This window comes from Bacteroidota bacterium, from assembly GCA_019637975.1.
In the GTDB taxonomy this organism is placed as follows: domain Bacteria; phylum Bacteroidota; class Ignavibacteria; order UBA10030; family UBA6906; genus CAADGV01.
Genome location: JAHBUR010000032.1, coordinates 1 through 49,461, shown reverse-complemented (window position 1 = coordinate 49,461; position 49,461 = coordinate 1). Strand labels below are relative to the sequence as shown.

The window sequence follows — 49,461 nt, the reverse complement described above, 5'->3', positions numbered from 1 at the left end:
TCACCCGCACGTCACGGGTCTCACCAGCACAGAACTGACCAAATCAGCGTTTGCTGTCGGGCTCGGCACCGACCTGGGCGGATGGATCGTGAGTCTCAGCAGCTTGTTGTTTGGCTATACAACTCTCATCGGCTGGTCGTACTACGGCGAGCAGGGGGCGAAGTACTTGTGGGGAGTAAAAAGCGCAATGCCTTATCGGTATCTCTTCTGCTTGTTCGTGTTTTTCGGGGCTGTTTTGCAGGGACATCATCTTGAGATTGTGTGGAACTTCGGCGATATCTGCAATGCGTTAATGGCAGTTCCGAATCTCATAGGGCTTATCCTGCTCGGCGGTATTGTCAAAAAGGAGACGCAAGACTATCTGAAACGATGGGATGAGGGAAAGATCGTCCGGCCGTTCGGGGATTGAGCGGATTGACTCAACGATCCGTTTTGGATAATTTGAGTAACAGAACAAAACACAACCAATGTCTGCCATTTCCTCCGAATCCCTTACAAAGACGTATTCTGACTTCGTCAACAAGAGGCTTTCTGTAACAGCTCTCAATGATTTTACTATCAGCGTCGAGCGGGGGCAGATATTTGGATTGTTAGGGCCCAACGGAGCAGGCAAAACCACGTTCATCAAAATCTTGTTGGGCCTCGTCAACGCCACATCGGGAAGGGCGAACATCCTCGGCACTCTTCTTCCGGATGTCAAAGTCCGTGAACGCATCGGATATCTGCCTGAGAATCATCGCTACCCCGGATACCTGACAGGCGAGCAAGTGATGCTGCTCTTCGGCGGGTTAAGCGGAATGAACCCCGCCGATATCAAATCCCGCGCCCCCTCCCTCCTCAAACTCGTCGGAATGGAACAATGGGCAAAGATGAAAGTAAAGAAGTACTCGAAAGGGATGATGCAACGTCTCGGCCTTGCGCAATCTCTCATCAACAATCCGGAAGTCCTCTTTCTCGACGAGCCGACCGACGGTGTTGACCCTGTCGGCAGGAAAGAAATCCGGGATGTTCTGAAAAATCTCAAATCCGAAGGCAAAACTATTTTTCTCAACTCTCATCTTCTTTCAGAAGTAGAGTTAATCTCCGACAAAGTGGCAATTCTTGACAAAGGCAAACTCCTCAAAGTGGGAACGGTTGACGAACTCACCGTCACCGACGCAAACTACGAAATCGGATTTGCAGGCTCGCTCGGAGAAGGTTTCTATCACGAGGCAGCCGCAACCGTGATGAAGTTCAGAGTTGACAAGCAGAGCGTCTCCGCCGAACTCAAAGATGTCTCCGAGCTGAATCATCTCATCGACATGCTCCGACGACACGGAATCGAAATCACACACATCACAAAGAAGCGCAGTTCCCTGGAAGATTCTTTCATCAACCTCATCAAGCGTGAGGTTGCATCATGAAACTCCTCACACTCATCCTCGCAACGTTTCGTGAGTTGTTTTCGAAAGCAACACTCTACGTTCTGCTCGGAATCTCCACACTGATCATGCTCGGTACACTCGCCAGTGTCTCCGCTGAATATACCGACGAGGGCGTTATTCTCAAGGCATTCGGCAACCCCGTAAGCCCGCCGACACCAGTTGAAGAAATCGAAACTCTCGTGTTCGGAATGCAGACGGGATTGGCGAAGGGTCTGTTCTTCGGCATTATGCTGTTCGGCGTCTTCGCAACAGCGAGCGTGATTCCGGATAGTCTCGAAAAAGGAACCGTCGACTTGTACTTGTCCAAGCCGCTTGCCCGATGGGAGTTACTGCTGGGTAAATACCTTGGCGCAGTTGCCGTGATGCTTGCCGTGATCGTATATTTCATCGGCGGGATTTGGTTGGGATTCGGGTTGCGAACAGGTGTATGGAACATTCAGTTCCTCCTCTCCTCGTTCACGATGACATTCATGTTCGGGTGTATTTTCTCGATAGTGTTGCTTCTCGGCGTTCTGTTTCGGAATGCCACCATTCCTATCATCGGCAGTTTTCTGTATTTGATGTTCATCGACAATTTGCTCGACAGCCGCGAGGAGATTCTCTTTCTGTTTTCCGAGAGCAAGATCTATCGCGGCATTCTTGACGGACTCTACTACATACTGCCGCAGATTGCCGGTATGCAACGCAGCCTGGCGGATCAGATTCTGCACAAGAGTATGGAATGGAAGCCGTTTGTTCAGGCGTTTCTTTCTTCATCTGCGATTTTCATATTCTCGGCGTGGATAATGAGAAGAAAGGACTTTTGATCCAAGCTCTACGTTTCAACCAATGAATCGCATATTCATCCTCTTCTTCGTGATGGGTTTGTTGTACAGCCGTAGTGCGAGCCAATCACCATCCCTTTCACAATCCGACCTTGACAGCCTCGCCCAAGCTTTCAATATTCAAATCTCTGAACTTACTTCACCTCAACTTGAGGAACGCAAACGTATCCGGCGAGAAATGCAACAGAAAGGATATGCCATTGTTCTCACTGATGTATTGGCCGGGGACGGAGTCAATGCTATCATTTCCTACCTGAAAACCAAATTGCAGATAGAGTTTGCTATCTCTCACCAACCCCTTTCGTTGCGCATTACAATTGACCGCGGCGAGGGAAAAGTCTGGGACATTCCCCTTCCCGACGATTGGACCTTCCCGGACGATCCGTGGAAGAAAGAATAGCCATGCGTTCGTCAGCCAATATTGCGCAGACACTTCTCGCCGTTGATACGGAACAACTGTCGGCACTGTCTCCGCGTATCAAGCTGTATGCCTTCATTCTTGCCATTCTCAACCTCATTCCGTCGGGATTGTCAGAGAACGTGTTGCGGATTGATCGGGAGGGATACCATCTATCGCTGTTCTTGTTCAGCCATTCCGTCGTATTTGTGCTTGTCGGACTTTCCTATTTTGTCGGAAGCAGCCGTGACATTCTGGAAAAAGTGCGTCTGCTTCCCACGACGGCTCTGAGCAGAATACTGTTTGTCATCACAGCGAACCTCAGGCATCCGTTCTCCATCGCCTTGATGTCGAGCAATGCCTTCTTTCTGATTGTACTGTACTGGCATCACATTACCGTCGGAATCACAGCCGTGGTGTTGTACCTCCTGCTGGTGACGAACATCTCGACTATCGCAGCAGCGGTATTTCTTCACCTTGAGAAAAAAGGGGCATCTGTCGGAATTGCGTTGGTTGTTGTTGCCCTTGCTGCGTTCGCTGCATTGGTCGGCTCCTTCGCATATGAGGCGGATGCGATACTACAAAAGGTTCCTCTGGTGAATTTCTGTGTGAATGGAATCCTGTCGGCCCTCAGTGGCGATTGGTTCACAGTTCTTCTGAATCTTGTGTTGTTGACGGCGGTCGCAGCAGGGGTCATTTGGCTCGGGAAAAGATTCTTATGAACATACTGCCGACGTTTTGAGCTTCGTATGTTTAGCGACCGCGAGAAATTGATCTTCGTTATGGAACTGCGCCAATGTTTCTCGGCAAAGCGTATTCCGGTTTTCGTCCTGTTGATGCTCGCGGCGATTTTTCTGGTTGTGCAGGAAAGCGAGGTATCTCCTCTTGTTGTCGTGTTTCTGACCGTCTTTGCAATTTTGGAATGGCAGTTCAACAATATCCTCTTTCGTTCACCACACGAATTGGAAGCCCTCAGCCTGTTTCCTGTTTCATGGAGAAGAATTGTGTTGGTGAAGAACCTCGCCACAATTCTTCTCACGGGAATTGTCACAATCCTCGTCTCAATAACGGTTCTCTATTTTTCTCCCAAGCCGTTCGACATACGACATATCCACGAATCATTCCTGTATGCATCGACCATCATATTTCCATTGCTGCATGTCGGCAACACCGAATCGTTGCGCTCGCCTCGCAAATCCGGACGCTGGCACATTGACGATTTGGTGCAAGCAGTTGGAATGTTGTTGTTTGTGGTTGTCCTGTCACTCCCCTACATCGTATTGACGGTTATCGTTCGCCTTCCTATCCTCAACGTGTTGTATGCAACGGGAATGGCGTGGTACTGGTACAGGTACTCGCTGCCGAATATCGCTTTGAAGATCGAACAACAGAAAACCCTGCTATGCACAACTCTCTGAACATCATTGAAATCGAGAATCTCGTCAAGACGTACGACAGCGGCCACAAGGCCCTTGACGGGCTTTCGCTGAAAGTTCGGGAAGGAACAATCTTCGGATTCCTCGGATTGAACGGTGCCGGGAAAACCACAACCATTCGCATTCTTGCCGGACTCAGCAGCAAGGATTCTGGAACTCTCCGGCTATTCGGAAAAGAACTCGTTGAACACGGCAACAGTCATTTGCAGCGGGTCGGGTTTGTGCTTGACGAACCCCTGTATTTTGATTGGATGTCTGCAGGCGAGTACTTCCGTTTTGTAGGGACAATGTACGGCTTGGCCCGGGAACAGATCGAAGAGAGAACCGAGGAGTTGCTCGATTTTTTTGATTTGAGGGAGAAAGGTGACGACCCGATCGAATCCTTCTCAACCGGGATGAAAAAGAAAGTGTCGCTGGCCGCCGCCATCATCCACAAACCGGAATTAATTGTGCTTGATGAGCCGCTCGAAGGCATTGATGCCCTCGCCGCGAGTTCCATCAAAGAGAGTTTGCAGATGATGGCACGGGGCGGAACAACAATCTTCATCACATCACACGTACTGGATACCGTCGAAAAATTCTGCAACGAAATTGCCATCATTCATCAGGGAAACGCCCTGCTTCAATGTCTGACATCAGACATTCGCTTGCGGGCAAAAGGAGAACTCGTACACTCAACCTACACTTCGCTTGAAGAGCTGTTCGTCGACCTGGTGTCGGACAAGCTCAAGAAGAAACATCTCTCATGGCTCTGACATGCTGACACCGTTCGCCATCCTCTACTCGCCCGGAGCGACTCTCGCACGAATCAAATCAAAACCGGAATGGCTGGCGCCGTTTCTGATGCTTGCAGCCATCAGTATCGTCCTTTACGTTCTGACGCACCCTTTTCTCATTGAAGCAACGCTTGCACATCTGCCCGCATCGGCAAATGCAGGCGACAAAGCGGCGGTAGCGCAAACACTTCACAGTGAGTTGCCGCTGCGCAGTTCTTTTCTGCCTATTCGTCTCTTGATTGGTTGGTCGTCCTTTGCATGTACGCTTTTTCTGATCGGAAGAACTGTTCGTTCGCCCGAGCAATTGCATTTCGTGAAAGTGTTCTCGCTTTGCGTCCATGCCGAGATGATAGGTGTCCTTTCACAACTGGCAACATTGATTGGTCTTACTTTACGAGGAAGCGTATTCCTAAAGATGCCTGCTCTTGTCCCATTTAGTGCTGCATATCTCATCTCAACCAAAGATAGCGTGACGTTTTCGTTGTTAAACTCAATCAATTTCTTTACGTTATTGTACGTACTCGTACTCACGAAGGGGATTTCGGTGCAGTCAGGCATGTCTCGCCGGAAGTCCCTTATCGTAGTCTTGCTTGCGTTTCTTGGATTGCTTCTGTTTGACGCCGGCGCAGTGGCACTCTTACGGAATACATTACATTTCGGATTGTAGGAAGTTCATTCTGATTATTCTACTGAAAGTGAAAGGCACATGGCAGCAAAATTGAAATTTGAAGATTTGCAAACGCCTCTTCTCGCGCAACGAAAAGGGAAGGATGATTTTTCTCTCGTTGGCGTTATCGGTCTTGGCGTAATGGGTCAAGGCATTGCGGAGACCGTTGCAGGAGCAGGAATCGAAGTAATGGTGGTGGAAAAAAATGAGCGATCTCTCAAAGCGGGCCTCGAGAACCTGGCCAAAACGATGGATGTGGAAATCAAGCGGTGGAGCAAAACCGCGTCGGAGAAGCGGGCAGTTCTCTCCCGCATCAAAACCACGACAAACATCGCTGATCTGAAGGGTTGCGACTTGATCATCGAAGCAATCGATGAGAATTTCGAGGCAAAGCGCCAGCTGATCGAAGCGTTTTATTCGGTCGGGAAAGAAGATGCGGTATTCATCTCCAACACTGCAACGCTCAATCTTACGAAGCTGGCCGAATTCAGCAAACGCCCCGAGCGTATCATCGGCATGCACTTTCTCAACCCTGTTGTATCGGTTCCACTGGTTGAAATCGTGCGCGCTATGAAGACATCTGATGAAACGTATAAGCTCGTAAGACGATTTGCCCAACGCATCGGCAAAACGCCGGTGGAGGTATTCGAGTATCCCGGATTCGTTACGACCCGGGTTATTCTTCCGATTCTCAACGAGGCGATGCACGTTCTGATGGAGGGTATTGCAAAAGCGGACGATATTGATACCGCGTTACGACTCGGGTACGGAATGCCAACCGGCCCGCTCGAAATGGCGGACACCATGGGACTTGATGAAGTGCTGATGTGGATGGAGACGTTGTTCCACGAGCTTGGCGAGCCCCGCTACCGCCCCTGCCCGTTACTTCGACGAATGGTGCGAGAGGGTAAATTGGGCAAGAAGGTGAAAGAGGGATTTTTCAAGTACGACGCGGATGGCAAACGTTTGAACGGCACAAAATCTTAAGTCAAGTCTGCGCCATGACCATTATTGAATCCATTCGTAACGCAGGTGTTGTCGGAGCGGGCGGTGCAGGTTTTCCTGCCCACGTGAAGGCGTCGTCGCAGGTTGATACGGTAATTGCGAACGGTGCCGAGTGTGAACCATTGATTCACAAAGACTTTGAGTTGATGGTCCACTATGCCGAGCGGGTCGTGCACGGCGTTGCGTTACAGATGAAATCCACAGAAGCCCGGCGCGGCATCGTAGGCCTGAAGGCAAAGAACAAAGCTGCCGTTGACGCGTTCGAAAAGGCGATTCGGGGCACTCCGCTCACAATCCATCAGCTTGGCGATTTCTATCCTTCCGGTGACGAGTTCATCCTCGTCTATGAAGCGACCGGACGGCTCATTCCGCCTAAAGGCATTCCGCTGAACATCGGTGTGGTTGTCAACAATGTTGAGACGCTGTACAACATCTCCCTCGCTTCTGAAGGAAAACCCGTTACGGAGAAGTTCATAACTGTCGCGGGCGCGGTCCACCATCCTGTTTCGGTTGTGGTTCCGATTGGGATGAGTTACAGAGATGCGATAAAGGCTGCCGGCGGCGCAAGTCTGTCAGAGTTTGCAGTATTTGTGGGTGGAATTATGATGGGGAAACTGGAGTTCAATCTCGATCTTCCCATCACAAAAACCACAGCCGGGCTGGTTGTTCTTCCTCTGGAACATACGCTTGTGCAGCGCAAAGCACAGCCGGAACACTCCATGCACCGCATCGGCAAATCGGCGTGCGATCAATGCAGCTACTGCACGGAGCTATGTCCAAGATACATCCTTGGCTACGATGTTCAGCCACACAAAGTAATGCGCAGTCTCGGATTCACTGCCACGGGCGAAGCATTCTGGAATCAGTATGCCGAACTCTGTTGTTCGTGCGGACTCTGCACGCTGTACGCCTGCCCCGAAAGTCTCTTCCCGAAGGAGGCATGCGACAAGAGCAAGCGCGACATGAAGGAACAGGGCGTGAAGTGGTCCGGCAAGATGGAGGTTGAGCCGCATCCGATGTATGAAGGCAGAAGAACTCCACTGAAGATGTTGGTGAAACGGCTCGGCATCGCCGAGTATGACTGTGAATCTCAATTCAGCGACGTAGCGATGCAACCTTCACGTGTTGAAGTTCCGTTGTTCCAGCACATCGGCGTCAGCGCAGAGCCTGCGGTTCGTGTCGGTGAACGAGTGACAAAAGGACAATGCATCGGGGAAATCCCGGATGGCAAGCTTGGCGCTCGCGTACACGCAAGCATCGACGGAGTTGTACAAAGCATCGGAGACTCTATTGTGCTTGAACGCGTACCCTGAACGTTAACTTATGTGAGAAGATTCGATGAAGAAGAACTCGATAGGCCTGATTGAACTCGGCAGCATCGCCGCGGGATTTGAAGTCGCAGACGCTATGTTGAAAGCTGCGGAAACGGAAATCCTTCTTGCCCGTTCAATCTGTTCAGGGAAGTACATGGTACTTATTGGTGGCGACGTTGCCGCTGTGAAGGCAAGCGTTGAAGCCGGAGCTGCAATCGGCAGGGGCTGCGTCATTGACACATTCGTGATTCCGAATGTGCATGAATCCGTTTTCCCCGCCATTTCCGGCACAAACAAGGTCGAGTCGTTCAATGCCATGGGAATTATCGAATCATTCTCAGTGGCCTCACTTATCGAGGCGGCGGATGCCGCTGTGAAAACGGCAGCAGTCGAACTTATCGAGATCCGTCTTGCGATGGCATTGGGGGGCAAAGCCTTCTGCACAATGACAGGTGATGTTGCGGCGGTTCGTTCAGCAGTCGATGCCGGGGCGGCAGTTGTTGCGGAAAAAGGGCTACTTGTCAACAAGGTTGTTATTCCTTCTCCCAGGAAAGAACTACTGAGCGAAGTTGTGTAAGGTTCATCCAACATTCTGAACATAAAGTACATGAATATCCTCGTTCTCAATTGCGGCAGTTCGTCTGTCAAATATCAACTCATCGAAGCCGACTCCCAGAAGTGGCTCGCCAAAGGAAGTGTCGAGCGCATCGGCATGAGCGGCGCGACTCTGAAGAACATACGTCATGACGGTGATGAGATCACCATTGCCGGTGAGATCGTCGACCACATCGTAGCCATTGAATATATCCTTGCCGTTCTTCTCAGCCGGAACCATGGCGTTATCAATGACAAGTCCGACATTCACGCCATCGGCCACCGCGTCGTACATGGCGGCGAAACATTCAGCGGCTCTGTTCTTATCACCGACGAGGTTATCAAAAGTATCCGCGACAATTTTGAAATTGCCCCTCTGCACAATCCGCACAATCTCCGCGGCATCAATGCCTGTCAGGTGAACCTTCCGGGCACGCCTCAAGTCGGCGTGTTTGATACAGCCTTCCATCAGAAAATGCCGCGAAAGGCATTTCTGTACGGACTTCCCTACTCGCTCTATTCACAATACAGAATCCGCCGTTACGGATTTCACGGCGCTTCCCACCGTTACGTGTCCGAACGGGCTGCCGCCATTATGCAGCGTGACTATCACTCGTTGAAAATCATTACCTGCCACCTCGGGAACGGGTGCAGCATGGCGGCTATCAACGAAGGCATTTCGATAGACACAACAATGGGGTTCACTCCTCTTGAGGGTCTGTTAATGGGAACACGATCAGGTGATATTGATGCTTCCATCGTTCTCTACATCATGGGAAAAGAAGGAATTACCCTTGCCGAGGCGAACACACTATTGAACAAGCACAGCGGTTTGCAGGGAATTTCCGGCGTGAGCAGCGACATGCGTGAAGTAATTCAGGAAATGAAGAACGGCGACAAGAAGTCAACGTACGCCTTCGATGTCTTTTGTTATCGTGTGAAAAAATACATCGGGGCGTACGCAGCGGCAATGGGGGGCCTCGATTGCGTCGTGTTCACGGGAGGCATAGGCGAAAACAGTGCCGACGTACGCGCGGCGTGTTGTGAGGACATGCGTTACTTCGGAATCACGATTGATGATGAAGCAAACCGGTCGAATGAAAAAGAAAAGCCGATTACAACACCAGATTCCGGCACAAGAGTCTTTGTCATCCCCACCAATGAGGAATTGGTAATTGCCCTCGATACGAAAGCTATTGTCGAAGGAAAAACAGTCTCTTAGCCGGTCGATTTCAGGGCGACATTCCCCGATGTGTGGTTCACGAGAACGGCTTTGAGTTCTTCTGCTTTCGAACGACGAATAGTGATTGTCAGATGGACATCTTCGTCGTACGCTGTTTCGACAATGCGCGCCCCCATCCGGGAAACCGCGTGCATCACGTTGCTGATGTGAGAGTGGGGAAACGTCGCTTCGATGGTTTGCAGAATGTACGTTGTGACATTCTCTGCCTTCGTTAAGACAGCTTCTGCAGCATCGCCGTATGCCCGCACGAGACCGCCAACACCCAACTTTGTACCTCCAAAATACCGGGTAACAACAACAAGAACATCCGTCAGCCCGTGTTTTTCAATGGAGGAAAGAATCGGCTTGCCTGCACTTCCACCCGGCTCGCCATCATCGTTGAATCGGAATTGCGAGCCGTCAACACCCAGTTTGTAGGCGAAACAATTGTGCGTTGCATCCCAAAATTCCTTTCGGATTTCGGCAAGGAATCTTTCTGTATCGGCTTTTGTTGAAACCGGCAGAGCACTCGCAATAAACCGTGAGCCCCGCACTTTCGTTTCATAACGGATTCGGGCTGCTATCGTCTTGTATTCGTCATTCATGTTGTAAGGTAACAGGTTTACCATCAACACACAAAGGGGACATCCATCAAAACTGCGTGTTTTACGATGCGTGCATATTCTCACGCAATCAAAGTTTTCAAAGTATTTCTTGCAGATTAGCACTTCACTCACTATCTTCATCGGCACAAGGAATCTCATCTATGAAAATCGGAATGGTGTGTTACCCCACGTACGGCGGCAGCGGGGTCGTTGCGACGGAACTGGGAAAAGCCCTGGCAGACAAGGGTCACCAGATTCACTTCATCAGCTACGCAATGCCTATGAGATTAGACGGATACATCGGCAATGTGTACTATCATGAAGTGGAGATGGCTTCGTATCCTGTGTTCGAGTTTCCTTTGTATACTCCTGCGCTTGCAAGCAAAATGGTGGAAGTTGCCAGATTCGAGAAGCTCGACATTATTCACGCGCATTATGCTATCCCGCATGCAACAAGCGCATATCTTGCGAGGGAAATCGTCAACAACGGGCTTAAGGTCGTGACAACGCTTCACGGCACCGATATTACGCTTGTGGGTCTTGAGCCGAGTTTTCTCCCCGTCGTGAAATTCAGCATCGAGCGAAGTGACGGCGTCACGGCTGTTTCGCGGTTCCTGCGCGAAAAAACAGTGACGAATTTCGGGATTAGCAAGGATATTACCGTAATCCCGAATTTCGTCGATACCGAAAAGTACAGGCGCGTTCCTTCCGGTGACGTGTGCGGCAAGTTTGCCCCAAAAGGCGAGAAGGTTCTGATTCACATCTCGAATTTCAGAGCGGTAAAACGCGTACAAGATGTCATCAGGATTTTCAACGAAGTAGTAAAAAAAGTCCCTTCAAAACTCATTCTCGTGGGAGACGGGCCGGAGAGATCGGCGTGTGAGCTTCTTGTGCGTGAGCTGGGAATCCAGAAGAATGTGAAGTTTCTTGGCAAGCAACTTGAGCTCGTCCCGATTCTTTCGGCGGCGGATTTGTTTTTGATGCCGAGCCAGTCGGAGAGTTTCGGGCTGTCTGCCCTTGAAGCAATGGCCTGCGAGGTCCCGGTCGTCTCGTCAAGTGTCGGCGGACTTCCCGAACTTCAAGTACATGGCGAAACCGGGTACATTGCCGAAATCGGGGACATCGACCGCATGGCGCGTTATGCCATCGAACTTCTCACAAACGAAGCACGCCACCGGCTCTTCGCCCAGGCAGCCCGCAAGCGTGCAGTTGACCATTTTGATGTTCACAAAATCGTCAACCACTATGAGGCCTACTATGAACAATGCCGGGGGGATATACAATCCACGCCCGTTTCGGGATTTGCATTTCAAAACTGATCAGGATTACTATGCTGGATGTTGTACACATTTCAAAACTGAAGAAACCGACGCTGGAGGAACTGACTTCCATTCTCCAAAAGCAAGGACTCGAATGGGAGTTATACTCGGACGTGCCCGGCACGAAATATGGCCGCCACAAGCATGACTTTGACGATTTTATCGTGATCGTACAGGGACAAATGAAACTCGGCACGGATCGCGGCGAATGGCTGATGAAGCCGGGCGACCGGATTGATCTGCCGAAGAACACCATGCACTGGGCCGAAATGCTCGGACGGGTTGAAGTAAAATACCTTAGTGCCGCGAAGTAGTTTCCTAATGGCGGAGAACCCGCCGCCTCACCAGCCTGTCGGCAAGTGCCAGCATTCCGACGATAATCGTTCCCATCAGGGCGATCTTCAAGCTTCCGCTTCCGAACACAAATGGCAGATATGATTGCAGGGCCACTGTAAACTCGTTCAGGAATGAGTTCATGCTCGTCGCTATTTTCCCGCTTACTTCCCCTATTGCGCTTTGCGATTTCTCCAGTTGTTGGGTATTGAGTACGCCGGTTACGGTGAACACTGAAAGCATGATGCCCAGCACGATCATCAGCGCGAACACGTAGGCAAGATTTTCAGCCAGCCTGAACAGGAATGGGGTTCGCGGCACAACACCCAATCGCCCGAGAATTCTCTGTGTAAAATCTGACCCGACATGTTCCGTAGGCATATTCATCAACGCATCGTGAACACCAACAAGGCCTCTGTAACTCATCGCGCAATGCGTGCACGTGTTGAGATGCCGTTGAACATCCCCGGCTTCCTCCGTCGGAAGGTTCCCGTCAACAAGCAATTGCATGTGTTCATTTGTTAAATGATTGTTGCTCACGCTATCTCTCCTTTCAGCCGAATACTCATTCGTTCACGCAAGAGATTTCTGGCTCTGAATAGATTTGTTTTGACTGTTCCGAGGGGAAGCTGCAACACATTCGTCATTTCCTCATAGCTCATCTCCTGCAAATAGAAGAGCCCGACAGCCGCCCGGTAGTGTTCAGGCAAGCGGCTCACTTCCTCTAGAAGAATTTTTCTGAAATCCTCGTTCTCTATTTGCTCGTCAACTCCGGCTTCATCGTTGTCCGCAAACAGGCCTTGATGCGTTTCCTCTTGATGGTAATCGAGAAATTCGGGCCGGGCTTTGCGCCTCGTTACTCTTGTCATACAAAGATTGTACACAATCCGGTAGAGCCAGGTACTGAATTTCGCGTCTCCCCGAAACTGCTCTAGACTGCGATATGCCCTCACAAACGCGTCCTGAACCAGTTCCTCCGCCTCCTCCCTATCCTGGACAAGCCGCAAAGCAAGCGTAAATGCCCGATCTTTATGCCGGTCCACCAACAAGGCATACTTTCGCACATCTCCTGTTCGGATTTGGTTGATGATTTCGTTATCTGGTTGCCGCAAAGTTGCCCGCTGTTTAGGTTCAGTTCAATTGGTTAGACCTCGAAATCCGAACAAGGGTTTCACCAGAACAAGATACGAGTGAAGCAGGTTGTTGAAACCTTGAAAAGGCTTCAGCAGTCTAAACCAGCAAATAGAGGTTCACAACCAATTTCACATACACGCATTCATCATATAAGGAACTGCACAATGGACGGTCCGGAAATTCTCATTCCACTGGCTTTTTTCCTCACAATCGGAGGAATTTGGGGCTCAATTGTTCTCACCCGGCATAAGGAACGAATGTCAATGATCGAGAGAGGATTGAAAGCGGAAGAGATCAAGTCGTTGTACGAACGCAATGCGTTCAGGATAGATCCCCTGAGTTCTCTCAAGTGGGGAATGGTACTCGTTGGAGTCGGCTTGGCAATTATGCTTGGCATAGTGTTGAGTGAATCACTCTGGTTCAATGATGGCGTGTTTCCCGGCCTCATTGCAACGTTCGGTGGCGCCGGATTGATTTTCTTCTACTTCATCGTAAACAAGAGAGCCCGACAATAGTCACTCTTCAGGAGGCTTCCCGAAATCGGGAGGCTTCCTTTCAATCTTCCGAAAATCACCGGGAGTCATGCCGTAATACACTATGTCAAGCGGCAGGTGTCCGTCACTGTTCACGCGATCATTCCTCAACACTCCTTCGATCTTGAAACCTGAGCGTTCCGCCACTCTCTGGCTGCGAAGATTATCCACCGGGCACCTGATCTGCAACTTGTTCATCTGAAGCCTGTCAAAGGCAAAGGGCAGTATTGCGCACACAGCTTCTGTGATCATCCTTTGGCCCTCGAACTCCCTCACGACGAAATATCCAACATCACCTTTAGGAACCTGCCATGAAATGCACGCTATGAAGATTTCTCCTACATACGATTGCTGCTGCTTCTCCCAAATGGAGAAATGAAACGCCTCCCTCACATTCCAGAGTTGCCGGACTTGCTGCACAAAGGCCTCAACATCATTTTCCGACTGCGTCAGTTTTGCCCGAGAGAAGAACCCGTTCCTTAGTCTTTCCCTGTTCGCATCGAACACGGCCCTTATCACAGACACGTCGGTACTCTGGTAGCAACGAAGTTCAAGCCGTTGCGACTCCAGCTTTTGCGGAAGTGTTGCGTGAAGAGGACTGAATTCTTCAAAAAGCGAGATCATGTCTTTAAGCGACCGAAATATCGTGAAATAAGCGGTGCTGAAAGAATAACAAGAAGCGGAACGAGTGGCATCGAATATCTCCCCCAACCGACAATGAATCCGTGCACAATCGCATAGTAGGCGATAAGCAGCGCAAGGGGCAAGAGGGCTTTTCGCATTTTACTTTCACTCAGAACGAAAGAAACAATTCCTGCCAGCAACAGTGGTACTTGCAGTACACCAAAGAAAAACGATTTTGTAGCGGATTCACTCAAGTACCAAAATGTTGCGAAGTTTGCCGCAAATCTCCTCATCACTTTGCCGGGCGTGATGTTGTCTGAATCAAAACTCCTGCGTGTTAACAAGGCGTCCCCCTCGACGCTTTCCCACGCAAGTCCGTGCGGGGAGAGAATCGCATCCGCTCTCTCTTTCCCCTTTTCCCAGTAGTCGAGAATACCCATACCGGCCGAAGGCCAGTTCTCACCGATCACTGTACCCTGAAACAGGTTGAAACCTAACGACGTGTTGACCGCAACAAACTTGCCGCTGACTTCATAGTTGCGAATCGTCCACGGAAGAACAACGGCAAATGTTGCAACCAGAACTGCAATCCCGGTCTTGTACCCCTGTAACCCAAAGCGGCTCATCGTCAGAACTGCAATAATAACCGGAAACAGCAGTAGAATCGGCTTCACTAAACACGATAACCCGGTAAGCAAGCCCAACAGGATTCCCCTCCTGTACGTTGGGGACTCGAAGAAGAGAAGCAAGGTGTACGCAATCAACACAAGCAAACAGGTGTGTGTGGTTTCCACCCAGATTCGGGCGGTATACCACAACACAATCGGATGCAAAGCAAAGATCGATTGACAGACAATTGCCGTCTGCCGGTTTAGCAACCTCGCAACTATAGCAAAAACAACAACCGATGCCAGCCCGTGCAGAACAGCCTGATAGATCTGAACAGCAACAACCGAGTACCCGCCGGCAATAGCGAACAGACCGGCAACGATGAATGTGTACAACGGCGTTCGTTCAAGAACCGGTGAGCCATCTTTTTCATACACGAATCCGTCTCCGTTTGCGACACTAAGCGCAACTTCACCGAAGCGATCAGGGTCAGGATTCAGGTGATGAGATTCTGAGATGAACGGTATAAGAAGAAACGAAAACAACAAACTCGCTGCTCCGGCGAGCAGGGCTATCCTGAGTGGGGAGAGGAAGTGCATGAGGTTTTGTGTCCGGAAAGATGTTAGTCTCCGACCTGGGTCTGTGCCTGTCTTTTTGCCTCCAGTGCCCTACGTTCGTTTCGCGCAAGCTGAATGCGGAGAACAATCCGCACAAGAAACAAGCCGAGCGCAATGCTGAAAAACGGGATCGTGAGAGTATCCGGCACAATTCTAAACCACAACAAGGCAAGCATAATCAGCATAACCGGAATGCTGATGTAGCCGAACACAGCAACTGTTTTTGGGGTGATATTCATTTTTGGACAAATCGTTCGATGGAATATAGGAAACTCCATCGGAAATCACAATCACACATCATCAGCCCGATGGGCGAGTATGTCGAACACTTCATGAGGCTCGTTGGCGGTGTGAAGCTGTTCGATAATACCAGGGTTCTTCAGCATTTTGGCGAGCAAGGAAAGCGTGCGAAGGTACTCGTTCTGGTCGGGCGCAGTAATCATGAACACAAGGGAGACGGGTTTGCCATCCAAGGTTTCGTATACGATGGGCTCTGCAAGCCGCGCAATGATGACAACAATACGTTCAGCCGAACCCGAAAAAGCGTGCGGAATCGCAACGCCATTCTCGAACCCGGTGGAGCCGGCCTCTTCCCTTTCCCACAAACCCTTGAGAAATTCAGCTTTGTTCGAAACATATCCGAGCTTGAAAGCTCGCGCAGCCATCCGGGAAAACAACTCTTCCTTTGACCCAACTTCGACGTCAAGCAGAATCAGATCCTGCGCAAGATACCGCCCGAGATGAACCCGCTCTGCTTGACCGGAGGCGTAACTGACTGCGTACTGGGTTGCCCTGTGCATATCAACTGCAAAATTGCCAACGCCGATTTTCTGCGTAATTCCCAGCCGGTGCAGCACGATGCGCACTTCCTTTCTCAGCCCTGCAATAATAATCTTCTTCTTGTCCCTATTCAGCCGGTCAACAATCTCTTCAATGGCAACAGCACCTGTCGTATCGACAACGGGAACGCTTTCCATGTTGAGAATGATGATTCTGTAGTCGGATTCCTCCTCAATTTCCTTGACGAAGTTCCTTGCAGCTCCGAAGAACAATGGTCCTTCAATATCGTAGGCCACAATCTTATGTTTCCTTAGGGTTTCCTCCTGTTCGTTTGGCAGACGATCAGCGTGCTTTTCATCAAGCAAGTTGGTAACCCCGAGCTCACTCATACGGTAGACAAACAAGAAACCGGCAAGCGCAAATCCGACAAGTACCGCCGTAATGAGATCTGAGAGTACAGTAATAACCATTGTTGAAACCATAACAATCGCATCGGGGCGTGGAGTCTTGGGAAGCAGTTTCAAAGGACGCCACTCAAACATTCCAATGGCCGTCATCATCAGAACTCCCGCAAGAACGACAAGCGGAACGCTGGCAACAAAGGAAGCAAGCAAGAGCATCACCACAACCAACACAACAGCGTGCCACATACCCGACAATTTTGTTACGCCGCCGGCACGGATATTAACATTCGTGCGCACAATCGCCCCTGTTCCGGCGATTCCGCCGAACAAACCGGCAACGAAATTCCCGATACCCTGCCCGACAAGCTCTCGGTTACTGTTGTGGCGATCTCCCGTAACACTATCGGCAACGACCGAGGCAAGCAATGTCTCTAATGCCCCAAGGAGGGAAATGGTGAGGCCTGCCGGAAAAAGTCTCGACCACGTTTTCCAATCATTGTCAGGAAAACTCGGCAACGAAAACGAGCGGGGTATCTCGCCAATGACATTCAGCGTTGCCGCTACTGAGAATTCAAATGTGTGAGGATCGACTGCAAGCCTCATCCAATCCCAATTGGAGTACAAAAAGGAAGCCGTCACTGTTCCTGCAATCAATCCCAATAACGCTTTCGGTAGACCCTTAAAGATGTACGGCGAGGCAACAATAACGGCAATGGTGATCAATCCGATAACAGGCGCGCCGGCGAAGAGATTCAGTTGCTGAAGAAAAATAAGGATAGCGATGCCGTTGGTAAATCCCACAACAACGGGATAGGGAATGAATGAAATGAACCTGCCGGCCTTGATGAATCCGTACAACACTTGAAGCACACCGGCTATTAAACACGCGCCGAGCAAGGCGTCGGCCCCACCGTACTCTACATACAATTGCGTAAGGATCACCGTCATGCCGCCTGTGGGGCCGGTGATTTGCCGGGGAGTTCCTCCGAACAGTGACGCAAAGAATCCGGTAAAAATCGCGCCATACAATCCGGCCACAGCACCGCGCGGGTCACCGTTGTAAGCCAGAATACCGAAGCCCAGCGCAAGCGGCAATGCCACAATTGCAGACGTCAGTCCGCCAACCAGGTCTCCTTTGATATGTGTGAAATCAAATTTGAGAATTTCCGGGAATCGAAATTCCTTAATGTACTCCCTAATCGAATTGTTCATTGTGTGGAATATTGAGGAAAAGAAAAGGTCACCCCCCATCCGGTGACCTCATTCAGACGGCATGTCTCAGTTCCTTGAAACAAGCTCTGCGTTTCAATTGTTACGTGATAGCAGCATCGATGATACCTCCACCGACGATATCATCCTGCTCGTAGAACACAACCGACTGCCCCGGTGTAATGGCGCGACGTTTCTCATCGAACATCACTTCGACAGTTCCGTCGTCGGTTTGTTTGATGGTTGCGTCACCTCCCGGGTCTTTGTAACGGATTTTGGCATGCACGTTCAGCGGCTGCGTGCACTCTGCATACTTCTGCATGTTGACACTGCGGGCAATCAAGCCGCGTGCGTACAATTTGTCTTCCCGCCCCACCCCAATTCGATTCGTCGCAGCGTCGATCGACGTCACGTATAACGGTTCCGGCCGCGCTATGCCGATACCCTTTCGCTGGCCAATCGTATAGAAAGGAAATCCGCGATGCCTGCCCACTACTTCTCCATCAAGTATGATCTCGCCATCGGAAACCTGCTCCTCAAGTTGAGGGACCCGTTCCTTGAGAAAGCGTTCGTAATTGTTATCAGGAATAAAGCAGATTTCGTAGCTCTCCCCTTTCCGCATGTTCGGGAGGCCGAATTTCTCGCCGAGCGCTCGAGACTCCGGCTTTGTTAGATCGGCCAATGGAAACAGCGTTTTGCTGAGGGACTCCTGCGTCAATCCCCACAGTGCGTATGATTGGTCCTTCGACTCGTCGCGCCCACGCGAGACAAAGTAGCGTCCTGTCGTCTCGTTATACTTTACCTTCGCGTAGTGCCCCGTCGCGATATACTCTGCACCGAGAGCATCGGATTTACGAATCAACTCCTCCCACTTAATTTTGCGATTGCAGATAACGCACGGGTTGGGTGTCCGGCCGTTCAGGTACTCGTCAACGAAATTGTCGATTACCTCAGCGCCAAACCGCTCGCTGAAATCGAGAACATAGTGCGGGAAACCCAGCTTTGTTGCGACGCTTCGGGCATCGTTAATGCCGTCTAGTGAGCAGCAACTGCTGTCGCTGCCGACATTCCCGCCAACGTCTTCGTATCTGTACGTCTTGATTGTTATCCCAATAAGCTCGTATCCCTGCTCCGAGAGAATCCCGGCCACAACGGATGAATCCACCCCTCCGCTCATCGCGACAACAACTTTCTTCTTCTCGTCAGCCATTTCCCTACTTTTTAAAAAACCGCTGTTTTCACAGTTTTTAAGATAACGAAAAACACAACTTCAAACAATCGTGTCTCGTTGCGGCTTTCCGAAGCCTGGAATAGATCATTCTGTTTATGCCGGGTAGTACCTCCATAAGGCGAGCCGGAAACCCTTGTCACCAGTCACCGGTTATGTCAATGTCCCTTGATATTGCTATTTTTTTTGTTTCATCGTCCGATACTCTTTATGTCATAACATCAAAGGAATCCATTGAGGCAGCTATGAATCTGCTTGTAGTAGATGACGATTCTGTCATACGAATGTTGCTGAGAACAATGCTCACCTCCGAAGGCCACCAGGTTGTCACTGCTGCCGACGGAGAAGACGCTCTTAAGAAGATGAACGAATCATCGTTCGACTTGCTCATCACAGATGTTTACATGCCGCGTATGGACGGCATCCGTTTACGCAACGCTGTGCGCGAAACCCCGGGCAAGCAAAACATGCCCGTACTCTTTATCTCCGGCTATAATGACAAACTAACCACTGAGGCTGCAAAAGACCCGAAGCGTGAGGGCTTCTTCAAAAAAGGAAGACCCCTGACTGAATTGATAGCATGGGTCAAATTCCTGACAACACCGGAAGACAAGAGAGGACTTGCCCCCCCGAGTGTCGAGGGGGTACCGGCATCGCATCACCAGTTGCAGAGCGATGCACGACGAAATGTGAGTCGAACGGCGCGCTACTAGTTCTCTTCTTCAACAAAGTCCCTGTGCGGCTCGTCCCCAAAGCCGACAGGGATTTTGCTTTATCTCAAGAAGGGGGCCCGTATTTCAGGTGTACCATCGTCGAGCGGAACCGAAACACCGTCACCACAAAAATATCATCAAAGTCTGATGTGTCGATTGCAGGAGGAGAGGAAATTCCCAACTTTGCAATAATTTTCGGGACAGTATCGGAATGCCCTACAATCAAAATTGCATCTCCTCGTTGTGCCTTCACGGAATCTGCAAAGCCGCGAATGTTATTCGCAGCAATGTGTGAGGGACGAATGTTGAACAGCGAGGCGGTGGCGGTAGCGGTTTGGAGAGTCCTGTGTTTTTCAGAAACGAAAATTCTCTTCAGCGGATAGGAATGCAGCGTGTGGGCCAACTGTTCAGCTCTTTCCAGCCCCGCCTCTGAAATTGAGGTAGTATCCGTATCGTTCAAACGCTCGGCATGTCGAACAAGAATAACCGTTGTTGCAGGACTGTACCAAACATACCACGCCATGAAGCAGACAAACAGCGGGAATACGAGGATAAGAAAAAGGGGTAAACGATTGGTCACATATTCTCCATAGTCAGTATGAGCCGTACAGGTCATGAAATATTTGAATTATCTTTGTTCGTGTCGGGAATGTTAGAACGATGAGGCCGGCGAGTATCGCTGTCGAGGCTACATTCCACCAATAAATCGGGTGCACGTGCAGCGTCCCGTTCATTGCCGCCAACATACAAACCACCAGTCCCATAAAGGCCGCACCTTCGTAAAGCGCCAGCCGGACAATCTGGGCAGTTCTCACTCTGGAAAGGAAGGCAGAAACTCGATCGGCGTCCGGATTCACATCTGTTTCTGACCCGGCTATTTGACGCTTGTACAGAAGCATCGCCAGAGAATATGCGCCAAAGGCATAGATGGCATGGATAGAGCTTAACGTGTCCAGCAAGGACACATCGCCGTAAACATCAGGAATAGCCCCGGCATAGAGGACGATAGTTACTGTGAGAAAAGCCAATGCTCCCATGAGCATAGCGAGGTGAATCACTTGAGACGCAAACAGATATTCATGAGTTAGCGATCTTTCGAGTTCGGTCAATGGAGGACGATGGAGAGGTCCGTCATTCAAGGCCATTGCGGATTCACGTTCAGATTGTACAGGAGAAATGAATAGGCATCTGAAGTCGCTGCTATTTGCTTCGTCGTATTGCTGGCACCGTGACCGGATTTTGTTTCAACACGAATGAGAACAGGATTATTGCCACGATGCTTCTCCTGCAGCGTTGCGGCGAACTTGTAAGAATGTGCGGGAACTACCCGATCGTCGCGGTTGGCTGTTGTTACAAGCGTCGCGGGATAACTCACGCCGTCACGCAAATTGTGTAGGGGTGAGTATCTGTACAGGGCGTGAAACTGAACGGAATCCTCACTGCTGCCGTAGTCGGGTTTCCAGTTCCAGCCGATGGTAAATGTATGATACCGCAGCATATCCATAACGCCGACTGCAGGAAGTGCGACCTTGAATAAATCAGGCCGTTGGCACATTACGGCACCGACAAGCAGGCCTCCGTTACTGCCGCCTTGCATAGCAAGCTTCTCCGTTGAGGTGTACTTGTTCGCTATCAGCCATTCCCCGGCAGCAATAAAATCATCAAACACATTCTGCTTGTTGAGAACAGTCCCCGCCTGATGCCAGGATTTGCCATACTCCCCACCACCGCGCAGGTTCACGACGCAATACACGACCCCCTGTTCAAGCAATGCTATCACCAGAGAGTTGAATGCCGGCCGTTGACTGATATTGAAACCGCCGTAACCGTACAGCAGTGTCGGGTTGTTGCCATCAAGTTCCATGCCCTTTTTGCGGGTAATGAACATGGGTACCCGGGTTCCGTCCTTGCTGGGGAAAAACACTTGCCTGGTTTCAAAGTCCTCTGGCACAAACGACACTTCCGACTGGCGGAAAAGCTCGGCCTGCTCCTTCCCGATATCAAACTTGTAGATTGACGTCGGGAATGTGAACGATGTGAACGTGTAGAAGATGATATTATCATCCCGCCGTCCGCCCGAAAAACTGACTGTGCCAAGTGTCGGTAAGCGCAGTTCATGGTCCAACTTCCCGTCCAGCGAATACACGTACGCACGATGGCTCACATCTTTCAGATATGTTACGAGGAGTTTTCCACCAGCCACCGTGACACCCTCAAGCAAATGGTCTTTCTCCGGAAGAATTACTTCCCAATGTTTTTGTTCGGGTTTCGCCGGATCAATCAACACAACCAGTTCGTTCGGTGCCCCTGTATTCGTCTTGACAAGCAACTTGCTGTCGATGTTGTCGATAACTCGAATCGAGTTCTCGAATTGATGCACAAGAGGCTTGAAGGACTTTTCCCCCTTCTTCAAATCTCTCACGAAAACCGCGTTCCCGTTCCTTCCCCGGCCGCGATCAGAAATGGAGAGAATCGCAAAGCGGCCATCTTCTGTCACCGATACGCCGTGAAACCGAAGGGGGTTGTTTCTATCCTCAAATACGAGGATATCATCCTGTTGAAGTGTCCCGATTCTGTGATAGTACACTTTGTGGTTTTCGTTCTTCGCGGAAAGCGCCTTCAATGTGTCAGCGGGCGGGTCGTATTTGCTGTAGAAGAATCCATCTTCATGCCAGGCAGCGCCTGAGAACTTAGCCCACTGTATATGATCCGGCAAAAGCGTGCGACTCCCGACTTCCATAATAAAGAACTCGCGCCAATCCGATCCGCCGCGTGAGATGCTGTATGCAAGATACTTTCCGTCTCTCGACAGATCGAGGGATGCCAGCTTGATGGTGCCATCTTCAGACCATGTATTCGGGTCGAGAAGGACGGTTGGCATGCCACTGAGGCCTTCCTGGATGTAGTACACCGCCTGGTTTTGAAGTCCATCGTTCTTCGAAAAAACATAATACTTCCCTTTTCGTACAGGGGTCGAGTATTTTGGATAATTGAAAATTTGTTCGAGTCGATTTTTCAACTTCTCGCGGAAAGGAATTCGGGAAAGATACTCGAAGGTCACCTCGTTTTGCCGTGCTACCCACCCGGCGACTGCCTGCGACGTGTCGTCTTCAAGCCATCTGTAGGGGTCGGGAACCTTTACCCCGAAGTAGGAATCCGTCACATCACCTTTCTCTGACGGAGGATATTGCAGGGGCTGGGCAAAACTACCTGCTGCCAATACGGACAGTACGGCAACGAAGACGTATCGAAAATGTATCATAGAAGTCACTGAGATTGTTATAAAAGCAGTAAACAGAAGTGATGAGTGCCGGCGAGGAGATGGCGTTCCGCGATGATGCGCACGGCGCAACGCCACGGACATTTCAATCCACCGAAAATCTTAACGCTATCGTTTGGAGCGACGCTGTAATGCCCGCAAGTCAATCTCACGCAACTTGCGGAGTTGTTCGTTCGATTGCTCGACGTTCTTACGTTCTTGTTGGGAGTCTGTTGCTTCAGCCAGCCGTTGGAGTGTTGTGCTGCTGGCTGCAAGTGAGTCCCTTCTCGTGACAGTCGGATTCTTTTGGAATTCGAGGAGGATATGGAGATCCGTATCCGTTTGTTCCAGATCCGACCGTAGTTCAGCAATTCTCTTCGATTGTGCTGCGATCTCTGCTGCTTGAATGCGGGAAAGTTGCGAGAGGCTATCAAGAACATCGGCACGGCGCGAATCGGTGGTATTGGCCTTCAACCTCTCGCGCACAAGTGAGGAGATGATTACCGATCTTGAACGTTCGCCGCGTTGCAGCCACGGTATCTCAAGATGCTTCTTAAACCAGTAGAGGGCAATGCTGTCGTTTCGTGCGGTGTTAAAAGGGTTGATATACAAATGACCGAGGTTGCGAACTGCTTCAGCATAGTACACGCTATTCGGATACAACTCTACAACCATCTTGTAGACAAGGGAAGCGCCTTGGAAGGCTCCCGCCGTCTCAAGACTGTCGGCAAAAGAGAGATGATATTCCGCCTTGGTTTCGCGTTCGGAAACATTCTTCGCGCTTTGTGCCTGTGCAACACTTGCGAAGCACAAAAGGGAGGTGACTACAGTCCACGCCAGATTTTTTTTCATACAACCTCCGCTCAATTGACGGACTGCTGCATCGCGGCAAAGGCAGGCATCACCGGTTCCTTCACTGCGGGCAATTCCACTGTAAACCGGGTTCCTTCACCAACCGCGCTTTCAGCAAACACCCGACCGCCGTGTGCTTCAACAAGCGCTTTGACCAAGGCAAGCCCGACGCCCGTTCCGCGGCTGCTCGCTTTGTCCGAATTTTTCGCCTGATAGAATTTTGTGAACACGTTCGGCAAGTCTTCCGGTGCAATTCCAATACCGGAGTCTGTTACCGACACTCGCACGCCGAATTTTGATTGTCCGACATCAATCTGGATTCTGCCGTTCTCCGGCGTGTACTTTATTGCATTGCTCAGCAAATTGCTGTACACCTGCGAAAGCTTGTCAACATCGGCCTTTACTTTCGGGATCGGAGTCGCGTTGACAGTTACGGCAATGTTTTTGCGTGTGGCAATAAGCTTTGCTTCCTCGATCACCGGCAGCATGACAGTGAGGAGATCTGCCGGCGCAAAACTGTACTGCATGGCGCCGGATTCGATCTTCGAAATATCCAGAAACTGATGGCTAAACGATGTAATCTTGTTGATCCCTTCCCTCAAAAACGAAGTCAAACGCAATTGTTCCGAATTCAATGTTCCGTATCGTTGATCGGCCAAGAGGTTCAGTGCGGACGTCATCGCTTGAAGCGGAGTGCGAAGCTCGTGCGAAATGTGATGCATCATCTCGGTTTTCATACGGTCGGTGGAGTGCAACTTGGAACTCATCTCGTTCATCGCGCTTGCCAGGAGCGACATTTCATCTCTTGTAGAAACGGTGATCGGGGCGAATTTGCCGGCTGCAATCTTCTCCGTTCCGTCAATCAGCACGGAAAGCGGCTTGGTAATCGTGCGGGCAATAAACACCGCCGCGCCAACGGCGATCAGCAGCGTACATACTGAAAGAACATACGCAACGTTTGTTGACTTGGACATCCGGTGGCTTGCTTCCCATATCGATTGCTTTACTGCCGATTCGTGTATTTCAATGAAGCCGCGAATCTCAGAGAGTAACACATCAAGGCTGTCACTGCGGGCGGCATCGTCAAATGCCGGATCATTGTTTTTTCGTCCGATGCCGAACGTTGCGCGTCTTGTCGCGTCCGCAAACCAAGCGTGACTTTCACGTATTCGGTCCAGAATTGCCCGGGTTTTTGGAGTAAGGCGTGTGGAGGCAAGAGAATCAATCAGCCGGTCGAAAACTTTGCTTTGCTCTTCAAACCCTTTGTAGTATTCCGCATCATGAAATGCAACGGCCTTTGCGGCATAGGGCTCTTCCACATACAGCACTTCCTGCATCTGCTTTGCAAAGTCAATTCCCGGCACATCGTAGGAGAACGCTTCTGTGGTCACCTTCGTGACTTTGTTCATCTGAAGGAGAACATAGAAATTGGTAACAATCATCAGGAAGATGACTATACCAAATCCTACCAACATCTTGTGGTAGATCGTAAGCTTCATTTGAGATTCTTCCTCTCTAAGAAGGAACTCGTTACTTCGACTCCTCCGCAAATTTAGACAGACAATTCGTCATAAGCAAGAAGATCGGTAAACAGTTGGAGCATTCTTCTAAACTTTCACGTCAGAAATACGTCATTCAACGTAGCAACCATCATCAAATTAGCCAAAACCATTCTCTTTTTGAGCAATCCATGTCAGCAAGCACAACCCGTCCGGAACCAAGCCGGTAGAACCTTCAATCCAAGTTCACTTCCATTTGAACACTGATTCTGTTGTCCAAGTTTCCATCGATCTCCGTCAACCCTGAGCCTATTGTCTTAACACCCTCCTTTTGCGTTTCCGAATATTTCGCGGAGAGACGGATTTCGGGGAGAATATTCCATCGCAACAGAACATACCATCTCCTCCCTTTTCCGAACATTGCAGGATTTGAGAAAACGCCTCGCAAGTCGCTTTCATACTCGTAGAGCCGCGAATCGTAAGAGTCGGTGTGAAAGAAGATAAGCCTTGCCTCCACCACGAGAGCAGGATGTGGCAGATATTGTATGTCCTGGAAAAATAGCCATCCGCGCTGATCCCGGTTGACGAAGGCGTAGTCCACAATGGTCCCTTCAACTCTCCCTCTCAGTCGCATTTGCTTGGTTGCCTGAAACGAAGCAGTCATGCGAACCTTCTGCTGTTGACGGTTGACAAGAAGTCGTGTTTCGCGGAGAAACTCGTCAACCGAAGCCTGGCTGCTTTCCGTGGTTTTGCCTCTGTAGCGGAGGGAGAGTGACAACCGGTTCAATGGTTTTACATTTGCTTGCACGAAAATATCCCTTCCACTCCCAGGCAGCGGGTTATCGAAAGTTCTCCATGGAGACTTGAAATGGTCGATGAATCCCGAGACATGAAAAGAGGGCGTGACACGAATTTCAGCACCGACATAAAAGCCCCGTTCATTTTTGGTGTCGCTTCGTTCACCGAACCCGGAGGCATGCAACGATTGAAATCGGGGTGAATAATCCCGATAGATCAACGCGAGACGGCTGCCGCGGGTCAAATTCACAATTGAGCCGACAATTCCTGCTGATGCAGAGAACTGTGACCGGGCGAATTCGCCAAACAACGTTATCTGGGAAAGATCCGGCGCAAGCCATCCCAGATGCATTTCTGCATCAACCCCGAAAACAGATGCGGAGGTACCCTCAAACTCAAACAACCGGTTGGCAACAACTGGCTTGCTGAATGATGAATGATACGCTGTCGTACCGACGGCGAACATCTCATCCGTGCTGAATCTCAATCGTCCTCCGATTATGCGTTCATCAACATTCGACTTTCTGCGGAGCTCGTTGTCAGTACGAAACAGGCCATCCCGGTAGAAGCTCGAAACCGCAACATCGTCGCCGCTTGCACTCAGCGCACGACGCGAGTAGAAAGCCGTCATATTCAGCTTATCCTCTCCTATTTCCACTCCCGATGAAACAGCAACGCCGCGCAAAAAATTGAATTCATCAGTAGAACGGTACGGCTGCACAGCCGCTCCCGACTTCTTGATTACCGAAACAGCTTCGCTCCCCTTGCCGAATGCGCTCGCACGCCAGAGAACCAAGCCCTGCCCCGCCTCAACGATGTAGTCACCAATGATTGCTTGAGAGACAAACGACATGTCTCTAAAGGCCAGATGTCCGGATATGAATCCGCTGCCTGTTTCTTCCCCTGCATCCTTCTCGAACAATACGCCGACTTGAAGATTGTCGGACTGACGCACAGAAAGGCGGGAATAACTTTTCAAAGGCGAACCGGCAAAGCTGCCATTTTGAAACCCTCTTCGTTGCTGCACATCCCGCACTACGCGTGAGCGCAGCCTTGAAGAGAATCCCCTGCCCGCATTACTTTCGGTTTCAGCAACGAAAACATACTTTCGAATTCGTGACAGTAGTTCCTGGCCCCCTTCAACCAAGCCAATTAGCTCAACAGACATGAAGCGTTTGAGCTTGCCTCTCAGATTCACAATTCTCTCGATTTCGTCCGGGTTCAGCAGCGGAATGGAGGCAAGTTCTTCTCTGCTTGCGGTATTCAGATCGAGCGGATGTTCTTGCAGCCACTCGAGGCGGTCCAGAAGTTCGGAGTTTTCCGCTTCCGTCTCAATCTGTTCCAACAATTCCTCAGCATCTATCCCGGAATAGATGCCCAGAGAATCCTGCAACACTTGAGCACTTAACGGTGATGCAATTCCTCCTGCACAAAGAAAAACCGCCGAGAAAACGCAGCGTGTAAGGGACATGGGGTTCTCTCCTCGCAATGTTCACAGGTCACCCAACTCCAATGAGACAGAAAATTGATGAGTCACCCCCAACTCACTGTGGGAAGAAAAAGCATAGTCAAGCCGTGCAAATGCATACGAGATGCCTACTCCGGCGTTGAATGTATTCGGATCACTGGTTGTGCCCGCCCGAAGTGCAAGGACATCAATGAAGGTATACTCCACACCAAGATGCAGTTCGGCTGCATAGCGAATATCCTTGACAATGCTGGCGGCAATTACCGCATTGCTCACAGGTTCAAATGCAACTCCTGTCGAGAATATTTGCGGGAGTTTTTCTTTCGTCGCGCCGATTGCCGGCGCATTTACGTTGAATGCGGAGAATCCCCACCGCAGTTCGTCGGAAATCTCCACTTTCAAGCCAACGTCAAGTCCAAACGAGGAAGCACTTCCGTAGTTTTGAATGCCGAGGGAGTAATAATTCAGAGTAAGGCCGCCGCTGACAATTTCGGCCAGGTCGGCCGCATATGAAAGCGCAAGACGCGTTTCCTTGTACAGCTCGAAGCCGAATCGTGATGCAGAGAGGCTGAATGTACCCGCGGAGGTCGGCTCGATGAAACTTACGGCGGCCCGAGCCAACTCGCTGAGTTGAAACGGCTGGGGTGCATACGACAACGATACCATTCGTTCATCGCACGTGCGAAGCAGGGCGGGATTGACAAAGGCCGACCACTCATTTCCGGCAAGGGCAACCAGGGCGTTGCCCATCGCCGCCGAACGGCCTCCATGAGGAAGGTGTTCAAAGGCCGCGTTGCCAACCGTTGAACAGAAGAGAAACAGTATTGCTGTAGGTATTTTCACGATTCCCTCCGGGTATATTGTTGAACGGATTCTGGAGCATCATGCAAAACTGTCCTTGAACAGGGTTCGAGAAACGATTATATTGATTGCAGGTTCAACTGACGTGAAGGTTTGTCGATGCGCTATGTAAATTTCATCACCGGTATTCTCTTGCTTTCGCTTTTCTCGCCCCAACTCCGCGGACAGGAGTTGGATTGTATGGTCAGAGTCAATTATGAAGGCATCCCGACAGCCAACAAAGATCTGTTGATGAATTTCGAGTCGGAAGTTCGAGAGTACGTCAACAATTACCGGTGGGGAACCGACAATCTTGACGAACGGATTTCATGCACATTCGATATCAATATCCAGAGCGTTGTCGGACAGGATCGGTATTCTGCCCAGGTGTTCATTGGAAGCTCACGCCCTATCTATAACGGCACGCAAAACAGCGCGGTACTCCGGCTGTTTGATGACGCGTGGGAGTTTACGTACGTCAGAGGCCGCCCGATCAATCACAGTCCGTATTCGTTCAACGATCTTGCGAGTTTCCTGGATTTCTACGCTTACTTGATTCTTGGATTCGATTATGACACATGGGATAATCTAAACGGAACACCGTTCTTTCAGAAGGCGGCAGATATTGTGAACCTCGCCCGCGCCACCGGCGGCAGGGGATGGCAACAGGCGAAGAGCGGCTACAGTCGTTTGCAGTTGATTGAAGAGATTATGAATTCGAAATTCGCCCCGGTTCGGGCAGCTTCCTTCAGGTATCATTTTACGGGACTTGATTCGATGGCGACATCGCGCAACAGGGCATTCCAGAACATTATCGACGCGATCTTTATGATTGATGATGTGAAACGAACTGCCGATCCGCGCAATCAGCTCATCAAAATCTTCTTCGACACAAAATTCCGAGAAATAGCCGAACTGTTTCTCGATTATTCCGATCCCAACATCTATCTGAATTTCGCTCAAATCGATCCGTCTCATCAGACAATTTACGATGAATACATGAGGAGAAGAAGATAGCCGTACCCCTCCTGTTATAGCCGTCATTCCGCAAATCGCATTTCCTCGATGCGATCGCCCACCTCAATCGCATCCACAACATCCATCCCTGCTGTCACTTTGCCGAAGATCGTGTACCGCCCGTCAAGGTGAGGAGTGTTACAATGCGTCACAAACCACTGACATCCTTCCGTGTCCTTCCCCGAGCTCGCAACTCCTACCGTTCCCCGTCCAAAATACTCGAACCCGAACTCCGACCGGATTGCGTAGCCTGGTCCGCCCCACCCGTCACCGCGAGGATCTCCGCCTTGGATAACAAAATTCGGGACTACACGATGAAACAGCAGACCGTCAAAAAAGCCTCGCTTGATGAGCAAACCAAAATTGATAGACGTAAAAGGGGCTTCATCGGGCAACATGTTGAATGTGAACATCCCTTTCGAAGTCTTCACGCGAACAGCGGGGTTCTTTCGGATCTGATTCCACATCTCCCAATCGTGATTTGTGTAGACGGGCATTGTATGAGCTTTGAGAAAGTGCGCGTATGACTTGCCCGTTATCCTCAGCAACGATTTGGCCGCCTCAACTGCAATGTGCCGGTCGGGATTGTTCAGCTCGGATTCCAAAGGCGCAATCGCATGTGAGGACTTCACTGCGCCCGAAGCCTGAATCACTGCAAGGATGGCATCGGCATCATCGGGGACTTTAAGCCGTCGGAGTGTTTCAACAAGTGCCGGACCGGATCGTGCATCGAAGAACACAGGGCGTGCAAGCGCACTTGCCGCAGCTGCAACGACAGAGACGTCTCTTGATTGCAAAGAGGTGAGAAAAACAGGAATGGCTGTTCGTACCCATTCCGAATCGCGTTGCGATGCTCCAGCAAGAATCTGAATTGCCTCGAGGGCTTCCCTTTGGAGTCCAGGGTCTGTTCCTTTCGCAAAGTTGATCAAGGCAGACAGCGCATCGGGGTCGGGCGTGTGAGCAAGCGCGGGCACATACTGCCTTTCTGTAAGTTGACCCGTTCTGAACTTATCAGCGAGAATCGGAAAAGCATCGGCGCCGAGGAATTTGGCAAGCCCGATGGATGCTTCTCTTCTCTGTCGGGATGAGTATTGTCGATCGAAGAGAATTTCAACAAGCGTCTTTCTGCACGCCGCCGAAAAAGGAGAACGCCGAATCTCCATCTCCCCCAAGGAAGATATGGCAGTGAGCGAAATATGCTCGGAAGAATCTGCCGCACTCTGAAACAACAACGGCAGTATTCGCGTATGGAACGACGTATCCATCCTGGCAATCGCTTTTACAGCATTCACCCTCACCCGCCAGTCCGGATCGGATGTCACCAGCGAAACCAGCGCATTGACTGCTTTTGTCGAAGTTGAACACTTGCCAAGTGCCAACGCAGCGAACATTCTGACATCGGCACTTTGATGGGATGCCGCTGAGACAATCTGATCGGCGTGGTGAGCCACAAGACTTGCATCGTTGATCCGCATGAAAGCGTAGGCAGCTTTCCATTCATCGCCGCTCCGGATTGTGGCAAGAATATCTGCTGCAAAGGCTGTTGCGGTCTTGCTGACGATATTACGATACGCATATCGCCCGACCGACAGGGCCGTTTCACATTTCAGGCTGAGTGCCTGAAAATTCATCCCTGATGCCACAACCACATTCAAGCTGTGCTCATCGCCGACTTTTCCCAGCGCCTCGACAAGCCTGATCAGTGTTTCGATTCCCCGCTCGAACCCGAGTCGTGCCAGAAGAGCCCTGGAAACGAAAGTCCGTTGAACAGTATCGAGAACGTAGTTGTATTGCCCGAGCGCGAACGCAGCCGCCGTACGCACCGAACTGTTGCTATCCGCCAGAAGTTTGGAAAGGAGCAAAATGTGGGAGGTATCCTGGACAGAACCGCAGACAAATGCCGCAAACGCCCGTACGTCAGGATCATTGTCGGTAAGAAGGCGTGAAATCGAATCTACATTGCGGGTATCTTGTGCAACCCGAATTTGTTGTCTTACTTCTTCGGGCGAATTCTGGCACAACAGCGATGATGTTGCGGCAGCGAGGAGAAAGATCAGTACAACTATTGGTTTCATCAGTCTATCGGGGAAGTGGAATGTGCATCAATCGAAACCGTCAAGCGCTATCAGAGCATGTTCTCCCCACACGCTGGGGAGCAATATACTGCATCCTCCGAAAACTGGCAAGTGGAATTTTAGACTTGGAGCATTTTCCCGGCTTGCTCAACGGCATCGTCAACGCTGATCATGCGGACACAGAATGAGGCAAACTGCTGGCCATCCGGCATCACATCACGGCAGATACCCGGCGGACAAACCTGACATTGTTGCGTTCCCGTCAACGTTTTGCTGTAATCAGTTTCCGGATACACACCCCATTCTCTATCACAATGTTGGCGGAAAAACGCGAGCGAGGGCGTCCCGACCGCAACTGCCAGATGACGCGGGCCCGAATCGTTGGTGATGCAAAGGTCGCTTCGCCGGATAATTGCAGCAAGATCGCCCACCTTCTCTCCGGTGTGAATCTCAACAAATGGGGTCTGTACGTGATGTTTGATTTCATCAATGACCGGCCCATCAAGGGGCCCCCGGAGCAGCAATACAGTGCTGTTCCCGGCTGAAAGATGGTTCATCATTGCTGCATATCTTTCCGGAGGCCAAATCTTGTAGTTGCCGCTCGCCCCCGGGTGAACGGACACGATTTTCTTGCCGGATCCCAGATGTTCCTTCTGAAAGAATTCTTCAGCCCACTGTTCGGATGACTCCGGCACATTGTATTCAGTGTGAACAGAACTCACACGGGCACCAAGTTCTCGAGCCAAGTCACAATAGTACTCGAGAACGCCACGTTGACGTTTTTCGATATCCGGTGTGTTCGTCAGAAGCCGGAACAAACCTTGTTTTCGCTGACCAATGCGTACACGCGCACCGGCGAGAAACGCCCACAACGCAAATCGATCTTCCGGAAATGTACAGACGACGGTGTCGAATTCCTGCTTACGGAGAAATCTGACAACCGACAACTCCGCCACAATTCTCGCACCTCCCTTCTCTGCACGAAGGGCCTGCCGGCTAAGAACGAGAAGCTCATCAACATGTGTGTTGGTTGAGAGTGCGCACGCTTCTCTCTCCGTTTCCGTTGCGTGCAAATCCCTGAAGCGGTCCGGCTTCGCACCATCCGATCCGCGCCGCTCAACAACCAGAACGCTGATGTGTGAGTGCGGGAAAGATTCCTTCGTTGCCCGCAACGCCGGGGTCAGCAACAGCAAATCGCCCAACTGGCCTTCGGCAAGAAAAAGGATGCGTTGCGGGGATATTGATCGGGACGACAAGATGACAGTTCGTTAGAAGTACGGGCGTTTCTGAAACGTTGCCCCTATCTCATTCTCAACAAGGAGGCGGGCTTGTTCCGTATCCACATCGTCAAGGTCAACAATGGTCATCGTGACCCTGCCGAGCAAGCGGACAGACTCTTTTGCAAAATCAATCATCGCAGGGAAGAACTTCTCGCCGTCAATTCTCATCAACTCCCCGTATTGATGCGGATCCGTTGTATTCAGGCTTATCGAAACGGCATCAATGAGGCCGACAAGTTCCGGAACGATATTGCGCTTGTTTATAACATTCCCGTGTCCGTCGGTATTGAGTCTCGTCTTTCCTCCGTTTGCTTTGACCCACTTTGAGATATCCTTGACCGCATCCAACCGGATCGTCGGTTCGCCGTACCCGCAGAAAACGATTTCGTCATACTTCTTCGGATCACCAATTTCGGCAATTACTTCTTCCGCAGTCGGTTCACGATCAATGCGAAGATTGTGTCCTTTGATCACGGCCTCTCCCTTTCTATCACAAAAGACACAATCTGCATTACATCGAATCGTGAGATTGATGTACAGGGAATTCCGGAGTTGATACGTGAATCGCGCCGCCCCCTTTTCTCCAACACCAAAAAGTTTGAATGCGCTGTAGTTGGTAATCCGGGAGATGTCTTCGATACTCAAGTGTTGCAACGCAGCTATTTTCTCAGCAATACGTGGGATGTTCGCGGGCTCATTTCTTCTTCCCCGGAACGGAACCGGCGCGAGATACGGACTGTCTGTCTCCAGCAGAAAATGTTCGGCAGAGACATTCGATGCCACCTCAACCGCAAGATCGGCTTTCTTGAAGGTTACAACACCCGGCAACGAAACATAAAAGCCCATGTTGATTACCTTCCACGCCATCTGCATGTCTCCCGAAAAACAATGAAAGACCCCTTTCGGGGCCGGATAGCGACTGTGCGGCATTTGCTTGTCGCTTCGCCATCCGGCAACCGTCTCAACAGCATCCTCAACAATAGCAATCGTCTCCGAATTGGATTCGCGTGTATGGATAACGATGGGAAGATTCCGCCGCTGTGCAAGCGTGATCTGCTCCCGGAAAACCGATTCCTGAACGTCACGCGGAGAAAAATCGTAGTGAAAATCCAACCCAATCTCACCGATGGCGACAACCTTGGGGTGGCGGCTCAGTTCCTCTATTTCTTGAAGAGATTTCTCATTGGCCTTCTTTGCGTCGTGAGGGTGGAAGCCGACACACGCGTAGATATTCGGGTACTTTTCTGCAAGCTCAACTGCCCGCTTGCTGTCTTCGAGGTCTGTTCCCGGATTGATGATGGCATGAACACCTGCATCTTCCGCCCTGCGGATGACGGCGTCGCGGTCGGCATTGAATTGTTCAGACGTCAAATGACAATGTGAATCGATAAACATGAAGTCCTTTTTAGAAAAATAGCGAGGGGCACAAATCACTTTGTGCCCCTTGAAATAACGGAAACAATAGCCTGAAATGCAAAAGACTCAGCGTCGCAAGCTCACGATCATTTCAACACCATCATGCGTCGAGTCTCAGTGAACGAGCCGGCAGTCATGCGGTAGAAGTACACCCCGCTTGGCAGACCGTCTGCATTCCAGATTGTTTCATACGAACCGGGTGATTTCATTTCGTTGACCAGCGTTGCGACTTCTTCGCCCAACATATTGAATACTTTCAGAGAAACGAATCCAGCGGTCGCTACCTGATAGCTGATGATCGTTGAGGGATTGAACGGATTGGGGTAGTTTTGATGCAATGAAAATCGTGGAGGAACCTGTTCGTTCGTGCGAACATCAGTTGTCGAGTCGGACACGATGGACGTATTCCAAACCACGGTTCCCTGACGAACCGAGATCGTTCCGCTCACCGCCGATGTGTCGCTCGCTTCACAGATCACGACCGCTCCCCCCCGGGAGAGAAACATGAAACTTACGACAGGACTACCGTTATAAAAATTCAGCTTTCGAATTCTTAACGCATAAATGGAATTGACGCTATTCGGCAACAGCATTGTGCCATACCCGTCAACGGTGTACGTTGCGTCGTGAGTTGTCGTTGTATTCGAAATTTCTTGACCGTTCAGTGTAACCCGGGTATTGTTGGAGAAAGCGGTATTCCAAACTGTACCGAGTGTTGCCGGAAGTGCGTACACGATTTCAGCCGGCGTTACGGTAGTTCTCAATTCGATGGTGCTAAACGGAAATGGCGTTGCACGCGCCATATTTCCCAAATTTCGCAAGCCGGTTGCATTCAATTGAAGGTATTGGTAGACAGTCCCGTTAATACCTTCGAAATTCGTATCCACCCGGGCGGCATGTGTTGCCCCGGGAAAGTTCGAAATGAAGGGCGTACCCGACGCCAAGACGCTGTTATACACTTGAAACGTCGAGGTCTGAAGCCCGCTGAAGTTCCACGAGTTGAGACCGGGAGACCCGACGTTGAAGGATGTCGCGACGTTATCATTGCGATTCACAACCATGTTTCCCGGTGCAAGAATGCGATTAACGTCTACATCATTGATCGTAATCTGGGCGCCGGCAGTCACTATAAAGATCGTGCAAAGCAACCCCGGCATTACGTATCGCATCAGAGATCTCATTCTACCTCCTCAGTGTTTGTGTTTTTGTTATTGAAATCAGTCGTACTCACTCAGGTACTGTCAAAGAAACAACACCCACTCCCGACAGTGTATAATCCGTTTGAAGGCTGTTACAACCGCGCCTCGACCACAAGAACAAAATTCCGGGGCGGCGACATATTTGCTGTCAACTCAAGATAATTGTAGCGGAATGCGTTATTGACGTGAACCGTTGCGGAAAGAGGAACTCCGAAGGAGGAAAAATCTGCACCGAGCCTGAAGTCAGTAACGAGAATCTTGTCTCTCGCATCAGCATTCGGAATGAAAAAATCCCGCGTATTCACAAACAGATCGAACACACGGTCAACCTTGCTCATATACCGGAAATCGACATTCGCCCGGAGGATTCCGAACCGTCCCTGAACTCCGGTTGTGAGCACGTGCTTCGGCCGGTACGGCAGCACGTTGTTCGGCCGGGCGTTCACAAGACTATCCAACCCTAAAAACCTCCGGGGAGTGAGGTCTTCTGCATACGCATACGTATACCCGACATTCCACAGAAGATCGCCTTCGAAGAACCCAATCTTCCAAGCTGTTTCGAATCCCTGAACCCGGGCTTTGGGCGTGTTCTGCCATTGCACTTTGTAACTACCGCCGGCGTCCTGAAACGGCGTAGGCTCTATCAGGTTGCTGTAGTCGGTTCTGAACAGGGCAAAATCCAGCGTTCCCAATCCATTCAGCTGATGAACGATACCCAATTCGTAGGAAGAACTTCTTTCTGCTTTGAGGTCAGGGTTCGGCAACGTGTTTATTCCGCCACCAAGATCAAGGGCAATAAACACCTCGCCAACAGAGGGAACCCTGAAGCCCCTCCCAAAGGAAGCGCGAAGCGTAGTTCCCTCGTCAAGCTTGTACGAGAGCGCAACCTTGGGATTTACCTGTGGTTTCGCATCGATAAGTCCGATATCCTGAATATCGAGGCGAGCACCGAAAGTGAGCAAGAAGCGGTCGGTAATGCTCCATTCATCTTGAGAGAAAAGAGCGGCAGACCATCCTGAGTGCTTGCCAAAGAGTGAAGTGGGCGAATCCACTGTGAAAAACTGACCGCTCACGCCACTCGTTACGGTATGGTCACTCCCTAAGAATGCTGTCATTCCAATTTCGGCGCGATAGTCGTTGGAGATCGACTGTTGGATGTCTGTCCAACGAGGTTGGGGAGAATCGTGCCACGTCGTGGATTTCCAGTCGTTGTGATACCACAATCCCTTCACTGATAAAAGGAACTTATCGGATAAAGCATCGTTATAGAGGCTGCTCACAAAGTAGCGGCTTGAATTCACATCGTCGTCACGCTGGACATAGGGAGTAAGGAGAGCGGAATCAATATTGCGCCACCAATTGTGCTGGCCGCGGTGCTGCGAAAGCAACCCGAAGTTGATTGTGATGGAATTGTCGGACGGCAAATCTTGTCGCGCTTTCACATACACGTTGTATCGTCGTGAAAAATCATTTGCGCGGTAACTGTCATTTGCCTGTCTGCTCAACGAAAGTGCGAGGCCAAAATCACCCACTTTCAGGGTCTGGCCAAGCGACAATCCTGCAAACCCCAATCTCCGATCTGTCCATTTCCACCTGTCATATGATGGCTTGTTGTAAACACCGGCATAGGTTCTGACAAAGGTCTCCGGATTCTCCGGAATGGGTTTTGTGATGATGTTGATGACCCCTCCCAGCGCGCTGGAGCCATATAACGCCGAACTTGCCCCTTTCACGACTTCGATCCGATCAATTTGACCGACCGGAATTTGCTCGAAGATGAGTTCTCCCGTATCACCTGCAATGAACGGGATCCCATCAAGCAGCATTACGATGCGGCTTCCCGCGCCCTTTGTGTACCCGCTTGATCCCCGGATATTCACTTGTCCGCCGGTTATGTTTACACCGGGAATATAACGCATGACATCCTCGATCGTCTGAGGATTGCGTGATTGCATTTCTGCCGCATCCATCACTGAAATGCTCACGGGAACGTCCTGCAACGATTGTTCCCGCTTGTTTGCCGTAACGACGACCTGGTCTGTCTGGACAGGTCGTACACGCAAAGTCACGTTCACGACCGTTTCCTGTCCATCCTGAACGATTACGCCCGCCACAGTTTCGCGTTGATATCCAATAAGCGAGAAAATGAGTGTATAGGTTCCGGGAGCTACATCGGCTATGCGATATTTGCCGTCGGTATTTGTCGAGGCACCGCGTACAGAGCCTTGAACCAGCACATTCACCCCGACAAGGTGGTCATTCCCGTCTTTGCCCACAACCGTGCCCACTATTGAACCGCTCGCCGCCACAGACGTCACCGAAGCAAAGAGCAATATCAGAAATCCTATAGTTATTTTCATTGCCATGGCCTCGGTGGTGGGTTTCGGAAGTCGCACCGAATATCGATATTCTGAATGAATCTTCCACGAGTGACGGTGATGGAACCGGGATTGAAAGTACCCGGCTGGGTTGTGTAGAGTCCTGCCGGACGCCAATCTGCAAAAACATTCGGCCCATCACGCCACGCCATTGCGATGTAGGTGTACGTTGCGGGAAGAGAATCAACGCCGGGCCTGAGGTAAATCTCATAATGAATCGAATCGCGGAGTCTCCCGGAACTGTCTCGCTTGCTGTATGCAGTCGTTCCCACGGGAGGATAGATGATCACATTTCCTCTTAAGAATTCGAAAAAGAGACCTGTTGTGTCAACGGGAGCTTCCTTGAACGCAGCAATGCGGAGTTCCTGCACTTTGATGTCAACACTGTCGGTCGGCCAATTCGTAAAGTAGATGATCCCGCCAAATCCGGTAGGTGCATTAGGATCAATAGGAGGAATGTTGAGCGGGGCGATTCCTTTATCGCAACCCGGGGAATGCAGAAGGAACGCAGAAAGAACAACCGTGGCAATATACTTGCGCTTCATATAGGGGAGAACAATTGTTTCACTGCAACAACATATTCAACTGTTGGTTGAAATGCAATAACCGGACATCATTCACTCCATTTGGCGAGATTGCGTGGCGAGCACATTTTGAGTAATTTAAATTTGATGAGAAGTTCCTTCGTTACCATTTTCCTTCTTTCATGCTTGTAGAACTGCTTGTTCTGTTCGGGATTCTGTACGCGCTTCAAATTTGCATATTCGCAATCGGTGCTCATCGCGCCCGATATTCCTTTGATAGTTCGTTCAGACCGACAGTCTCTATTATCGTTGCAGCACGAAACGAAGAACAGAATATTCGTCGCTGCCTCGAATCTCTATCACACTTGTCATATCCAAAAGAACTTCTCGAAATACTCGTTGTGAACGACCGCTCGACCGACAAAACGCACGAGATTATTGAAGAGTTTGCCGTCAGGTTCCCTTTCATACAATCACATACCTCAATCCCCGATCCTGACGGACATCTCAGAGGAAAGACCAATGCGGTCGCGCAGGGCATCGAGAGAACAACAGGCGAGTTCATTTTCTTCACGGATGCTGATTGCATCGTTCCGGAACGGTGGGTTGAAGAAACCGTGAAGTACTATAACGAGCCGAACGTGGGTGTGGTTGCGGGTTTCACTTCGCTTCGGGCCTCAACATTGTTTGAAGCAATTCAGGCCTTGGATTGGTTTGTGTTGTTCTCGATTGCGGCTGCAACAATCCGCCTGCATTTCCCGGTTACGGCTGTCGGCAATAATCTCTCCGTGAGAAGGAAAGCATACGAAGCGGTCGGCGGCTACCGGAACATTCCCTTCAGTATAACTGAAGATTATGCCCTATTTCATGCAGTAATGTCGACGGGCATATACAAGGCAAAATTTCCCGTCGATGCATCAACGCTGGTACAAAGCATGCCGTGCGAGGATTGGGCAGGCCTGTATCGGCAGAAGAAACGCTGGTTCATTGGTGGCGCTGACATGGACTTGAAGAGCATTGCGTTGTTTGCAACAGGGTTTCTATTCAAAACACTTCTGGTCATAAATCTCTTGGCCGGAAATGTCATCGCCGTTCTGGCGGCCTATGCCGTCAAAGTACTTTCAGATTTCATGCTTGTCCGGCCGGCATTGACCACTTTCCGGAAGATGAGATTGATCCTGTACTTCGTACCCTTCGAGGTGTACTATATTGTCTACGTAGTTCTCTTCCCTCCCATCGTCTTGCTCAACAGAAGAGTGTCCTGGAAGAATAGGGTATTCCGTTAGTTAGAAAGGAAACGCCCTCCTGTGAATCCGGAAGGCGTTTCGTGATCACGTCACTGTATGTGTATTATCCCCTCGATCGAGCGCTGGCAATACCGAGCCGCTTCAACTTATAGCGGAATGTCTGTTCCGTCATTCCGAGGAACTGCGCAGCCTTCGATTGGTTGAAGCCGAATCTGTCAAGCGACCGTTCGATAATTCCCTTCTCAATCACATCGAGAGACTTATCGAGGACGAATTCCTGACCTGCCATAATGTTGTTGATCATCTTTACTACTTCTGTCTTTTCATCGACCAGTTCCGGCGGCAGCGAGAATCGCCCTTCGTTGGAGAAGAGTACGGACTTGTCAACGACAGCCTTCAGCTCGCGAATATTCTCTTTCCACGGCTGACGGACCAACACATCAATTGCATTAATGTCGATCACCAACTCACCGAGTCCGAGTTCACGGCAGATTTCACTGGTGAAATGTTTGACGAGAAGCGGAATATCTTCTGCGCGCTGACGCAACGGCTGAATCTCGACTTTTTCGAATTCGAGCACGCGGGCGTACAGGTCTTCCAGCAACTTCCGCTTTTCGACAAGCTGTGCAGGATCATCTTTCATAGTAATGATCAGGCGAATGTCGACATTCTCTTTCGCCTCGCCACCGATACGGCGGGTCTTGCGTTCGTTGACGAAGTTGAGAATCTTCATCTGGTTGCGGAAGCTTGCTTCCTCAATCTCCTCAATTAAAACGGTACCACCGTTCGCCTGCTCGAATAACCCGCGCTTCGATGTATACGGCAATCCCTCGACTCCGCGATCGAATCCGAACAACATCGCCTCAAGTTCCCTGTCGTCAACCACCGAAAGGTTGATCGACATGAAGGGTTGTTCGGAGCTGCCGTTCTTCAACTCGGCCTTGCCCATGTGATAGATGTTCTTCGCTACAGCTCCCTTGCCAACTCCCGCTTCGCCGACGATAACGACATCACGCCGGCTCTTGGCAAGTTTCTGAATCGAGCGTATCAACTGTTCGGTGGATTTGCTCTTACCGACGATAGGATATTCGAAAGCACCCCCTGCCTTCTTGTCTCCCAGAACTGTTTTTGATTCCATAGAACCTTCCTTACTGATGATGGTTGGAACGGCACGCTCTGCTTGTTTGTGCAGGGGACCTGAACAGAGGTGCTTGGTTCGCGTTTACTTGGTTTTCAATTTTGGATCGACCAGCATTCGTCCGACGAGTGTGTTGCGCTTGAAGAAGTGGGCAATGACCAGGTTGTCCAACGAATCTCTCCAGCGCGTGATGGTTGACGGACTTTCAATGATTTCGTGTTCGTAGAACTCGCCGTACGCCGAGCGAATGAACCGCAGGCGAAGGGCGAAGAAAACAGCAATTATACCAAGAACAGCAGCCGACAAAAACTGCCCTATTTCAAAAATCTGGAGAGCGTTCTGCCACTCAATAGTTTTGATGAATGTCCACGCGTGAAACACTTCCAGCGTGCAGAACATCAGGAAAAAGAACATCATCTTTTCAATGTATGCTCCTTGGGGCGGATCTTTTTTGTATTGATATCCGAAGAAGAGAAGAATCAGGCCGACCGTCAGCACACACATATAAATGGAACTGAGATAAATCGGCTTCAACAACAAGTTCTTGTAGTTGGATCCGGAGAGGTACGGGTACAATTCCTCGACTCTCAGAACCCGATCGGCTTCAGGCAATGCGTTCAACAAAGGCGCTTCAACATTCTTCAGATATGAAGCAAGTTCCGTGTGAGCAGGGATTGTTTCAAATTCCCGGGCGAATTGGGCAGAAGCCTTGTCAAGTTCTTTCCACTCGGCAATTTCGTGTGTCTTATAGAGATATTGCGAATCCGCAAGTTGCGGATAGTAGTAGTATGCGAAGAATCCGCCAACGATTGCGATAGTGAGAAAGTACTTCTGAATGATCTTGAAATCACGGAAGAGCAAATCGATTGTCACATAACAAATCGCGAACGCGAGCAGAAAGAAGTACAGCGCATGAGAAACATACTGGAAATAATACAATCGCGCCTTCGGATCACCAACGAAGAACGCAGTTCCAACGAAGTTGTAAAAATGAAAGAAAACGGCCATCGCAAAGAGCGCCGCAAAATTGACGAAGATGAACTTCGTTTTGCGAACGGTTTCAAAGCGGACCAACACTATTGAGAGAATGAGGAGTAAGAATTGAAGCGAGTTCCCCAAGAATTGGATTGCTGTTATTTCAAAATGCGGCCATGAATATGACATGCCCACGACTGCAATAACTGCGAGCCACAGTACCAATATCCTTTTCGCAAAACTCATCGGCAAGATCCCCTTTGGGAGTAACGGTAAAAATATATCGAACGTCGCAATGCAAGTCAATAGCAAACGCTATTTATTTCAAAATATCTGCTATTCTTTGTGAGGGAATCGTTATAAACATAGGTTACAGCAGTAATTTCTAAGTTCTATTTGACAGTACGATGCATCTTCAATATATTGGGGCAGGCAAAAAGCTCGAGTATTGATACGCTTAAGAAGAATGGGGGAAACTTCTGTAGTGTGTTTGACAAGCGGAGTTTTCCTTCTGTACAGACATCGCTCCCGGTGTGTTCCCGTGTTTCCCCCTGCCAGTCTTGCCAGCCGTTCTGTTTCCAACCCGTGCAGTTAGAAGATCAACCATGAAGATTTCCAAAAGGAAACCGATAACCTAACCAACAACAACCAAACAAAGGGGAGCTGTCCATGTCGAAAACAACAAAGCGCTTTCGGTCACTTCTGGTGACGCTTGCAATCGTTGCAATCTCAAACATCGCTATCTCAAATGCCTTGAGCAAAAGCGGCGTTATGAACATTCCTGATCCACCCCGTCCGAAGAGCGGTGTTATGAACATCCCGGACCCGCCCAGACCGTAAGTCGTTCAGAATAAGAAATGCCTAGGCCACGCGGCGTTTGCCCGGTGGCCTTTTTTGTTTGCAGGCGTTATGGCTTAGATTATTTCCTTCTTTTCTGTATATTTTTACAGGACACTACTCTCACACTCTGAACGATTCACTTTTCGAAGCGCATGGACCAAGATTTTGGTGAAACACAATCCGAATTCAGTCAATGGAAACGCTATGCCGTTCACATCATTCTGTTTGGCCTCACGTTCTTCACAACAACTCTTGCCGGCGTCGATTGGCTTGCCAAGGATTCACTTGAGCTGACCAATTTCTCGTCAGGGTTAACCTACTCTGTCTTGATTCTCATCATGCTCAGCGCGCATGAGTTTGGTCATTACTTCGCTGCACGATACCACAAGGTTGAAGCAACGCTTCCATTCTACATTCCCTTTCCTCCGTTCCTCCTCCTCAATCCTTTCGGGACGATGGGGGCGGTAATCAGGTTACGGTCTGCTATCCCTTCGAGAAAAGTCTTGTTTGATATCGGCGTAGCCGGGCCGCTGGCAGGGTTTGTTGCGACTGCAATTATCCTGGCTGTCGGATTCCAGACTCTGCCATCCAAGGAGTATCTCTATTCCATCCACCCGGAGTACGCGCTCCTTACTACAATACCGGATGGCGGACTGCATTTCGGCAACACGTTGTTTCTTTCATTGTTTCGGGAAGTGTTTGCTCCGCCCGGCGTATTTATTCCGCCCATGAACGAAATCTACCACTATCCATTTCTCTGTGTCGGGTGGTTTGGGATGCTGGTAACGGCCATGAATCTCATCCCCGTCGGGCAACTCGATGGCGGACACATCTCCTATTCGATGTTCGGAACCCGATACCACACCATTGCGCAAGCGTTTCTTGTCATATTGGTAGTCCTCGGACTGTCAGGAATGTTGCGAGAAATCGGAATCGATTTTGAATACGGATGGTTCGGCTGGTTCATCTGGGCTATGATTCTCATCTTTATGATTCGGAGGGGAAAGATGCACCGACCGCCGATTGAGGACGATACGCCGCTCGATCCTACCCGCAGGTCATTGGGCTGGTTGTGTGCAGTCATTTTTGTCGGGTGTATCTCCCTCGTTCCTATTTCCTATATCCTGTAATGGAAAATCAGCTTGACATTCGAATGGCATTTGAATAACTTCTCAACAGTTCATATCAATAACGAACACGGAAAATCTATCGCAGTGTTGGTACGCTTTTAGGGTTAAGAGGCAGGATATTACCAACACATGCATTCACGTAGAAACAGCAACTCCAGGGCCGGGCTTTCATTGTCAATTCCGAAGTACTTTCTTCGGACGAACAGACAACGGATGCACGGCTTTTCTGTTATGAGGACACGAGAGAATCCATTCATGAAACATATCCCATACCTGCTGGTGCCGATACTCGCAATTCTTCTTTTGGCTTGCGAGAAGAACAGCCTCGGCACGATTGATGTGCCAACAGAGAGTCCGTTTCTCAGTACTGCATCAGCAACCCCCGACAGCATCTTTCTTGATAATCTAGTTCCGGTCGGCAATCTCTATCAAGTCAGCACAGTAGTCAGTGTTGGAACCGCTGCCACTGGAAGAGCACAAGAAGTTGTTGCCGCTATTCTCCGACCGACCACAACTGAGGAAGTTGCACGAATCTCATTGCGGGATGACGGGTCTGCACCGGATGTGACAGCCAACGATGGGATTTTCTCGGGGAAGTTCGACTTCGCCATTCCGCGAACCCTTGCCGGGCGCTATCGCATTAAGTTCTGGTCCACGTCACAGGATGGCCACGTCAGCAACATCATCGAGCGACGTCTCGCGCTGACGAGAAGAAACTCTGCTCCGCGACTGCTGAGCGCAACGTCTCCCGACACGGTTGATTTACCGACAACAGGATTCATCACTGTACAGTTTACTGCGACCGTGTCCGACTCGGACGGGCTGGCCGATATTGCTGAGGTGTTTTTCCTGCGGGATACCCTGACAACCAAGTTCTTCCTGAAAGATGACGGCGGCATCGGGCGCAACACATTCGAGGGGTTTCCTACGCCCCTTTCAACGGGCGATGACGTTGCCGGCGACGGAAAATACTCGATACTTCTGCCCGTTACACCTTCGAACACACGCTCGACACGGTTGATCACCTTTCAGGCTATTGACTCGCAAGGAGACACAAGCAATACCATCCAACGATTCTTCACTATCCGATGAACATGAAGCTTTATTCTTCCCTTCTCAGTCTGTTGCTCCTGGCCGGCGTATGGCCAATGTCGGCGCAAGTAATGAGCATGAGGTCATTCGGACTTGATGCCAGCCAGTCGGAGAGCTTAAGCGCCCTCCCCAGCAATTCAGTTTCTCAAATAGCAACAGAAGGCACGGCTGTTTTCATTGGCACGAGTAAAGGACTTGCCCGAACGGGAAATGGCGGACTTTCGTGGGAGAGTTTCCGCTCCGTTCTTCAGTTCGCAAATCCGGGCATCTTCTCTCTTGCCGTGAAAGGAAACACTATCTGGACAGCAACCGGCTTCTCAAAGCCCTCCCCTACCGATGCAAGCGCACGGGTGCAAACAGGTTCCGGGTACACGTACTCACTGGATAATGGCGTTAGCTGGACTCAACTCCCGCAAACACTCGACCCAGCCAACGATAGCATCGTAACGTACGGATCGAATCAAATCTACTTTCTGCCCATTATCGTCCCCGAGCAGAATGTAACATTCGATCTTGCGTTCGACGACAATGCCGTCTGGATTGCAAGTTGGTCAAGCGGGCTGCGCAAATCCACAAATCGCGGGCTGACCTGGGTACGGACAGTTCTTCCATCAGACATCAGAAACTCCATTTCGCCCGAAGATGCGCTCGGCGGATATACTGTCGACCCGAGAAGGAACAACAACTTTCTTGCATTCTCCGTTTATCTTGAAGATGACACAACCGTCTGGTGCGGAACCGCAGGAGGCATCAACAAGTCAACCGACGGCGGCGTGAGTTGGACGAAGTTCGCGGCACAGAATCAGTCCTCCCCCATACTCGGCAACTGGGTAATCGCCATCAACGGCCAACAGCTCGGGTCACGAAAGCGGATCTGGTGTACAAACTGGAAAGCAGAGGGTCAAACTGAACAATTCGGTGTCAGCTACACCGATGACGGCGGCCGAATCTGGAAGAACTTCCTGCACGGCGTGAAGGCGTACGATATCGCATTCAAGGATTCTATCGCGTATGTCGCAACCGATGAGGGGATTTTCCGGACAGACGACGGGGGATTTTCATGGACTCAATCCGGCACGATTATCGACAAGGCGACCGGGTTCAGAATTACGTCTCAAGCATTCTTCAGCGTCGGCGTGTCGGGCGATACCGTGTATGGCGGCAGCGGCGATGGACTTGTCAAGACGACCGATAACGCGACTAACCCGTTCGGGCAAACGTGGCATGTACTGCGGGCATTCCGTCCCGTCGGCAACACTTCGGCAACGTACATCTACCCGAATCCGTTTTCTCCCAGGCAAGAGGTTGCCCGCGTTCACTACAGCACCGGCGGGCGAACGGCTAACGTGACAGTCGAAGTGTTTGATTTCGGAATGAATCGCGTTCGAACCGTTGTCAAGGACGCCTCCCGATCCGGAACAAGTGAGCATGACGAAATCTGGGACGGGCGGGATGATTCTAAACGTATCGTTGCCAACGGAGTGTATTTCTACCGCGTCACGCTTGACGGCGCCGACCCGACCTGGGGAAAGGTGATGGTGCTGCAATGAAACCACACCCAACAGTGATGTTTACTCGCATTCTCTTTTTCCTCATACTCTGCTTCGTACTCGTGTCATCGGCTTTGGCGCAGCTTGGCGGAACGGCAGGAACGTACAGTCGTATGGGTTTCGGTGCACGGGGAATGGGAATGGGAAATGCCCTGACGGCTGTGACCGGCGGCGACGCTGTCGGGTACTACAACCCGGCGGCGTTGCCGTTCGCCGGATACCGGAACATCTCCGCATCCTTCGGCATTCTCGCGTTCGATCGCCGACTGAACTTCCTCAGTTTTGCGCAACCGCTGAAGGGCAACGCGGGCATCTCTGCGGGCATCATCAACTCGGGCGTCAGCAACATTGACGGACGTGATTCGGACGGTGAACCGACCGGGCCGTTGAAGACATCCGAGAATCAGGTCTTTCTCGGATTCGGAACGCAGATGAAGAACGGACTCGCTATCGGCTTCAATGTCAAGTATCTCTATCATCACCTGTACACCGACGTCAACTCCAGCACATTCGGAATTGATATTGGCGCCTTGTTCCCGCTGAGCAGCACGATCACGCTCGGCGCGACAATCCGCGATCTCCTCTCAAAATACTCGTGGAACACCAACGCCATTTACGGCCAGAACGGAACGCAAACCGATGACAAGTTCCCGCGGCTTTACACAGTCGGGGCGGCATATACCTTACCGGACAGTCTGGGCATTGCAGCAGTTGACGTCGAATTCACAAATCAATCAACCGTAATGCTCAAGGCCGGAGTTGAAGTGCCGGTCATTCCTGAAGTCAGTGTCAGAGCGGGAATTGACAGAGTTGATTTGAAGGAGAAAGGAAATGGCGTGCGGCCTGCATTCGGATTCTCCGCCCGCAGGAGTTTTGATGATTGGACTCCGGCAATCAATTACGCATTTGTCGTCGAACCGTTTGCGACTTCGGGCATGCACATAATTTCGATTTCTGTTATCTTCTAACGAGAAAAATGATGAAGTACCCCCAAAATATCCTCTTCGCACTTGCGTTCGTGTTGTTGATGACGCCGTATGCCGCTCACGCACAAGTCGGGAAGTCCGGTCTTGCATTTTTGAAGTTTGGCGTTTCGGGCCGCGCCGTATCGATGGGCGATGCCATGAGTGCGACAATCTCAGGCGCTGCAGCTACGCACTACAATCCTGCCGGCCTGATGGTGCCCGAAGGGACGAACGCACACATTCTGCTGATGCATAAGGAGTGGATTCAGGACGTTCGCTCGCAGTTCCTCGGCGCAACGGTCAATCTGAACGATGAAAGCGCATTGGGGGTTTCGGTAAACACGGCAACAGTTTCGGACATTGAGATCCGGACAAGACCGGGCACTCCGCAGGGCACGTTCTCGTCAAGAGATTACTCTCTCGGTTTGTCGTATGCGCGCCACTTTTCCGACGATCTGGCAATCGGAATAACAGCAAAATTTTTGTACGAGAAGATTTTTGTGGATGAAGCCAACGGCTTCGCATTCGACATCGGCGCCCAATACAACACCCCGATTGAAAACCTGACCTTCGGATTGGCATTGGCCAATCTCGGCAGCACAAACAATCTTCGGAACGAGAACATCACCCTCCCTTCACTGCTTCGTGCAGGCCCGGCGTACGTTGCCGAACTGGAAAGCATGACATCGCGGCTTACTATTGCCACTGATCTGCTGCACATCTTCCCCGAAAAGAAGACCTATGTAAACATGGGAGGCGAGTGGCTTTTCAATGGAATTGTTGCAGCCCGCGCGGGCTATCAACTCGGCTCGAATGCCCGCGGCTTCAGTACAGGGCTCGGCGTTGAATACGGGATGTTCAGCCTCGATTACGGCTTTGCCCCCCTCTCCTCTGACCTCGGAAGCGGGCACACGTTTTCGTTGAGTTTGAAGTTATAGTCGAAACACTGACCCTTTCGAGCCGTCACAGCATCAAACAGGCAGAGTGTACGTTTATGACATTTCAGGAGAGTTCCATGACTGCAACCACCCGGACACGAATAATCACAGGCGTTGTTCTTGCTGTGTTCACTGCCATTATCGGTTTTCAATTCAAGTCGGCAACAGCCAACGGCACATCTCTTCTGCAGTGGAGGTCGTTTGACGAGGGAATAGCGGAAGCACAACAATCCAACAAGAAGGTTCTGGTTGATGTGTACACCGATTGGTGCAGTTGGTGCAAGAAAATGGACTCGCAGGTGTACGCAAACAACGATGTCGCCGACTACTTGAGCAAGAGTTACGTTGTTATCAAGCTCAACGCGGAATCGTCAAAGAAGATCAACTATAGGAATCAGCAATACACCGAGCGTGAGCTTGCGGCGGCGTTCGGCATTAACGGATACCCCAGCACACTCTTTCTGAAATCCGATTCCGAACCGATCACGATATATCCGGGATTTGCTGACGCGCAGAAGTTCAAGCAAATCATCTCCTTCATCGCCGAAGATCATTATCTGTCGAAGAAATTCGAAGACTATATCGTCGGGAAGTGATGCCCGTACGGACGTCCGGGATTATGCTCTAGCCTTCTTCTCGTTCCACGCAGCGTGGAACCGCTTCACAGCGGCAACGATTCCTTCCAGATCAATCATGTGGATGCACTCAAGATTGTACGGGCACGAACGCTTCCAGCAGGGGGAACATGCCAGTCCGTGAGGTATGAACTTCTCCCCTCTCTCGTACAAATCAATCTCCGTCCAGCAACTGACGCCGAACCAGACGAGAACATGTTTCTTCAACGCAACCGCGGCGTGCATCCCGAACGAATCCCCTGAAATGATTACGTCGCAAATGTTCTCGTAGCATAAACCCCGCCGGACTCCTTCGGTGGTCGGCGTGCTGATCACATTCTCTCCAACCCGGCGTACGATTTCTGCATTGCGTTCGGTATCTTCGGGTCCTCCGACAAGTACCAGCCTGACATGATCGAGCATGCACAGGCTCTCAATGAGTTGTACATGCTGGTCAATGGTCATTTTCTTGTTGGGATAGAGTTCAGAACAGCCCGTATTGAACCCGACAACCAATTCATCCTTCCTGATGCCGACGCTTTCCTTGTATGACGAGCAGAACATCTTTTCCTCTTCCGTCAGCTGCAGCACATACTCGTCA

49 protein-coding genes are annotated in these 49,461 nt (G+C 50.5%); 25 read left to right on the top strand and 24 right to left on the bottom strand.

Features of this window, described 5'->3' with window-relative positions; translation table 11 throughout:
- From KF749_15250 to KF749_15195, 12 genes are all read left to right on the top strand, one after another.
- The coding region (locus KF749_15250; GenBank protein MBX2992508.1) for an alanine:cation symporter family protein at window positions 1-409 on the top strand (409 nt) is incomplete at its 5' end.
- A 58-nt stretch (window positions 410-467) separates the two neighbouring features.
- A complete protein-coding gene (locus tag KF749_15245; GenBank protein MBX2992507.1) occupies window positions 468-1,403 on the top strand; it encodes an ABC transporter ATP-binding protein in 936 nt (311 codons plus the stop codon).
- Window positions 1,400-2,230, top strand: coding sequence for an ABC transporter permease subunit (locus tag KF749_15240; protein ID MBX2992506.1), 831 nt, complete (start codon window positions 1,400-1,402; stop codon window positions 2,228-2,230). The genes KF749_15245 and KF749_15240 overlap by 4 nt, the downstream gene beginning before the upstream one ends.
- A gap of 22 nt (window positions 2,231-2,252) precedes the next feature.
- On the top strand, window positions 2,253-2,648 hold the full coding sequence (locus tag KF749_15235; GenBank protein MBX2992505.1) for a hypothetical protein: 396 nt from the start codon (window positions 2,253-2,255) through the stop codon (window positions 2,646-2,648).
- A 2-nt stretch (window positions 2,649-2,650) separates the two neighbouring features.
- A complete protein-coding gene (locus KF749_15230) occupies window positions 2,651-3,367 on the top strand; it encodes a hypothetical protein (protein MBX2992504.1) in 717 nt (238 codons plus the stop codon).
- Window positions 3,368-3,394: 27 nt separating this feature from the next.
- Window positions 3,395-4,063, top strand: coding sequence for a hypothetical protein (locus tag KF749_15225; protein ID MBX2992503.1), 669 nt, complete (start codon window positions 3,395-3,397; stop codon window positions 4,061-4,063).
- Window positions 4,048-4,836 carry an ABC transporter ATP-binding protein gene (locus KF749_15220; GenBank protein ID MBX2992502.1) on the top strand — a complete coding sequence of 263 codons (789 nt, stop codon included), beginning with the start codon at window positions 4,048-4,050 and terminating at the stop codon, window positions 4,834-4,836. Before KF749_15225 ends, KF749_15220 begins: the two co-directional genes overlap by 16 nt.
- A 1-nt stretch (window position 4,837) precedes the next feature.
- Complete coding sequence (locus tag KF749_15215; protein ID MBX2992501.1) at window positions 4,838-5,524, top strand: YIP1 family protein; 687 nt, start codon at window positions 4,838-4,840, stop codon at window positions 5,522-5,524.
- 39 nt (window positions 5,525-5,563) lie between these two features.
- On the top strand, window positions 5,564-6,511 hold the full coding sequence (locus KF749_15210; protein ID MBX2992500.1) for a 3-hydroxybutyryl-CoA dehydrogenase: 948 nt from the start codon (window positions 5,564-5,566) through the stop codon (window positions 6,509-6,511).
- 14 nt (window positions 6,512-6,525) lie between these two features.
- Complete coding sequence (locus KF749_15205; protein ID MBX2992499.1) at window positions 6,526-7,842, top strand: 4Fe-4S dicluster domain-containing protein; 1,317 nt, start codon at window positions 6,526-6,528, stop codon at window positions 7,840-7,842.
- 25 nt (window positions 7,843-7,867) lie between these two features.
- Window positions 7,868-8,419: a BMC domain-containing protein gene (locus KF749_15200; protein ID MBX2992498.1), complete on the top strand. Its 552-nt coding sequence runs from the start codon at window positions 7,868-7,870 to the stop codon at window positions 8,417-8,419.
- A gap of 30 nt (window positions 8,420-8,449) precedes the next feature.
- The gene (locus KF749_15195; GenBank protein ID MBX2992497.1) at window positions 8,450-9,658 is read left to right on the top strand and encodes an acetate kinase; all 1,209 of its coding nucleotides are present in this window, start codon (window positions 8,450-8,452) and stop codon (window positions 9,656-9,658) included.
- Here the strand turns inward: KF749_15195 and KF749_15190 are convergent.
- Window positions 9,655-10,287 (bottom strand): YigZ family protein, encoded by a 633-nt coding sequence (locus KF749_15190; GenBank protein MBX2992496.1) that lies wholly within the window; start codon window positions 10,285-10,287, stop codon window positions 9,655-9,657. The two genes, KF749_15195 and KF749_15190, sit on opposite strands and share 4 nt — an antisense overlap.
- 137 nt (window positions 10,288-10,424) lie before the next feature.
- Between KF749_15190 and bshA the strand changes: the two genes are divergently transcribed.
- Window positions 10,425-11,582 carry an N-acetyl-alpha-D-glucosaminyl L-malate synthase BshA gene (gene bshA / locus KF749_15185; protein MBX2992495.1) on the top strand — a complete coding sequence of 386 codons (1,158 nt, stop codon included), beginning with the start codon at window positions 10,425-10,427 and terminating at the stop codon, window positions 11,580-11,582.
- 11 nt (window positions 11,583-11,593) lie between these two features.
- Window positions 11,594-11,896 carry a cupin domain-containing protein gene (locus tag KF749_15180; protein ID MBX2992494.1) on the top strand — a complete coding sequence of 101 codons (303 nt, stop codon included), beginning with the start codon at window positions 11,594-11,596 and terminating at the stop codon, window positions 11,894-11,896.
- Window positions 11,897-11,900: 4 nt separating this feature from the next.
- Here KF749_15180 and KF749_15175 read toward each other — a convergent pair whose 3' ends face one another.
- Both KF749_15175 and KF749_15170 read right to left on the bottom strand, forming a co-directional pair.
- Window positions 11,901-12,455 (bottom strand): zf-HC2 domain-containing protein, encoded by a 555-nt coding sequence (locus KF749_15175; protein ID MBX2992493.1) that lies wholly within the window; start codon window positions 12,453-12,455, stop codon window positions 11,901-11,903.
- Window positions 12,452-12,979: a sigma-70 family RNA polymerase sigma factor gene (locus KF749_15170; protein MBX2992492.1), complete on the bottom strand. Its 528-nt coding sequence runs from the start codon at window positions 12,977-12,979 to the stop codon at window positions 12,452-12,454. Before KF749_15170 ends, KF749_15175 begins: the two co-directional genes overlap by 4 nt.
- 234 nt (window positions 12,980-13,213) lie before the next feature.
- Between KF749_15170 and KF749_15165 the strand changes: the two genes are divergently transcribed.
- The gene (locus KF749_15165) at window positions 13,214-13,564 is read left to right on the top strand and encodes a hypothetical protein (GenBank protein MBX2992491.1); all 351 of its coding nucleotides are present in this window, start codon (window positions 13,214-13,216) and stop codon (window positions 13,562-13,564) included.
- On the opposite strand, the gene KF749_15160 is transcribed toward KF749_15165, so the two are convergent.
- The 5 genes from KF749_15160 to mnmA all read right to left on the bottom strand — a co-directional run bounded on the left by KF749_15160 (window position 13,565) and on the right by mnmA (window position 19,035).
- Complete coding sequence (locus KF749_15160; protein ID MBX2992490.1) at window positions 13,565-14,206, bottom strand: GNAT family N-acetyltransferase; 642 nt, start codon at window positions 14,204-14,206, stop codon at window positions 13,565-13,567.
- Window positions 14,203-15,414, bottom strand: a complete 1,212-nt coding sequence (locus KF749_15155) for a glycosyltransferase family 39 protein (protein MBX2992489.1) — start codon at window positions 15,412-15,414, stop codon at window positions 14,203-14,205. Before KF749_15155 ends, KF749_15160 begins: the two co-directional genes overlap by 4 nt.
- 23 nt (window positions 15,415-15,437) lie before the next feature.
- Window positions 15,438-15,671, bottom strand: coding sequence for a hypothetical protein (locus KF749_15150; GenBank protein ID MBX2992488.1), 234 nt, complete (start codon window positions 15,669-15,671; stop codon window positions 15,438-15,440).
- A gap of 51 nt (window positions 15,672-15,722) precedes the next feature.
- Window positions 15,723-17,828, bottom strand: coding sequence for a fructose PTS transporter subunit IIA (locus tag KF749_15145; protein ID MBX2992487.1), 2,106 nt, complete (start codon window positions 17,826-17,828; stop codon window positions 15,723-15,725).
- A gap of 100 nt (window positions 17,829-17,928) precedes the next feature.
- Window positions 17,929-19,035 carry a tRNA 2-thiouridine(34) synthase MnmA gene (gene mnmA, locus KF749_15140; protein ID MBX2992486.1) on the bottom strand — a complete coding sequence of 369 codons (1,107 nt, stop codon included), beginning with the start codon at window positions 19,033-19,035 and terminating at the stop codon, window positions 17,929-17,931.
- Window positions 19,036-19,298: 263 nt separating this feature from the next.
- Between mnmA and KF749_15135 the strand changes: the two genes are divergently transcribed.
- Window positions 19,299-19,766, top strand: coding sequence for a response regulator (locus KF749_15135; GenBank protein ID MBX2992485.1), 468 nt, complete (start codon window positions 19,299-19,301; stop codon window positions 19,764-19,766).
- A gap of 64 nt (window positions 19,767-19,830) precedes the next feature.
- On the opposite strand, the gene KF749_15130 is transcribed toward KF749_15135, so the two are convergent.
- The 7 genes from KF749_15130 to KF749_15100 all read right to left on the bottom strand — a co-directional run bounded on the left by KF749_15130 (window position 19,831) and on the right by KF749_15100 (window position 28,485).
- Window positions 19,831-20,346 (bottom strand): histidine phosphatase family protein, encoded by a 516-nt coding sequence (locus KF749_15130; protein ID MBX2992484.1) that lies wholly within the window; start codon window positions 20,344-20,346, stop codon window positions 19,831-19,833.
- A 13-nt stretch (window positions 20,347-20,359) separates the two neighbouring features.
- Entirely contained in the window at window positions 20,360-20,803 is a 444-nt protein-coding gene (locus KF749_15125; GenBank protein ID MBX2992483.1) for a hypothetical protein, read from the bottom strand.
- Window positions 20,804-20,901: 98 nt separating this feature from the next.
- On the bottom strand, window positions 20,902-23,028 hold the full coding sequence (locus KF749_15120; protein ID MBX2992482.1) for a S9 family peptidase: 2,127 nt from the start codon (window positions 23,026-23,028) through the stop codon (window positions 20,902-20,904).
- Between the two features lie 126 nt (window positions 23,029-23,154).
- Window positions 23,155-23,877, bottom strand: coding sequence for a hypothetical protein (locus KF749_15115; protein ID MBX2992481.1), 723 nt, complete (start codon window positions 23,875-23,877; stop codon window positions 23,155-23,157).
- 11 nt (window positions 23,878-23,888) lie between these two features.
- Complete coding sequence (locus KF749_15110; GenBank protein MBX2992480.1) at window positions 23,889-25,376, bottom strand: HAMP domain-containing protein; 1,488 nt, start codon at window positions 25,374-25,376, stop codon at window positions 23,889-23,891.
- 235 nt (window positions 25,377-25,611) lie between these two features.
- Complete coding sequence (locus KF749_15105; GenBank protein ID MBX2992479.1) at window positions 25,612-27,645, bottom strand: helix-hairpin-helix domain-containing protein; 2,034 nt, start codon at window positions 27,643-27,645, stop codon at window positions 25,612-25,614.
- 21 nt (window positions 27,646-27,666) lie between these two features.
- Complete coding sequence (locus KF749_15100) at window positions 27,667-28,485, bottom strand: hypothetical protein (protein ID MBX2992478.1); 819 nt, start codon at window positions 28,483-28,485, stop codon at window positions 27,667-27,669.
- A 198-nt stretch (window positions 28,486-28,683) separates the two neighbouring features.
- On the opposite strand from KF749_15100, the gene KF749_15095 reads away from it, so the two are divergent.
- Window positions 28,684-29,499, top strand: coding sequence for a DUF4835 family protein (locus tag KF749_15095; protein ID MBX2992477.1), 816 nt, complete (start codon window positions 28,684-28,686; stop codon window positions 29,497-29,499).
- A 23-nt stretch (window positions 29,500-29,522) separates the two neighbouring features.
- Here the strand turns inward: KF749_15095 and KF749_15090 are convergent, their stop codons facing one another.
- The 6 genes from KF749_15090 to KF749_15065 all read right to left on the bottom strand — a co-directional run bounded on the left by KF749_15090 (window position 29,523) and on the right by KF749_15065 (window position 38,392).
- The gene (locus KF749_15090; protein MBX2992476.1) at window positions 29,523-31,574 is read right to left on the bottom strand and encodes a peptidylprolyl isomerase; all 2,052 of its coding nucleotides are present in this window, start codon (window positions 31,572-31,574) and stop codon (window positions 29,523-29,525) included.
- Between the two features lie 119 nt (window positions 31,575-31,693).
- The gene (locus KF749_15085; GenBank protein ID MBX2992475.1) at window positions 31,694-32,830 is read right to left on the bottom strand and encodes a glycosyltransferase family 9 protein; all 1,137 of its coding nucleotides are present in this window, start codon (window positions 32,828-32,830) and stop codon (window positions 31,694-31,696) included.
- Window positions 32,831-32,842: 12 nt separating this feature from the next.
- A complete protein-coding gene (locus KF749_15080; GenBank protein MBX2992474.1) occupies window positions 32,843-34,249 on the bottom strand; it encodes a YchF/TatD family DNA exonuclease in 1,407 nt (468 codons plus the stop codon).
- Between the two features lie 107 nt (window positions 34,250-34,356).
- Entirely contained in the window at window positions 34,357-35,451 is a 1,095-nt protein-coding gene (locus KF749_15075; protein MBX2992473.1) for a T9SS type A sorting domain-containing protein, read from the bottom strand.
- 110 nt (window positions 35,452-35,561) lie between these two features.
- Entirely contained in the window at window positions 35,562-37,829 is a 2,268-nt protein-coding gene (locus KF749_15070; GenBank protein ID MBX2992472.1) for a TonB-dependent receptor, read from the bottom strand.
- The gene (locus KF749_15065; protein ID MBX2992471.1) at window positions 37,826-38,392 is read right to left on the bottom strand and encodes a hypothetical protein; all 567 of its coding nucleotides are present in this window, start codon (window positions 38,390-38,392) and stop codon (window positions 37,826-37,828) included. Before KF749_15065 ends, KF749_15070 begins: the two co-directional genes overlap by 4 nt.
- 161 nt (window positions 38,393-38,553) lie before the next feature.
- Here KF749_15065 and KF749_15060 point away from each other — a divergent pair, with 161 nt between their 5' ends.
- Entirely contained in the window at window positions 38,554-39,657 is a 1,104-nt protein-coding gene (locus KF749_15060; protein ID MBX2992470.1) for a glycosyltransferase, read from the top strand.
- A 64-nt stretch (window positions 39,658-39,721) separates the two neighbouring features.
- Here KF749_15060 and KF749_15055 read toward each other — a convergent pair whose 3' ends face one another.
- Window positions 39,722-40,756, bottom strand: coding sequence for a sigma-54-dependent Fis family transcriptional regulator (locus tag KF749_15055; GenBank protein ID MBX2992469.1), 1,035 nt, complete (start codon window positions 40,754-40,756; stop codon window positions 39,722-39,724).
- Between the two features lie 84 nt (window positions 40,757-40,840).
- Window positions 40,841-41,977, bottom strand: a complete 1,137-nt coding sequence (locus KF749_15050; GenBank protein MBX2992468.1) for a hypothetical protein — start codon at window positions 41,975-41,977, stop codon at window positions 40,841-40,843.
- Between the two features lie 423 nt (window positions 41,978-42,400).
- On the opposite strand from KF749_15050, the gene KF749_15045 reads away from it, so the two are divergent.
- The 7 genes from KF749_15045 to KF749_15015 all read left to right on the top strand — a co-directional run bounded on the left by KF749_15045 (window position 42,401) and on the right by KF749_15015 (window position 48,842).
- Complete coding sequence (locus tag KF749_15045) at window positions 42,401-42,571, top strand: hypothetical protein (protein ID MBX2992467.1); 171 nt, start codon at window positions 42,401-42,403, stop codon at window positions 42,569-42,571.
- Window positions 42,572-42,723: 152 nt separating this feature from the next.
- Window positions 42,724-43,701: a site-2 protease family protein gene (locus KF749_15040; GenBank protein ID MBX2992466.1), complete on the top strand. Its 978-nt coding sequence runs from the start codon at window positions 42,724-42,726 to the stop codon at window positions 43,699-43,701.
- A 255-nt stretch (window positions 43,702-43,956) separates the two neighbouring features.
- Window positions 43,957-44,793 carry a hypothetical protein gene (locus tag KF749_15035; GenBank protein ID MBX2992465.1) on the top strand — a complete coding sequence of 279 codons (837 nt, stop codon included), beginning with the start codon at window positions 43,957-43,959 and terminating at the stop codon, window positions 44,791-44,793.
- Window positions 44,794-44,864: 71 nt separating this feature from the next.
- Window positions 44,865-46,343, top strand: a complete 1,479-nt coding sequence (locus tag KF749_15030; protein ID MBX2992464.1) for a hypothetical protein — start codon at window positions 44,865-44,867, stop codon at window positions 46,341-46,343.
- The gene (locus KF749_15025) at window positions 46,340-47,311 is read left to right on the top strand and encodes a hypothetical protein (GenBank protein ID MBX2992463.1); all 972 of its coding nucleotides are present in this window, start codon (window positions 46,340-46,342) and stop codon (window positions 47,309-47,311) included. The genes KF749_15030 and KF749_15025 overlap by 4 nt, the downstream gene beginning before the upstream one ends.
- A gap of 8 nt (window positions 47,312-47,319) precedes the next feature.
- Window positions 47,320-48,246: a PorV/PorQ family protein gene (locus KF749_15020; protein ID MBX2992462.1), complete on the top strand. Its 927-nt coding sequence runs from the start codon at window positions 47,320-47,322 to the stop codon at window positions 48,244-48,246.
- A gap of 77 nt (window positions 48,247-48,323) precedes the next feature.
- Entirely contained in the window at window positions 48,324-48,842 is a 519-nt protein-coding gene (locus tag KF749_15015; GenBank protein MBX2992461.1) for a DUF255 domain-containing protein, read from the top strand.
- A gap of 21 nt (window positions 48,843-48,863) precedes the next feature.
- Here the strand turns inward: KF749_15015 and KF749_15010 are convergent.
- Window positions 48,864-49,461 (bottom strand): lipopolysaccharide heptosyltransferase family protein (locus KF749_15010; protein MBX2992460.1); only part of this gene is annotated, 598 nt, incomplete at its 5' end.

Coding starts and splice junctions, on each gene's coding strand:
- KF749_15245 (MBX2992507.1), top strand. CDS start 468: ATGTCTGCCATTTCCTCCGAATCCCTTACAAAGACGTATTCTGACTTC.
- KF749_15120 (MBX2992482.1), bottom strand. CDS start 23,028: ATGATACATTTTCGATACGTCTTCGTTGCCGTACTGTCCGTATTGGCA.
- KF749_15030 (MBX2992464.1), top strand. CDS start 44,865: ATGAGCATGAGGTCATTCGGACTTGATGCCAGCCAGTCGGAGAGCTTA.
- KF749_15095 (MBX2992477.1), top strand. CDS start 28,684: ATGGTCAGAGTCAATTATGAAGGCATCCCGACAGCCAACAAAGATCTG.
- KF749_15160 (MBX2992490.1), bottom strand. CDS start 14,206: ATGATCTCGCTTTTTGAAGAATTCAGTCCTCTTCACGCAACACTTCCG.
- KF749_15040 (MBX2992466.1), top strand. CDS start 42,724: ATGGACCAAGATTTTGGTGAAACACAATCCGAATTCAGTCAATGGAAA.
- KF749_15225 (MBX2992503.1), top strand. CDS start 3,395: ATGTTTAGCGACCGCGAGAAATTGATCTTCGTTATGGAACTGCGCCAA.
- bshA (MBX2992495.1), top strand. CDS start 10,425: ATGAAAATCGGAATGGTGTGTTACCCCACGTACGGCGGCAGCGGGGTC.
- KF749_15240 (MBX2992506.1), top strand. CDS start 1,400: ATGAAACTCCTCACACTCATCCTCGCAACGTTTCGTGAGTTGTTTTCG.
- KF749_15020 (MBX2992462.1), top strand. CDS start 47,320: ATGATGAAGTACCCCCAAAATATCCTCTTCGCACTTGCGTTCGTGTTG.
- KF749_15075 (MBX2992473.1), bottom strand. CDS start 35,451: ATGAGATCTCTGATGCGATACGTAATGCCGGGGTTGCTTTGCACGATC.
- KF749_15145 (MBX2992487.1), bottom strand. CDS start 17,828: ATGAACAATTCGATTAGGGAGTACATTAAGGAATTTCGATTCCCGGAA.
- KF749_15155 (MBX2992489.1), bottom strand. CDS start 15,414: ATGCACTTCCTCTCCCCACTCAGGATAGCCCTGCTCGCCGGAGCAGCG.
- KF749_15190 (MBX2992496.1), bottom strand. CDS start 10,287: ATGGTAAACCTGTTACCTTACAACATGAATGACGAATACAAGACGATA.
- KF749_15215 (MBX2992501.1), top strand. CDS start 4,838: ATGCTGACACCGTTCGCCATCCTCTACTCGCCCGGAGCGACTCTCGCA.
- KF749_15025 (MBX2992463.1), top strand. CDS start 46,340: ATGAAACCACACCCAACAGTGATGTTTACTCGCATTCTCTTTTTCCTC.
- KF749_15110 (MBX2992480.1), bottom strand. CDS start 25,376: ATGAAGCTTACGATCTACCACAAGATGTTGGTAGGATTTGGTATAGTC.
- KF749_15115 (MBX2992481.1), bottom strand. CDS start 23,877: ATGAAAAAAAATCTGGCGTGGACTGTAGTCACCTCCCTTTTGTGCTTC.
- KF749_15050 (MBX2992468.1), bottom strand. CDS start 41,977: ATGAGTTTTGCGAAAAGGATATTGGTACTGTGGCTCGCAGTTATTGCA.
- KF749_15105 (MBX2992479.1), bottom strand. CDS start 27,645: ATGTCCCTTACACGCTGCGTTTTCTCGGCGGTTTTTCTTTGTGCAGGA.
- KF749_15055 (MBX2992469.1), bottom strand. CDS start 40,756: ATGGAATCAAAAACAGTTCTGGGAGACAAGAAGGCAGGGGGTGCTTTC.
- KF749_15065 (MBX2992471.1), bottom strand. CDS start 38,392: ATGAAGCGCAAGTATATTGCCACGGTTGTTCTTTCTGCGTTCCTTCTG.
- KF749_15060 (MBX2992470.1), top strand. CDS start 38,554: ATGCTTGTAGAACTGCTTGTTCTGTTCGGGATTCTGTACGCGCTTCAA.
- KF749_15235 (MBX2992505.1), top strand. CDS start 2,253: ATGAATCGCATATTCATCCTCTTCTTCGTGATGGGTTTGTTGTACAGC.
- KF749_15205 (MBX2992499.1), top strand. CDS start 6,526: ATGACCATTATTGAATCCATTCGTAACGCAGGTGTTGTCGGAGCGGGC.
- KF749_15165 (MBX2992491.1), top strand. CDS start 13,214: ATGGACGGTCCGGAAATTCTCATTCCACTGGCTTTTTTCCTCACAATC.
- KF749_15090 (MBX2992476.1), bottom strand. CDS start 31,574: ATGAAACCAATAGTTGTACTGATCTTTCTCCTCGCTGCCGCAACATCA.
- KF749_15070 (MBX2992472.1), bottom strand. CDS start 37,829: ATGAAAATAACTATAGGATTTCTGATATTGCTCTTTGCTTCGGTGACG.
- KF749_15035 (MBX2992465.1), top strand. CDS start 43,957: ATGAAACATATCCCATACCTGCTGGTGCCGATACTCGCAATTCTTCTT.
- KF749_15015 (MBX2992461.1), top strand. CDS start 48,324: ATGACTGCAACCACCCGGACACGAATAATCACAGGCGTTGTTCTTGCT.
- KF749_15230 (MBX2992504.1), top strand. CDS start 2,651: ATGCGTTCGTCAGCCAATATTGCGCAGACACTTCTCGCCGTTGATACG.
- KF749_15125 (MBX2992483.1), bottom strand. CDS start 20,803: ATGGGAGCATTGGCTTTTCTCACAGTAACTATCGTCCTCTATGCCGGG.
- KF749_15200 (MBX2992498.1), top strand. CDS start 7,868: ATGAAGAAGAACTCGATAGGCCTGATTGAACTCGGCAGCATCGCCGCG.
- KF749_15210 (MBX2992500.1), top strand. CDS start 5,564: ATGGCAGCAAAATTGAAATTTGAAGATTTGCAAACGCCTCTTCTCGCG.
- KF749_15220 (MBX2992502.1), top strand. CDS start 4,048: ATGCACAACTCTCTGAACATCATTGAAATCGAGAATCTCGTCAAGACG.
- KF749_15180 (MBX2992494.1), top strand. CDS start 11,594: ATGCTGGATGTTGTACACATTTCAAAACTGAAGAAACCGACGCTGGAG.
- KF749_15195 (MBX2992497.1), top strand. CDS start 8,450: ATGAATATCCTCGTTCTCAATTGCGGCAGTTCGTCTGTCAAATATCAA.
- KF749_15045 (MBX2992467.1), top strand. CDS start 42,401: ATGTCGAAAACAACAAAGCGCTTTCGGTCACTTCTGGTGACGCTTGCA.
- KF749_15135 (MBX2992485.1), top strand. CDS start 19,299: ATGAATCTGCTTGTAGTAGATGACGATTCTGTCATACGAATGTTGCTG.
- KF749_15080 (MBX2992474.1), bottom strand. CDS start 34,249: ATGTTTATCGATTCACATTGTCATTTGACGTCTGAACAATTCAATGCC.
- mnmA (MBX2992486.1), bottom strand. CDS start 19,035: ATGGCTGACGAGAAGAAGAAAGTTGTTGTCGCGATGAGCGGAGGGGTG.
- KF749_15150 (MBX2992488.1), bottom strand. CDS start 15,671: ATGAATATCACCCCAAAAACAGTTGCTGTGTTCGGCTACATCAGCATT.